The organism is Rhizobium sp. 05N49 (genome assembly GCF_056396805.1).
In genome coordinates, this window is record NZ_JBFTME010000029.1 from 1 (window position 1) to 57,107 (window position 57,107).

49 protein-coding genes are annotated in these 57,107 nt (G+C 61.1%); 33 read left to right on the top strand and 16 right to left on the bottom strand.

Translation table 11 applies throughout. The features are described 5' to 3' along the window. The 6 genes from AC1DF8_RS32955 to AC1DF8_RS32980 all read left to right on the top strand — a co-directional run. A partial coding sequence (locus tag AC1DF8_RS32955) for a glycerol-3-phosphate dehydrogenase C-terminal domain-containing protein (RefSeq protein WP_478156879.1) occupies positions 1-605 on the top strand: 605 nt, incomplete at its 5' end. A gap of 204 nt (positions 606-809) precedes the next feature. Continuing rightward, positions 810-2,765 (top strand): BTAD domain-containing putative transcriptional regulator, encoded by a 1,956-nt coding sequence (locus tag AC1DF8_RS32960; RefSeq protein WP_478156881.1) that lies wholly within the window; start codon positions 810-812, stop codon positions 2,763-2,765. Between the two features lie 102 nt (positions 2,766-2,867). Further along, positions 2,868-3,011: a hypothetical protein gene (locus AC1DF8_RS32965; RefSeq protein WP_183851368.1), complete on the top strand. Its 144-nt coding sequence runs from the start codon at positions 2,868-2,870 to the stop codon at positions 3,009-3,011. 13 nt (positions 3,012-3,024) lie between these two features. Next, entirely contained in the window at positions 3,025-4,287 is a 1,263-nt protein-coding gene (locus AC1DF8_RS32970) for a YcaO-like family protein (RefSeq protein ID WP_478156883.1), read from the top strand. After that, entirely contained in the window at positions 4,284-5,030 is a 747-nt protein-coding gene (locus AC1DF8_RS32975; protein ID WP_478156885.1) for a TfuA-like protein, read from the top strand. The genes AC1DF8_RS32970 and AC1DF8_RS32975 overlap by 4 nt, the downstream gene beginning before the upstream one ends. Positions 5,031-5,088: 58 nt before the next feature. Beyond that, positions 5,089-5,355 (top strand): hypothetical protein, encoded by a 267-nt coding sequence (locus tag AC1DF8_RS32980; protein ID WP_112547503.1) that lies wholly within the window; start codon positions 5,089-5,091, stop codon positions 5,353-5,355. A gap of 46 nt (positions 5,356-5,401) precedes the next feature. On the opposite strand, the gene AC1DF8_RS32985 is transcribed toward AC1DF8_RS32980, so the two are convergent. The 3 genes from AC1DF8_RS32985 to AC1DF8_RS32995 form a co-directional block, all read right to left on the bottom strand. Then, positions 5,402-5,809, bottom strand: coding sequence for a helix-turn-helix domain-containing protein (locus tag AC1DF8_RS32985; RefSeq protein ID WP_112547502.1), 408 nt, complete (start codon positions 5,807-5,809; stop codon positions 5,402-5,404). Between the two features lie 220 nt (positions 5,810-6,029). Next, positions 6,030-6,854: an amidohydrolase family protein gene (locus AC1DF8_RS32990; protein ID WP_478156887.1), complete on the bottom strand. Its 825-nt coding sequence runs from the start codon at positions 6,852-6,854 to the stop codon at positions 6,030-6,032. 77 nt (positions 6,855-6,931) lie between these two features. Continuing rightward, positions 6,932-7,717, bottom strand: coding sequence for an IclR family transcriptional regulator (locus tag AC1DF8_RS32995; protein WP_112547500.1), 786 nt, complete (start codon positions 7,715-7,717; stop codon positions 6,932-6,934). Between the two features lie 368 nt (positions 7,718-8,085). Between AC1DF8_RS32995 and AC1DF8_RS33000 the strand changes: the two genes are divergently transcribed. From AC1DF8_RS33000 to AC1DF8_RS33030, 7 genes are all read left to right on the top strand, one after another. Beyond that, positions 8,086-8,820 carry an SDR family oxidoreductase gene (locus AC1DF8_RS33000; protein WP_478156889.1) on the top strand — a complete coding sequence of 245 codons (735 nt, stop codon included), beginning with the start codon at positions 8,086-8,088 and terminating at the stop codon, positions 8,818-8,820. A 60-nt stretch (positions 8,821-8,880) separates the two neighbouring features. After that, a complete protein-coding gene (locus tag AC1DF8_RS33005) occupies positions 8,881-10,158 on the top strand; it encodes an L-fuconate dehydratase (RefSeq protein ID WP_478156891.1) in 1,278 nt (425 codons plus the stop codon). A 728-nt stretch (positions 10,159-10,886) separates the two neighbouring features. After that, positions 10,887-12,107: a plasmid partitioning protein RepA gene (gene repA, locus AC1DF8_RS33010; RefSeq protein WP_112547497.1), complete on the top strand. Its 1,221-nt coding sequence runs from the start codon at positions 10,887-10,889 to the stop codon at positions 12,105-12,107. 193 nt (positions 12,108-12,300) lie between these two features. Beyond that, the gene (repB, locus tag AC1DF8_RS33015) at positions 12,301-13,293 is read left to right on the top strand and encodes a plasmid partitioning protein RepB (protein ID WP_478156893.1); all 993 of its coding nucleotides are present in this window, start codon (positions 12,301-12,303) and stop codon (positions 13,291-13,293) included. A gap of 207 nt (positions 13,294-13,500) precedes the next feature. Continuing rightward, entirely contained in the window at positions 13,501-14,712 is a 1,212-nt protein-coding gene (gene repC / locus AC1DF8_RS33020; RefSeq protein WP_478156895.1) for a plasmid replication protein RepC, read from the top strand. Positions 14,713-15,083: 371 nt separating this feature from the next. Next, entirely contained in the window at positions 15,084-15,644 is a 561-nt protein-coding gene (locus tag AC1DF8_RS33025; protein WP_112972275.1) for a sugar transferase, read from the top strand. A 164-nt stretch (positions 15,645-15,808) separates the two neighbouring features. Then, positions 15,809-17,752 carry a polysaccharide biosynthesis protein gene (locus tag AC1DF8_RS33030; RefSeq protein WP_113016287.1) on the top strand — a complete coding sequence of 648 codons (1,944 nt, stop codon included), beginning with the start codon at positions 15,809-15,811 and terminating at the stop codon, positions 17,750-17,752. A gap of 39 nt (positions 17,753-17,791) precedes the next feature. Here AC1DF8_RS33030 and AC1DF8_RS33035 read toward each other — a convergent pair whose 3' ends face one another. Beyond that, complete coding sequence (locus tag AC1DF8_RS33035) at positions 17,792-18,535, bottom strand: SDR family NAD(P)-dependent oxidoreductase (protein WP_478156897.1); 744 nt, start codon at positions 18,533-18,535, stop codon at positions 17,792-17,794. A 119-nt stretch (positions 18,536-18,654) separates the two neighbouring features. Between AC1DF8_RS33035 and AC1DF8_RS33040 the strand changes: the two genes are divergently transcribed. Further along, complete coding sequence (locus AC1DF8_RS33040; protein WP_478156899.1) at positions 18,655-19,272, top strand: TetR/AcrR family transcriptional regulator; 618 nt, start codon at positions 18,655-18,657, stop codon at positions 19,270-19,272. A gap of 117 nt (positions 19,273-19,389) precedes the next feature. On the opposite strand, the gene AC1DF8_RS33045 is transcribed toward AC1DF8_RS33040, so the two are convergent. The 3 genes from AC1DF8_RS33045 to AC1DF8_RS33055 all read right to left on the bottom strand — a co-directional run bounded on the left by AC1DF8_RS33045 (position 19,390) and on the right by AC1DF8_RS33055 (position 21,812). Continuing rightward, the gene (locus AC1DF8_RS33045) at positions 19,390-20,367 is read right to left on the bottom strand and encodes a L,D-transpeptidase family protein (protein WP_478156901.1); all 978 of its coding nucleotides are present in this window, start codon (positions 20,365-20,367) and stop codon (positions 19,390-19,392) included. Positions 20,368-20,475: 108 nt separating this feature from the next. Next, positions 20,476-20,829: a hypothetical protein gene (locus AC1DF8_RS33050; RefSeq protein WP_409564379.1), complete on the bottom strand. Its 354-nt coding sequence runs from the start codon at positions 20,827-20,829 to the stop codon at positions 20,476-20,478. A 245-nt stretch (positions 20,830-21,074) separates the two neighbouring features. Then, a complete protein-coding gene (locus tag AC1DF8_RS33055) occupies positions 21,075-21,812 on the bottom strand; it encodes a dienelactone hydrolase family protein (protein WP_183879417.1) in 738 nt (245 codons plus the stop codon). Between the two features lie 407 nt (positions 21,813-22,219). Here AC1DF8_RS33055 and olsE point away from each other — a divergent pair, with 407 nt between their 5' ends. Then, positions 22,220-23,137, top strand: a complete 918-nt coding sequence (gene olsE / locus AC1DF8_RS33060) for an ornithine lipid hydroxylase OlsE (RefSeq protein ID WP_478156904.1) — start codon at positions 22,220-22,222, stop codon at positions 23,135-23,137. Positions 23,138-23,219: 82 nt separating this feature from the next. Then, the gene (locus AC1DF8_RS33065; protein WP_112547486.1) at positions 23,220-24,263 is read left to right on the top strand and encodes a substrate-binding domain-containing protein; all 1,044 of its coding nucleotides are present in this window, start codon (positions 23,220-23,222) and stop codon (positions 24,261-24,263) included. A gap of 21 nt (positions 24,264-24,284) precedes the next feature. Here the strand turns inward: AC1DF8_RS33065 and AC1DF8_RS33070 are convergent, their stop codons facing one another. Genes AC1DF8_RS33070 through AC1DF8_RS33090 form a run of 5 tightly spaced genes read right to left on the bottom strand, consistent with a single transcriptional unit; the run spans position 24,285 to position 29,327 of the window. After that, on the bottom strand, positions 24,285-25,550 hold the full coding sequence (locus AC1DF8_RS33070) for an ABC transporter substrate-binding protein (protein ID WP_112547485.1): 1,266 nt from the start codon (positions 25,548-25,550) through the stop codon (positions 24,285-24,287). A gap of 25 nt (positions 25,551-25,575) precedes the next feature. Next, positions 25,576-26,415 carry a carbohydrate ABC transporter permease gene (locus AC1DF8_RS33075; RefSeq protein ID WP_478156907.1) on the bottom strand — a complete coding sequence of 280 codons (840 nt, stop codon included), beginning with the start codon at positions 26,413-26,415 and terminating at the stop codon, positions 25,576-25,578. After that, a complete protein-coding gene (locus tag AC1DF8_RS33080) occupies positions 26,412-27,338 on the bottom strand; it encodes a carbohydrate ABC transporter permease (protein WP_478156909.1) in 927 nt (308 codons plus the stop codon). The genes AC1DF8_RS33075 and AC1DF8_RS33080 overlap by 4 nt, the downstream gene beginning before the upstream one ends. After that, positions 27,331-28,494 (bottom strand): ABC transporter ATP-binding protein, encoded by a 1,164-nt coding sequence (locus AC1DF8_RS33085; RefSeq protein WP_478156911.1) that lies wholly within the window; start codon positions 28,492-28,494, stop codon positions 27,331-27,333. Before AC1DF8_RS33085 ends, AC1DF8_RS33080 begins: the two co-directional genes overlap by 8 nt. Next, entirely contained in the window at positions 28,491-29,327 is an 837-nt protein-coding gene (locus AC1DF8_RS33090) for a metallophosphoesterase family protein (protein WP_112547481.1), read from the bottom strand. Before AC1DF8_RS33090 ends, AC1DF8_RS33085 begins: the two co-directional genes overlap by 4 nt. A gap of 476 nt (positions 29,328-29,803) precedes the next feature. Between AC1DF8_RS33090 and AC1DF8_RS33095 the strand changes: the two genes are divergently transcribed. After that, complete coding sequence (locus AC1DF8_RS33095; protein ID WP_478156914.1) at positions 29,804-30,538, top strand: hypothetical protein; 735 nt, start codon at positions 29,804-29,806, stop codon at positions 30,536-30,538. Between the two features lie 14 nt (positions 30,539-30,552). Here the strand turns inward: AC1DF8_RS33095 and AC1DF8_RS33100 are convergent, their stop codons facing one another. Continuing rightward, on the bottom strand, positions 30,553-31,473 hold the full coding sequence (locus tag AC1DF8_RS33100; protein WP_478156943.1) for a LysR substrate-binding domain-containing protein: 921 nt from the start codon (positions 31,471-31,473) through the stop codon (positions 30,553-30,555). Between the two features lie 145 nt (positions 31,474-31,618). On the opposite strand from AC1DF8_RS33100, the gene AC1DF8_RS33105 reads away from it, so the two are divergent. The 3 genes from AC1DF8_RS33105 to fhuB are packed head-to-tail and all read left to right on the top strand — an operon-like array spanning position 31,619 to position 36,626. After that, on the top strand, positions 31,619-33,763 hold the full coding sequence (locus AC1DF8_RS33105) for a TonB-dependent siderophore receptor (RefSeq protein ID WP_478156916.1): 2,145 nt from the start codon (positions 31,619-31,621) through the stop codon (positions 33,761-33,763). After that, on the top strand, positions 33,757-34,662 hold the full coding sequence (locus tag AC1DF8_RS33110) for an iron-siderophore ABC transporter substrate-binding protein (protein ID WP_478156918.1): 906 nt from the start codon (positions 33,757-33,759) through the stop codon (positions 34,660-34,662). Before AC1DF8_RS33105 ends, AC1DF8_RS33110 begins: the two co-directional genes overlap by 7 nt. Further along, a complete protein-coding gene (gene fhuB / locus AC1DF8_RS33115; RefSeq protein ID WP_478156920.1) occupies positions 34,659-36,626 on the top strand; it encodes a Fe(3+)-hydroxamate ABC transporter permease FhuB in 1,968 nt (655 codons plus the stop codon). The genes AC1DF8_RS33110 and fhuB overlap by 4 nt, the downstream gene beginning before the upstream one ends. 30 nt (positions 36,627-36,656) lie before the next feature. On the opposite strand, the gene AC1DF8_RS33120 is transcribed toward fhuB, so the two are convergent. Continuing rightward, positions 36,657-38,963 (bottom strand): putative bifunctional diguanylate cyclase/phosphodiesterase, encoded by a 2,307-nt coding sequence (locus tag AC1DF8_RS33120; protein ID WP_478156922.1) that lies wholly within the window; start codon positions 38,961-38,963, stop codon positions 36,657-36,659. Between the two features lie 179 nt (positions 38,964-39,142). Between AC1DF8_RS33120 and AC1DF8_RS33125 the strand changes: the two genes are divergently transcribed. Further along, a complete protein-coding gene (locus AC1DF8_RS33125) occupies positions 39,143-39,949 on the top strand; it encodes a transporter substrate-binding domain-containing protein (RefSeq protein WP_113016288.1) in 807 nt (268 codons plus the stop codon). Positions 39,950-39,974: 25 nt separating this feature from the next. On the opposite strand, the gene AC1DF8_RS33130 is transcribed toward AC1DF8_RS33125, so the two are convergent. Beyond that, positions 39,975-41,516 carry a cation:proton antiporter gene (locus AC1DF8_RS33130; RefSeq protein ID WP_478156945.1) on the bottom strand — a complete coding sequence of 514 codons (1,542 nt, stop codon included), beginning with the start codon at positions 41,514-41,516 and terminating at the stop codon, positions 39,975-39,977. 103 nt (positions 41,517-41,619) lie between these two features. On the opposite strand from AC1DF8_RS33130, the gene AC1DF8_RS33135 reads away from it, so the two are divergent. The 10 genes from AC1DF8_RS33135 (at position 41,620) to AC1DF8_RS33180 (ending at position 54,500) form a co-directional block, all read left to right on the top strand. Next, entirely contained in the window at positions 41,620-42,843 is a 1,224-nt protein-coding gene (locus AC1DF8_RS33135) for a flavin monoamine oxidase family protein (RefSeq protein WP_478156947.1), read from the top strand. Positions 42,844-43,087: 244 nt separating this feature from the next. Beyond that, complete coding sequence (locus AC1DF8_RS33140; RefSeq protein ID WP_029869183.1) at positions 43,088-44,119, top strand: substrate-binding domain-containing protein; 1,032 nt, start codon at positions 43,088-43,090, stop codon at positions 44,117-44,119. Positions 44,120-44,186: 67 nt separating this feature from the next. Continuing rightward, positions 44,187-45,731 carry a sugar ABC transporter ATP-binding protein gene (locus tag AC1DF8_RS33145; protein WP_478156924.1) on the top strand — a complete coding sequence of 515 codons (1,545 nt, stop codon included), beginning with the start codon at positions 44,187-44,189 and terminating at the stop codon, positions 45,729-45,731. 28 nt (positions 45,732-45,759) lie between these two features. Next, complete coding sequence (locus AC1DF8_RS33150; protein ID WP_478156926.1) at positions 45,760-46,749, top strand: ABC transporter permease; 990 nt, start codon at positions 45,760-45,762, stop codon at positions 46,747-46,749. A gap of 1 nt (position 46,750) precedes the next feature. Next, on the top strand, positions 46,751-47,755 hold the full coding sequence (locus AC1DF8_RS33155) for a sugar-binding transcriptional regulator (protein ID WP_478156928.1): 1,005 nt from the start codon (positions 46,751-46,753) through the stop codon (positions 47,753-47,755). Next, positions 47,752-48,747 (top strand): aldo/keto reductase, encoded by a 996-nt coding sequence (locus AC1DF8_RS33160; protein WP_478156930.1) that lies wholly within the window; start codon positions 47,752-47,754, stop codon positions 48,745-48,747. The genes AC1DF8_RS33155 and AC1DF8_RS33160 overlap by 4 nt, the downstream gene beginning before the upstream one ends. Positions 48,748-48,758: 11 nt before the next feature. Then, positions 48,759-50,495, top strand: coding sequence for a glycerol-3-phosphate dehydrogenase/oxidase (locus AC1DF8_RS33165; RefSeq protein ID WP_478156932.1), 1,737 nt, complete (start codon positions 48,759-48,761; stop codon positions 50,493-50,495). Further along, positions 50,480-51,322 (top strand): class I fructose-bisphosphate aldolase, encoded by an 843-nt coding sequence (locus tag AC1DF8_RS33170; RefSeq protein WP_478156934.1) that lies wholly within the window; start codon positions 50,480-50,482, stop codon positions 51,320-51,322. The genes AC1DF8_RS33165 and AC1DF8_RS33170 overlap by 16 nt, the downstream gene beginning before the upstream one ends. Positions 51,323-51,354: 32 nt before the next feature. Further along, entirely contained in the window at positions 51,355-52,884 is a 1,530-nt protein-coding gene (locus tag AC1DF8_RS33175) for an FGGY-family carbohydrate kinase (RefSeq protein WP_478156936.1), read from the top strand. Continuing rightward, positions 52,881-54,500, top strand: coding sequence for a GMC family oxidoreductase (locus tag AC1DF8_RS33180; protein ID WP_478156938.1), 1,620 nt, complete (start codon positions 52,881-52,883; stop codon positions 54,498-54,500). Before AC1DF8_RS33175 ends, AC1DF8_RS33180 begins: the two co-directional genes overlap by 4 nt. Before the next feature lie 131 nt (positions 54,501-54,631). Here AC1DF8_RS33180 and ftsZ read toward each other — a convergent pair whose 3' ends face one another. Continuing rightward, positions 54,632-55,654 (bottom strand): cell division protein FtsZ, encoded by a 1,023-nt coding sequence (gene ftsZ, locus AC1DF8_RS33185; protein ID WP_113117912.1) that lies wholly within the window; start codon positions 55,652-55,654, stop codon positions 54,632-54,634. A 243-nt stretch (positions 55,655-55,897) separates the two neighbouring features. Between ftsZ and AC1DF8_RS33190 the strand changes: the two genes are divergently transcribed. Continuing rightward, the gene (locus AC1DF8_RS33190; protein ID WP_112547463.1) at positions 55,898-56,671 is read left to right on the top strand and encodes a DeoR/GlpR family DNA-binding transcription regulator; all 774 of its coding nucleotides are present in this window, start codon (positions 55,898-55,900) and stop codon (positions 56,669-56,671) included. Between the two features lie 113 nt (positions 56,672-56,784). Continuing rightward, positions 56,785-57,107: FAD-dependent oxidoreductase (locus AC1DF8_RS33195; RefSeq protein WP_478156941.1), on the top strand; the 323-nt coding region annotated here is incomplete at its 3' end.

A 57,107-nucleotide genomic window follows, 5' to 3' on the forward strand; every position in this document is an offset into this window, starting at 1 on the left:
ATTTCAAGGAGCCGGTCAAGCCGGAGGATATCGTCTGGACCTATTCGGCGGTACGTCCGCTCTTCGACGACGGCGCCTCGAAGGCGCAGGAGGCCACGCGTGACTACGTGCTGAAGGTCGAGGGCAAGGCGGGCGAGGCGCCGCTTCTCAATGTCTTCGGCGGCAAGCTCACCACCTACCGGCGTCTGTCGGAACATGCGCTGGAGAAGATCGGCGAGGCGATCGGCGTCAAGGGCAGGCCGTGGACGGCGGGCAGCCATCTGCCGGGCGGGGATTTTCCGGTGCAGGGCTATGAGGGCGAGGTCGTCAAGCTCAAGAGCCGTTATCCGTTCCTGGCCGATGCTCATGCCCGACGTCTCATTCGCCGCTACGGCACGAAGGCCACCACGCTTCTCGGCAATGCCGCAAAGATCGACGATCTCGGCCGGCTGTTCGGATCCGACCTCTACGAGGCCGAGGTCCGCTACCTCATCGACAATGAATGGGCCGTCACTGCCCACGATGTGCTCTGGCGGAGAACCAAGAAGGGGCTTTATCTCTCCGCCGAGGGGGCAGCAGCACTCGGCGAATACATGGTCGCAGCCCCGATGCGCATGGCGGGATGATGTTCCGATATAGGGCGGATTTCACGTCCATATGCAGTATTCGTAAAGTCTGTTGCGAGCCAGACACCGGCCGGAGCGTAAATATTCGATGAAAATCTTGCTCGAGCGAAGCAAAAGCGCTTCCAGTTGCTCACTATTCACTCTAACATCAGGTAATCGGCCGGTCCGTTCCAGGCGTTCCGGCTTTTGAAGGTGAGAACCGTGATGGACGGGTCAACCGGGGAAGTGAAGGCGAACAGATTATGTCTGCTCGGCAGGCCGCGATTGCTGGCCGCCGGGACCGAGCTTCCTTTGCCCGAAAAGTCCTATTTCCTGCTGGCAATGTTAGCGCTGTCGTCGGAACCGCTGGTCGATCGCGAAACCATCCGGTGCCAGCTCTGGCAATCCGAACTTCCCGAAAAACGGGCCGGCAGCCTCCGCCAACTTCTGTCGCGCATCGAGCAGAGCATTCCCGAGGGGCTGCCACCGCTGCTCACTGCCACGCGCACCCATCTCGGCCTTGCGCCCGGCTGGGAGATCGACCTCAATATCCTCAAGCAGAAGGATATGCTGGAACCGGGTCAAAGCGGTATCCTGCTCGGCGAACTGCTTGAAAGCGTCAAGTCTCCGACACAGGGTGCCGAGGACTGGTTGACCTTCGAGCGCCAGCGCATCGACGAGGCGCGTTCGGCCCATCTTGCCCGCCTGTTGGAAAATGAGGGCGAGCGCGCGGACGAGGAGCAGATCGCTTTTGCGAAGCGCCTGATCGAACTCGATCCGGCAAACGAGATCGCGTGCCGGGCACTGATGCGTGCTCATGCCCGTATGAACGACCTGCCGGCGGCGCGTCAGGCCTATCTGAGATGCCGCAGCCAGCTCAAAGACGATTTCGATATCGAGCCGGACGAAGCCACCACGGCCCTTGCCCGCGAACTTGGGATCCTGTCGGCGGCACAGCCGGCGGCAGCGGAACGTCCGCGTCCGGTGTCGGAATTGCTGATCGATCCGACAGGCCAGCCGCGCATCGTCATCCTGCCGCCCGAAAGCATCCTCACCGACCCGCTGATGGAACGTGTCGGCCGGGCGCTGCTCGAAGATGTGACGATCGGGCTCAGCCAGCAGCGCGGCTTCAAGGTGATTGCGGCTCACACGAGTCTCGAAATGCTGAGCCGGGCGCTCGATCCGACCCGCCCGACCGTCGGCCCCCTCGACCTTTCCTTCGACTATGCCGTTTATGTGACGATCCAGAGCCGAGACGAAGATGTCTACGCGACCTGCCGGCTGACGCGCACGGCGACCTCCGAAGTGCTCTGGGCGGTCGAAATTCCTTTTGCGATGCAGAAGATCAGCGAGGCCTTCAGCCAGCTGACCCGGCGCATCGTCATGACGCTTGCCGATACGATCGAGCGCTACGAACTGGCGATGCCGCTCGGCGACGTGCCGGCGTCCGCCTATCGCCTCTATCTCGAAGGCAAGCGGCTGATTTCACAGACCGACCTGCAGCACCTGCGCCAGGCGCGCAAATGGTTCAAGTCGTCGCTCAGCCGTTACGAACATTTCTCGCCAGCTCATGCCGGCATGTCACGCGCGCTCGGCATGGAATGGCTGATCCGCGGGATGCGCGACCGGGACCTGCTGGACGAAGCCTACAGCGCAGCAAGGATGGCGCGGCAAACCGACCCGAACAGCGGCCGGGCCTACCGTGAACTCGGCTTCGTGGCGCTCTACCGTCGCCGTTTTGAAGAAAGCCTCGATTCCTTCCAGCAGGCCCAGGATCTCAATCCCAACGATGCCGATATCCTGGCCGATTTCGCCGATGCGCTTTCCCATGACGGCGATTTCGATCGGGCTCTCGAGCTCAGCCGCGCCGCCTTCAAGCTCAACCCGCTGCCGCCGGACTACTATTACTGGAACCTCGGCGGCATCCACTTCATGCGCGAAGAATACGAAAAAGCGATCGATGCGCTGGAGCCGGTGAAGGCAAAACAGGCAACGGCCCGCCTGCTTGCAGCGGCCCATGCCATGGCAGGCGATGCCACAAAAGCCAAGAACTACGCCCGCGTCGTTTTGGAAAACTTCCCTGATTTTCGCAGCGAAGAGATCCGTCATTTTGTCCCCGATCGCGATCCAGCCTTCACGGATCCGTTGATAAAAGGCCTGCAACTCGCCGGCCTTCCCTGATACAACGCCTTTTAATGAAGCCTGTAACGCTTAAATGACGCAGGCAATGTTCTTTTCGAATGGTTAACGGCGGCAAGCCGCCCAATCATTTGGAGAGAGATCATGAAGACCGTTGAAACCAACGCTGCAGCCCAGGCCCCCGCACTCCGTTTCTCCGCAGCTGCCAAGGCAGCCGTGAAGCAGGACGAACTGACCGTTTCGGCAAACGGCCTTGAAAGCCTGACGCATGCGCTGAGGTTCCGCTAAGGAATTGAACAGCATGTCTGCTTTGGCCGACCTCGAAACGCTTGCCGCTGATCTCAACAGAGCATCGGCAGGCGTCAACAGCTATCACGACCGGTCGATGACACCGGCGCAGACCTTTGCGGCGATCAAGCCGCATCTGCGCGAATTCGGCATCACTCGCGTCGGACTGCTGACAGGCCTTGACGTGCTGAATATTCCCGTTGCCTTTGCCACGAGGCCGAACAGCCATACGCTGTCGGTTTTCCAGGGCAAGGGTATCGACAAGGAAGCGGCGATGACCTCGGCGGCTATGGAGGCGATCGAGACCCGCATCGCCGAAATCGCCCCTGCCGACCTGACGCTTGCCAGCGTCGAGACCATGAGGGCCGAGCGGGCCACGATCATCGACCTCGACAGTGTCGCGCGTTGCGCGCCTGAAGAGATCGGCAATGGCCAGATCCCCTGGTGCTCCGGCCTCGATCTTCTATCGGGTAGCACTGCTTTTGTGCCCTGGTGGCTTGTCGGCCTCGACCATCGTGGCGAGCGTCCGCCGGGCTTTGAACAGTCGAGCGATGGGCTCGCCTCTGGCAATACGCCTGCGGAAGCCGTGCTGCATGGTCTATGCGAACTCGTCGAGCGTGATGCCTGGGCGCTGACCCAGCTCAAGTCGCCCGAACAGCTGAAACAGAACCGCGTCGATCCGCTTGCCTTCGGCGATGCTGTGATCGACGTAATGGTCGATCGTATCCGCCAGGCTGGCATGCGCCTCTTGCTGATCGACATGACCACCGATATCGGCATTCCCGCCTTTCTCGCCGTCATCATTCCCGGCAACCTGTCCGATCGTGTCGATGCCCGGTGGGCGCAGGTCTGCGGCGGTTGCGGCTGCCATCCCGATCCGGTGCGCGCTGCCCTTCGCGCCATTACCGAGGCGGCACAGAGCCGGTTGACGGCCATTGCCGGCAGCCGTGACGATTTCTCGCCGAAGATCTACCAGCGGATCGACCGCAGCGCCGGCATGCGCCAGGTCGTCGATCTCTGCAATGATGATGCGGCTCTGAAACCCTTCCCGATACGCCCGCAACGCCCGGCGACGATCCAGGATACGATCCGCCACATTGCCGGCCGGCTGAGGGCCGCCGGCATTACCCAGATCATCGCCGTGCCGTTCCCGCATCCGACCCTTCCGGTTTCGGTGGTGCGCGTCATTGTGCCGGGCCTTGAGGTCGATATCAGCGGCCAATATATCCAGCTTGGCCTGCGCGCCGTCAACGTCATTAGGGAGGCTGCGGCATGAAGGTCCTCTTCGTCGGTCCGAGCCTTGCGAGCGAGATTGCAGATGCTCGAAAGCAGCATCCTGATGTCGATTTCCGCGCGCCGGCGGCCTGCGGCGACATTCTGAAAGCCGTCCATGAAGGGGCGACGGCGATCGGTCTGATCGACGGCTATTTTGGCGATCTGCCATCCGTGTGGCACAAGGAAATCCTCTTTGCGCTGGAAAATGGCGTTGCCGTTGCTGGCGGATCCAGCATGGGGGCGTTGCGCGCTGCCGAGTGCTCCGCCTTCGGGATGGTCGGCATCGGTTCGATCTTCGAAGACTATGAATCCGGCGTGCTGCTCGACGACGAGGCGGTGGCGCTCGTCCATGCGCCGCAGGAGCTCGGCTGGCTGCCGCTTTCCGTTCCCTGGGTCGATTTCGAGCCGACGATTGAAGGCCTGCATGCGAAGGGAGAGATTACCGTCAGCGAGCGCAAGAAGCTGCTCCTTGCCGGGCGTTTCCTGCATTTCTCCGAACGCACCTATGCCAAGGTGGTCGAAGAGTCCCACTTTGCCCGCAAACCGCGGCGCGAACAAATCCTGGCCGTGATTCGCGCCAATCGCGTCGAACGCAAGCGGACCGATGCAAGGCTCGTGCTGGAATGGCTGCAAAACGGAGAGTTCGCGTCAACGAAACGTGACTGGAGCTTTGCAACTACCTCGCATTTCGAGCTGTTACAAGCCGAAGTCACGCAGCAGATGCGGCCTGTAACGCTCGAATAACGGTTCCAAGCCCATGGTATCTCGCGTGGGGATATGACTGTTGTCGAGGGCGGAAACGATGTTTGAAAAAAGGGACCAAGGTGCAGGCAGAGAATACGCAAGACTCTTCCGGCTGCTGTCGGCAGCCAAGGAGGAAGCTGAAAAACTTCAGCTGCGCAATCTCATGCACCTGACAAACATGGCGCTGCTGCAAGTCGTCATCGATTGGGACGGCATCGATCCGGATAGGGAACTCGATGCGAACCTCGAAAAACTCCTCGGCAGCAAAGCCAAGATCGCGATGAAGGACGCTGGCGAGAATCTGATCGTGATCGATCGCCATTAGCCCTGATGAAGGGTGCGACAGAGCGCTAAAAAATCAGTCCGACGTGCTATTCTGCAGCGTCGAAGTCCGTTTGCTCGGTCGTGGCAATCGCCTGGACGAGCTTGAGGATTTTCTTGCGAAGCTGCTCGTTCTTGATCGAGAAAAAGGCAGCGTTCAGCTGGACGCCTTCACGCGAAATGACGAATTCTTCGCTCGGAGCGGGATTATCGTTCGCGTTGGCGGCAGGCGCCGTCAGGTCGTCGAAAAAGGTCCTGACATCGACGCTGAGTGCGCCGGCGATTTCGACGAGCATGCTGGCAGAAACGCGGTTGGAGCCCTTTTCGTATTTCTGGATCTGCTGGAAGGTCACACCAACACGATCGCCCAGTTCCGTCTGAGAAACCTTTCTCAGCAGTCGCTGTATGCGGATCGTCTTGCCGACGTGAACGTCCACGGAATGCGGTTCTTCTTTCATCTGATATTCCCTCCTGCGAAAACCGGACCGACAACTTACACGGCCCGCAACAACAACTTTTAGCCGAGTTAGTTCAACCTAGCAATTGTTTGGATGTAGTTTAGGTTGGGCCAAAACATCGCGCCATCCGAGAGCCACTACGGATTGCACGTCGCGACAGATCACTTCATACGAGAATCCGGCAGAATTGAACTCTGGAAGGGCGTGCCGCGGATGAAATTCAGAGCGTCCACAGCCGCTGCGCATTGCCGTGCAGGAGCCTCGAACGCTCCGTTTCCGCAGTGCCTGACAATACCGCCTGGATGGCCGCAACCCAGGTAGAAAGGCCGTTTGCCAGCGTGCAGACCGGCCAGTCGCTGCCCCAGACCACACGATCCCAGCCGAAGCTTGATATGACGTGCTCGATATAGGGCCGCAGGTTTTCCGCCGTCCAAGTCGCCGGATCGGCATTTGTGACGATGCCGGAAATCTTGGCGACGACATTTGGCCGGCGGGCGATTTCGATTATACCCCGGCTCCAGGGCTCGAAGGCGTTCGACTTGATGTCCGGATTGCCGCAATGGTCGAGCACGAACTGGACGTCGGGCGCAGCATCGGTGAGCGCCGCCACCTTGCCGACCTGATGCGGCAGCGTGCAGAGGTCGAAAGTCAGCCCGGTGCCCGAGAGCCTTCTGACATTCTCGCGGAAGAGTGCAGCTTCCGAAACATCGTCTGGCACCACATGCAGCACACGCCGGAAGCCCTTGACGAAGGGATCGGCCTTCTGTCGCTCCAGATAGGCGGCAAAACCATCTTCTTCCGGCCGGCAGGAGACGATCGCGCCGGCCACCAGGTCGCCGAGGCGGCTGACATAGTCGGTTTCGGCCTGCATGATGACCGGATCGACATCCACCTCCATGTGCAGAACCTTGGTGATGCCGCAGCGCTTTGCCTCGGTCGCATAGGTCTCATAGAGAAAATCGCGGTCGAGAGCAGGCACATTCGCGAGCCAGGGATAATGCAGCGCCGACCGGTCGATGACGTGCAGATGTGTATCGATGAACACGCTCTTCTCCTCCAGAGAGTGGTTGGCAGCAACCTATCCCTGGTGAATGGATTGTTCAAATAGAAATTCGGCCGGCCTTAAGCCTGCACGGCAATCGTTGCGCCGGCGAGCGCCGAGAGTTCAGCGGCCGTCTTCTGCACCATGCCGATCGCCTGAGTGATGTCGGGCGCTGCCGGCGCGTTCACCAGCGCGATATAGGGGCAGGTCAGCGCCGCAATGCCGCGCCCGTCCGGCCCCAGGATCGGTGCAGAGAGATTATAAACACCGGCCGTCTGGGCACTTGCCATCATCTCATAGCCGCGCTCGCGGATCTGGTTCAGCCGCTCGTAAAATTCCGCGCCGAGATCGGCGTCTTTGCGGCTGCGCACATGTTCCGAAATCATCATCTCGCGTTCTTCGTCGCTGCGGAAGGCAAGCAGCACATGGCCTGACCCTGTATCGAAGAGACTGATGTGGGAACCGACGCGGATCGACAGGCCCCAATAGTCCGGCGCCTCCTGCTGGGCGATGACGACGGCAGCACCCCGATCAAAGACGGCAAGATGGTTCGCCTGGCGCGAGCGCTGGGCGAGATCGCGCATCAGCGGCGTCGCATAAGAGGCGAGCCGTCGCACCGGCGCATGCAGCTGCGCCAGGCCGAAGAGTTTCAGGGTGAGAGAATAACGGTCACCATCGAGCCGCGTCACGTAACCACGCTTCACGAGACGGTCGAGCATGCGGTAGAATTCATTCGGGCTGCGCTCCAGCCGCTTGGCGATTTCCGCCTGCGTCAGGCCGCTATCGACGCCGGCCAGAAGTTCGAGAATATCAAGACCCTTGTCGAGCGCCGGAGCGCGATAGCGATCTGACTCTTCGGTCTCCATTCTTCCCTCCTGTGAATATCATTCTGCATATACGCAGACGGGCGGACGGAAAAGAGAAAGTTCGCTCTTGACCACGAGGCAATCGTCTGTTTGTCTATAAACAGACAAATCAAGGGTGAGGATGTTGTTCGGCGTAGGTCTTACGCCGGACGATTGCAGTTCCCGGAAAGGCTCGCCAAGGCGAGACAAAAATAAGATAACGGGAGAGGGAGGAGGCCATGCAGCGCATGGATATCGTGATCGTCGGCCTGATGCGACGTCGCCTGAGAGCGCGCGCAACCGGGTGCGGCCTTTCTCCCGACCAATCCTTTTGAGATCGACTTCAAGTATCACCGCCAGTGCGGGAAAATCCCCAGAGAGGCCATGACATGACAAGCAATCTTTCCGGCAAGACCGTTCTCATCACCGCAGCCGGTCAGGGCATCGGCCGCGCGACGGCGCTTGCCTTTGCCGCAACTGGCGCCAAGGTGCATGCGACCGACATCAATACCGACGCACTCGCGACCCTGGCGGCAGAGAACAATATCTCCACCCATAAGCTGAACGTGCTCGACGAGGATGCGGTCAAGACGCTGGTGGCAGGGATCGGCGCTGTCGACGTGCTCTTCAACTGCGCAGGCGTCGTCCATAACGGCTCGGTGCTGGAGATGCCGGATACCGATCTGGAATTTGCTTTCGATCTCAACGTCAAGGCGATGATCCGCACCATCCGTGCCGTGCTGCCGGGCATGCTGGAACGCAAGGACGGTTCCATCATCAACATGTCCTCGGTCGCCTCGAGCATCAAGGGCGTGCCGAACCGCTTCGCCTATGGCGTGACCAAGGCCGCCGTGATCGGGCTGACCAAATCGGTCGCCGCCGACTACGTGACGCAAGGTATCCGGTGCAACTGCATCTGCCCCGGCACGGTGGAAAGCCCCTCGCTGCAGGACCGCATGCGCGCTCAAGGCGACTACGACGCTGCGCGCGCCGCCTTCATCGCCCGCCAACCGATGGGGCGCCTCGGCACGCCAGAGGAAATCGCCGGTCTCGCCGTTTATCTCGCCGGTGCGACCTATACTTCCGGCCAGGCCTACGCCATCGACGGCGGCTGGACGATCTGAGCTTTCGCATGGCCAGCATCTTTCGAACGAAGGATGCTGGCCCCCAAAGGGAAGAATATCATGACCCGCATCACCGACCTCCGTGTTTTCGACCTTCGCTTTCCCACCTCGCAAAGCCTCGATGGTTCCGATGCGATGAACCCGGATCCGGATTATTCCGCTGCCTATGTGATCCTCGAAACCGACAAGCACGGCCTTGCCGGCCACGGCCTGACTTTCACCATCGGCCGCGGCAACGATATCTGCTGCGCGGCGATCGAGGCGATGCGGCATCTGGTCGTCTGCACCGAGCTTTCGGATGTGCTGGCCCATCCCGGCAAATATTGGCGGCATCTGACCAGCGACAGCCAGCTTCGATGGATCGGTCCTGAAAAGGGCGCGATCCATCTGGCAACCGGCGCAATCGTCAACGCCGTCTGGGATCTGCTTGCCAAGGAGGCCGGCAAACCGGTCTGGCGCCTCGTTGCCGAAATGCCGGCGGAGGAGATCGCCGATATCGTCGATTACCGGTACCTCACCGACGTGCTGACGCGCGACGAGGCCATCGCCATCCTCAGACAAGCCGAGCCCGGCAAGGCTGCGCGTATCGCGACGCTCGAGAAAGAAGGTTATGCCTGCTACACGACCTCGGCCGGCTGGCTCGGCTACGAGGACGAGAAGCTGCGCCGGCTCTGCCAGGAGGCGATCGATGCCGGTTTCAACCATATCAAGATGAAGGTCGGCCGCGATCTGGAGGACGATATCCGCCGGTTAAGGATTGCCCGCGAGGTGATCGGTCCGGACCGTTACCTGATGATCGACGCCAACCAGGTCTGGGAGGTCGGCCAGGCGATCGACTGGGTCAAGCAGCTTTCCTTCGCCAAGCCCTTCTTCATCGAAGAGCCGACAAGCCCCGACGATGTCGCCGGCCATCGCAAGATCCGCCAGGGCATTTCCCCGGTGAAGGTCGCGACCGGCGAGATGTGCCAGAACCGTATCATGTTCAAGCAGTTCATCGCCGAGGGTGCGATCGACATCGTGCAGATCGATTCCTGCCGCATGGGCGGGTTGAACGAGGTGCTGGCCGTGCTGCTGGTCGCCGCCAAATTCGGCCTGCCGGTCTGGCCGCACGCCGGCGGTGTCGGGCTCTGCGAATATGTGCAACACTTGTCCATGATTGACTATGTGGCGGTGTCAGGCACCAAGGATGGCCGCGTCATCGAATATGTCGACCATCTGCATGAACATTTTCTCGATCCCTGCATCATCAAGGATGCGGCCTATATGCCGCCGACCCGGCCCGGCTTCTCAATCGAGATGAAGCCGGCCTCGATTGCCGGCTACACATTCAGCGGCTAAGGCGGGCGGCATCACGTTTTCTCGGCTGTCCGCTGGGGATAGAGCATGCCGGTCATTGCGGAAACATCCCGGATCCTTTATAAGATTGATCTACGAGGATGGGCTTGAAAGAGCCCACTTCGGGTGCTTCGGCAGGGTATTTCGCGTGTTCCTAACGCGCTGTTTTTTCTCACATCTTTGATCGAAACGGAATCAAATGAGCAGATTGATTCCGCCACACCCCTGTTCGATTTGGGTACACCCAGCCATCGACAAAGGTGTCAGACAGCCTTTCGATCAGATCCGCGTTCCCGACAGGCGTGATCTCGTCTTCCGGATTTCGAAACACAGGCGCCCTTCGCCTTCGTCGACGCCGCAGAGGATTGCGGCGATAAGGCCCTTGCCCCTTTCGTCATCAGATCCTTTGCCGGCAAAGATTAGGAATCGATAATAGCTGATTCTTCTCAATGGGATGCGCCAGGGACCATCTGCCGGATCAAAACATCGGCTTTGCCGCATCGATCACAAAAATGATGTGAGGATGGCACAGCTTTGCAGGGCGAATCGGATTTCTGTTAACTGACGGAGATATCAGGGGAAATTGTAATCCTTCTGTCGTAAACTCGTGATCGTGACCGCCGCCGCTGAAGCCTTGTTCTGCCGGAGTACCTTGCCAGAATCGCTGCGATCGGTAATCGTCACGGATAAACAGCCGTTTCTGGTGTTTTTCCGTGATGAAAGATTAGAGCGTGAGCAAGCCACAAAGGACTTCTCGGACCCTTCAACGTAGCGTCGATGAGACGATCGGTGCCCATGCGTCGACGATCAGTTCGCAGTTGCAGGCGATCAGCGAAGCCCTGTTTCCGCCGACTGCGAGCAAGACACTGCGCCGCTTTACCTCCGGCGAGGCGGCCAAGCTGATCGGTGTTTCGGATTCGACCTTGCGGAAGATGACGCTTGCCGGCGAAGGCCCGCAGCCCGATGTCGGCAGCAATGGCCGACGCCTCTATTCCTTGCGTCAACTCAATGAACTGCGCGCCCTGCTTGCCGCCTCCGCTCGTGGGCGTGAGGCGCATGACTTCCTGCCGCGCCGCAGGGAGAACGAACATCTTCAGGTCATCGCAGTCACCAACTTCAAGGGTGGATCGGGCAAGACCACGACCTCGGTGCATCTTGCGCAATATCTAGCGCTGCAGGGCTACCGCGTACTCGCCCTCGATCTCGACCCGCAGGCCAGCATGTCGGCCATGCTCGGCGTCATGCCCGAGACGGATGTCCGTTCCAACGAGACACTCTATGCGGCAATCCGCTACGATGAGGAGCGGCGTCCCCTCTCTGAGGTGGTGCGCAATACCTATTTCGATGGCCTGGATCTGATCCCTGGCAATCTCGAACTCATGGAGTTCGAGCATACGACTCCACGCGCGCTGATGCGCGGCTCCCGGGATGGCGAAGGCGTCTTCTTCATGCGCGTCGCCAAGGCGCTCGACGATGTTGGCGAGAACTATGATGTCGTGGTCCTCGACTGCCCGCCGCAGCTCGGATACCTGACGCTGAGCGGCCTTTGCGCCGCAACCTCGATGATCGTCACCGTGCATCCGCAGATGCTGGACGTGGCTTCCATGAGCCAGTTCCTGCTGATGACGCATGACCTTCTCTCCGTCGTGCGCGAAGCCGGCGGCGAGCTCAATTATGATTTCATTCGTTATCTCCTCACCCGCTACGAACCACAGGATGCGCCGCAGACGAAGGTCGCGGCTCTTCTGCGCAATCTGTTCGACGATCACGTGATGATCAATGCGATGGTGAAATCGGCGGCCGTCTCCGACGCCGGTCTCACCAAGCAGACGCTCTATGAGATCGGCCGCGAGAACCTGACACGCTCGACCTATGACCGCGCAATGGAAGCCCTCGATGCCGTCAACGGAGAAGTCGAGACGCTGATCCGGCAGGCATGGGGGCGCACATGATGTTTCCCGCGATCGATATCAACTCCTCAGGCTTCACTGGCAATCACCACCTGTTGGGAGCTCCCAACAATGGCTGCCCCACTGTGAGCATCTCGCAAAAATTCCTCCATCTGTCGTTAGCCGATGAGCGCATTGGGAGCTCCCAACTGCGTCTTTCCGGCCTGCCCGGATTTGACTGGAAAGGAGAGAATTGATGAGCCGACGCGATACCGTCAATTCGATCTTCATGCGCAAGACCGAGACGCCGGCGCCTTCGGCCGGCATCGAGAAGAACCCGGACCGAGTGCGCACCGGTGCCGTCTCGGCCATGGGTGCATCGCTTCAGGAAATGACGGAGGCGGCGCGTGCCGCCGGCCGTCTCCAGGCACAGATTTCCTCGGGATTTTCCGTTCTTGAAATAGATCCCTCGGATATTTCCAATTCCTCGATCAGCGATCGTATCCCGGTCGAGCGCGATGCCGACTTCGATGCGTTGGTGACAAGCATTTCCGAACATGGTCAGAAAGTGCCGATCCTGGTCCGTCCTGACCCTGAAACGGAAGGACGCTACCAGATCGCCTACGGCCGTCGCCGACTGCGGGCTGCTGCTAAGCTCGGCCTTAAGGTCAAGGCGATCGTTCAAGGTTTGAGCGATACCGAACTGGTCATTGCTCAAGGTAAGGAAAATCTCGATCGCCAGGATCTCTCCTTCATCGAGAAGGCGCTGTTTGCCTATCGTCTGGAAGAGGCTGGCTACCCCCGAGATGTCATCATGGCGGCACTTTCAACCGACAAGGCCGATCTCAGCCGTTATATCTCGGTCGCCCGCGGCGTACCGCAGACCGTGATCCTGGCAATCGGGCCGGCACCAAAGGCGGGTCGTGCCCGATGGCTCGCTCTCGTCGATGCCGTCTCTTCGTCACCGAAGAAGGTCGAGTCGATCATCGAGGACGACGCCTTTGCCGATCTCGACAGCGATCAGCGTCTGCAACGTGTGTTGTCGAAAACGGCAGCGCGCGATCAGAAGAAGGCGGCGGGCGATATCTGGAAAACGCGGCAAGGACAGAGGGCAGCGCAAATCGAGCGCTCCGGCAACAAGACGCGCATCACGTTCGATGAGCGCATGGTGCCTGAATTTGCCGATTATCTCACAACCCGGCTGGATGAGCTCTTCGAAGAGTTCGGCGCCGTCAGGTCACAACGATAACTGTTGGCAGGCTAAGCCGCTGACGAGGATTTGACTGTTAGGAAAAGGAGCCAATAGGCAAAGAAAAAGGCCCCCGAACAAAACATCCGGAAGCCCTCTTCTCTCGTTTAGCACCTAGAGAATCGCACTTCCCGGAATCGCTGTCAAGGTTTTTGAACGCCGTTTTGGCGGGCGCTGATGATTTGCCTTTGTATAAGGTGAACCACAATGGATACGGGATTTGTGACGACGCCTTTCGGGCGGCGGCCAATGTCGCTTGCCTTGATGAGAGGTCAGCTTCAGGCCGAATCAATTAAACCAGATAAATCCGTCGACAAGTGGAAGGTGTTTCGCGACGTCTGCGAAGCACGTCCGCTGCTCGACATTTCCGACCGCACACTCGCTGTGCTGAATGCACTTCTCTCCTTCTATCCCGAGAACCATCTCTCCGGTGAGGCGAGCATGGTCGTCTTTCCATCCAACCGACAGCTGATCGTGCGGGCACACGGCATTGCAGTCACCACGCTGCGTCGCCATCTGGCGGCTCTTGTCGACGCCGGCCTGATCATCCGCAAGGACAGCGCCAATGGGAAACGTTTTGCCCGCCGGAAAACATCCGGTGAACTTGAGGATGCCTATGGCTTCAGCCTGGCGCCGCTTCTTGCCCGCAGCGAAGAACTGGCTGCCATGGCTCAAAGGATCGAAGCCGACCGGATGGCACTCCGGCGCGCGCGCGAGCGGCTAACGATCTGCCGCCGCGATGTCCGCAAACTGATTGATGCCGCAATCAAGGACCGTGTTCCCGGCAATTGGGACGACATCGAGGCTGCCTATGCACATCACCTCGCATACCTTCCCCGCAACGCATCGGCTTCCGATCTCGACAGCGTTCGCCTGAATCTCGAAACCCTTCGCACCGACATCGTCAATCTGTTGACGAACTTCGATAATTTCAAAAAAGTGAGCGCCAGTGTGGTCCAAAACGAACCGCACATACAGAATTCAGATATAGACTCTCTTGAATTAGAATCCTTACCGACGGCGCAAGCGGAAACACTGCGGGTTACGACCGGGATGGTTCAGCCAAACGGACCTCAGAAAATATTTCCTCTTGCCCTCATTCTGCAGGCTTGCCCGCAAATCGGCGATTACGCTCAGGGAGGATCGATCAGGGGCTGGCGAGATTTCGTGACCGCTGCCGTCACCGTACGGTCTATGCTGGGCATCACGTCAGAGACCTATCAGGCGGCTTGCGAAAGCCTCGGCCGAGAAAATGCCGCTGTCGTTATTGCCTGCATGCTGGAACGAGCAAACCATATCAACTCGCCAGGCGGTTATCTCCGTGACCTCACCCGCAAGGGAGCACGAGGGGAGTTCTCGCTTGGCCCAATGCTGATGGCGCTGGTACGGCAGAATAGTCCGGTTGCACGGAGGGCTTGAATGCTTTCGAGTAACCGGGCGATGTCCACCGTGGACCGCTCATTGGCATGGAGATGATCTCGATAAGACTGCAATACGTATTTTAGGCACTATCACTGGACTGGCTGTAGGACACGTCGTTCTTCGGAGGGCAAACAGGTATCGGAAATGATTGCTGAATTAACTTCCGCAATGAGATGAAAGACATCTCGTATCAATAGCTTAGATTAAGAAGCGTTTCGGTAGGCGGTGACGTGATTGCCGCAAATATCTGAGAAACAACGAGTAAACGTTCTGAGGCCGGAAAGGATCGTTGACGTGAATTGGCTGGAGACGATAGGGCAAGGCGGGCAGTTGGAGGCCGGAACAGTGTGCAAAGAGCGAGGACGGACTTGAAGCGGGCAGTCGATCTTTTCCTGGCGATGGTGGCGTCCCTGATCCTGATCATTCCGATCGCGGTCGTGGCGCTTTGCGTACGCATGACATCTGCGGGACCGGCACTTTACTGGTCGAACCGCGTGGGGCGCCGCAACGAGATCTTCCGGATGCCGAAATTCCGCAGCATGCGGATCGATACGCCGACGGTCGCCACGCATCTGCTCGACGACCCCTCCCGCTATCTGACGCCGATCGGAGGATTCCTGCGCAAGTCGAGCCTCGACGAACTGCCGCAGCTCTGGTGTATCCTGAAGGGCGACATGAGCTTCGTCGGCCCGCGTCCGGCGCTTTATAACCAGGACGACCTAATCGCGCTGCGCACGGCAGAAGGTGTCGATGCGCTGCTGCCGGGGCTGACGGGCTGGGCACAGGTCAATGGCCGTGACGAACTGCCGATCCCCGAAAAGGTAAAGTTCGATGTTGATTATCTGCAGCGCCGCTCCTTCTTCATGGACATGCGCATCCTGGCAATGACCGTCGGCAAGGTATTGGGCAGCAAGGGCATAACGCATTGAGGCTACGACCTAAGGTTATAAACAGATTGCGTGCGCGACCACCGATTATTCGGTTGCACTTGAGATCGAAAAGGACAAGAAGAAGTCAGGCTGGAAGATGAATGGGCAGTATAAACATGCATGGTGATCCTTCAAACGACGGATCAAAGACCAGCCAGTCCTGGATGTCGATGCAGGCACTGGTGGGGCCGCTCCTGGCAATGCCGCGTCCGGCAAAGCGTATTCTTGCGCTGATCGTCGATTCCAGCTTCTGTATTCTGACCATCTGGCTTGCCTATTGTTTCCGCCTGAATGAATGGACAGTGCTGACCGGCGTACAATGGCTTGCGGTTCTCGTTTCGCTATGCCTGGCGCTGCCGATCTTCATCGTCATGGGCATGTATCGGGCGATCTTCCGTTATGCCGGCATTGCTGCATTTCTGGCGGTGCTGAAGGCGATCGCGATCTATGGCGTCGCCTTCGCGAGCATCTTCACCGCGCTCAGCGTTCCCGGCATTCCACGCACGGTCGGCATCCTGCAGCCGCTCCTGTTGCTGATCGCAATCGGCCTGTCGCGCCTCGGCATCCGCTATTGGCTGGGCGATACCTATCAGCGCATCCTGCACAAGAATACGCTCGCCAAGGTCTTGATTTATGGTGCTGGCAGTTCCGGCCGCCAGCTTGCCGCCGCACTGACCAACAATGCCGAGCTCAATGTCGTCGGTTATCTCGATGACGATCCGAAGCTCAGAAACGGCATCATGGGCGGCCTGCCGATCTATGATCCCTCGGATCTGCAAGAGCTCGTCCAGACACTTAATATCCATAACGTGCTTCTGGCTCTGCCCTCGGCCTCGCGCCAACGCCGCAACGAGATCCTCGAACAGATCCGCAAGGCGCGAGTGAATGTTCGCACGCTGCCGGATCTGACCGCACTTGCGCAGGGCCGCATCGCCGTTTCCGACATTCGCGAACTCGAAATCGAGGACCTGCTCGGACGCGAGGCGGTGGCGCCACGCCAGGAGCTGCTCGACAAGGCAACGCTCGGCAAGGTCGTGATGGTGACGGGCGCGGGCGGCTCTATCGGCAGCGAGCTCTGCCGTCAGATCCTGCGCAGTGGCCCGACGCATCTCATCCTCGTCGAGCAGAACGAATACGCCCTATATGCGATCCATGGCGAGCTGCAGAAGCTTTCGGAGCTGTACGACCAGCAGAAGGTGCAGATCGTCCCGATCCTCTGTTCGGTGCGCGACCGCGACCGCATGGAGCACATCATCATGAGCTGGTGTCCGCAGGCGCTCTATCATGCCGCCGCTTACAAGCACGTGCCGCTTGTCGAGCAAAATGCCGTCGAAGGCATCAAGAACAATGTCATGGGCACGCTGATCACCGCACAGGCAGCGGAGAAATACGGCGTATCGAATTTCGTGCTGATCAGCACCGACAAGGCGGTCCGCCCGACCAATGTGATGGGCGCCAGCAAGCGGCTTGCCGAAATGGTGCTGCAGGCGCTGTCGGCCGAAAGGCAGTCCGCCACGCACACCAATTTCTCCATGGTGCGCTTCGGCAATGTGCTGGGTTCCTCAGGGTCCGTCGTGCCGCTGTTTCGCCAGCAGATCAAAGATGGCGGGCCGGTGACGCTGACCCATCCTGATATCACCCGCTACTTCATGACGATCTCGGAGGCATCGCAGCTCGTCATCCAGGCCGGCGCCATGGCCGACGGCGGTGATGTTTTCCTGCTCGATATGGGTGAGCCGGTGCGCATTGCCGATCTGGCGCGCCGGATGATCGATCTTTCGGGTCTGACAGTGCGCAGCGACGATAATCCCGAAGGCGATATCGAGCTCTCGGTCACGGGTCTCAGGCCCGGCGAGAAGCTCTACGAGGAACTGCTGATCGGCGATAATCCCGAGACGACGCAGCATCCGCGCATCATGAAGGCGCGCGAGGATTTTCTCTTCTGGCCGGAGCTTTCCAAACGTCTGAAGGTTCTCGATGCGGCTCTCGATCGTAACGACATACCTGCCGCCCGGCTGATGCTCGCCGAACTCGTCTCCGGTTATGCCTCGACCGGCGAGGTGACCGATCTTGCGCTCAGCGCAGCCGAGGCCAATACGGCGGCATGATCGAAGCCCGGTTTGTGCCGGGCCTCTTCTCTTCCAGTTTCAGGCATTCGCCCCGTTGTCTATCGTCCAGGCCGCACCCGTGACCGAGCGGGCAGCTGGTGAAGCGAGATAGGCGACGACATCGGCGATCTCGCCGGGCTCGGCAAAGCCCGCCGGATTGGACATCAGACCCTTCTGCGCACGCGCATGCGGTCCGTCTGCCGGGTTCATGTCCGTATTCGTCGAGCCGGGATGCACGGCATTGACTGTGATGCGGCGTGGGCCGAGTTCACGGGCGAGCGCCTGCGACAGGCCTGCGATCGCCGCTTTGCTCGCCGTATAGAGGCTGAGTCCCGGAGAGGTGGCGCGTACAGCAAGATTGCTGCCGATCGAAATAATGCGACCGCCATCCGGCATGACGGCAAGGGCCGCCCTGGAAGCGACGAAAGCCGAGCGGACATTGATCGAGAACGTCGCATCGAAATCGCTGAGCGACAGCGTTTCTATCGGCCCCGCGTGGAAAATTCCGGCATTGTTGACGAGGATATCGATGCGGCCGAAGGTTTGCGCAACCGTCGCAATAGCTGCCTCGACATCGGCCGCGTCGGACGCATCGGCCTTTAGAGCAAGCGCCGTTCCGCCCTCGGCCTCTATCGCCTTGACGACATTGGCGGCCGCTTCGTCTCCATTCACATAGGTCAGTGCGACCTTCGCGCCATCGGCCGCGAGCCGTCTGACGATTGCAGCGCCGATACCGCGGCTGCCGCCAGTCACGAGAGCCACCTTTCCGTCAAGGATAGACATGATATTCCTTTCTGTAACGATTGATACAGAATTCATGCTGCGATTGTATCCTTTCGTCAAGCGATTTATGTATTGAGCGATACAGAATTAGAATCCCGATTGCGCGAGGCAAACCTGAGATGAACGAACGCGGACGCCCGAGAAGCTTCGACCGGCAGCAGGCGCTGTCGCGCGCCATGCATCTGTTCTGGCAAAAGGGTTTTGAAGAGACCTCGATGAGCGATCTCACCCAGACCATGGGAATCGCACCTCCGAGCCTTTATGCCGCCTTCGGCTCAAAGGAAGCACTGTTTACCGAAGCGCTCGATCTCTATCAGGCGACGGTCAACAACGAGATCTGGAAAGCGCTCGAAGATGGGCAGACGATTGCCGCAGCGATCGAAGGCTTCCTCGTCAATACTGCCCGCGCCTATAGCCGCTCCGATCAGCCGGCCGGTTGCATGATCGTGCTCGGTTCCAATCCGGCTGCCAGCGAAATCGAGGCAATCGGCGAGGATCTCAGGCAGCGCCGTGCGGAAAATATTAGCCAGCTCATGAAAAGATTCGAGCGCGCCGTCAGTGAGGGGGAATTGAACGACACCTTCGACTGCGAGGCCGCTGCCGTCTTCTTCGCGACGCTGCAGAACGGCATGTCACTGCTTGCCCGTGACGGCGGCGGGGAGGCGGCGCTGATGGCTGTCGCTCGCAGCGGCAATCCAGCTCTTGAAGGCATGATCCGCGATCATCGCCGCGGCTGAACTGCTGCATCCAATCGTCGCGTCACCGCGCGGGATAGCAGCGGGCCGACATCCGCAGATCAGGGATCCCGTCGAAAGGTGCATGGATCCGTGCCTCCCGTTCGGTCAGAAGACCGCTCAGTCGACGAAATCGACGATGACGCCGGGCTTCACCATGCCGGCAAGTTCCTCGACATCCCAATTCGTCAGCCGCACACAACCGTGCGAACCGGCCTTGTCGATCAAGGATGGCTCCGGCGATCCGTGGATGCCGTAGGTCGGCTCGGAGAGGTCGATCCAGACCGTCCCGACCGGATTGTTGGGGCCACTCGGCAATTGCAGGAGCTTCCTGTTATGACCCTGCTGGAAATTCACTTTGGGATTATAGGTATATTTGGGCTCGCGAGCGACGCCGTTTATCTTGTGCCGACCCGCGGGTGAAGGGTTGTCGTCGCTGCCGATCGTCGCCGGGTAGACTGCAAGAACGGATCCGTCGCCGGCAAAGGCCAGCACCTCACCGCTTTTCCTGTGAGCCTCGATACGCTTGACCTTCCCCGTTCTCGGCGCACCGATGAATGCGACCGAGACTGTTTCGCCCGGGACGAACTGAGCGCCGGGGTTCAGTGTCTTGAGCAGGTCGATATCCATGTGGAAGCGCTCCGACAGCCGCTCGGCGACGCTCGTGTAGCCGAGATGTGTCATCCTGGCTTGTTTGGCATAATCTTTCGGAATGTCCTCGACGAGATCGGCGGCATCATCCTGTGCGATTACGTAGGGTCCGATAACCTTCCGGTCGTCCTGGAGCCGGGCGAGCATCTGCGGGTCGGGTTTCCCGTCGACGGGAAGTCGCTGCATGATCTCGAAGCCGGCAATCGCTTTCACGACGTTGTCGCCGTAGAAGCCGTCGATCACCCCAGGCGACGAACCGGCTCGATCAAGCAGAACCTGAAGATGGATGACGGCCGGATCCGGCGATGGCGATCGTGCGCTCGGCGGGGCTGGGGAGATGTCATCAATCGACGCGTTATTGATGGTCTCGGCCGCAAATTGCTGGGCGTTGCCGACACCGAAGATTGAAAGCGATATGAAGCCGAATAGGAGCATGGATTTTATCATGCTGTTTAAACGACGGCGGACAAAAAAGTTCCTTGAGTCTCTGTAGTAACATGAAACGCCCTCGGTCAGGTCTTACGACCGAGGGCATCTCATATCGGCCGGAAGCCGTTATCGCAGCGCCGGGCAGCCGCGAACGTTGGCAAAGCTGATCTCGTCGGGACCTCGACGCGTCCAGCCCTGAACGATCACGCGCCGTGGCGTGACGTCGACGACGCGAGCGCGGCGGAAGCCGAAATCACGCGCCTTGTCCTCTGCCCATCGGGGATCGCAGCCACCGCGCGGCGGACGACCCCAACCGGGCGGCGAATGAGGCCGGCCCCAATCCCTGTCAGACTCGTAGCGCGGTGGCGGGCCTCTGTCATAACCGTCGTAATACTGCGCCGACGCGATGCTCGAGGTGGAGGCTGCGGTGCCAAGGGCAAGCAGAATGCCGATGGCAGATTTCGTGAAGTTGATCATCAATCCAATTCTCGTTGGGGCAAACGCGTGCGAGGGTAGGGCGCATCATGGCAAACTGATGGCCAAGGACGCTGTCGCCACGCGGCGAGATAATTTGCCGTGCAAGCCCAATGGGTTAATGTCGCCTTCCCGCCTGTGTATAACGGTGCGCATGATCACGGTTTCACGCCAGCAAAGCCTGGATACTCAATGGCAGGTCGCAATGATCAAGGACCCGCCCGAGACCGGGTGGGTCGCGTTCGCCGATCTCAGCCGAGCGTTTCCGAAAAAAGCTCGAGCAGGCGCTTCCAGTGTCGCTCGGAGCCCTTTTCGCTGTAGGTCTCGCCGCGATCGGGAACCGTCCAGCCATGCGACATGCCGATATAATTCTCGATGATGTGGTCGACGCCGCCGGTGCGGAGCGCCTCGGCAAGCCGCGCGGATTGTTCAGGCGGGAAGCTGCCATCGACGCCGGCAACGCCGACATAGACGCGTGCCTTGATGCCACTGGCAAGGCGATGCGGGCTGTCAGGCGCCTCGCTTGCGAGATTGCCGCCGTGGAAGCTTGCGGCAGCCGCGATCCTGTCGGCATAAGTGGCCGCTGCCGTCAGCGCCCGGCCGCCGCCCATGCAATAACCGACGGCACCGACCGGACCGGAAACGCCTTCGGCCTCCAGCGCGTCGAGGAAGGCTGCGCTGTCGCGCCTCGTCATCTCCTGCGTCGTCTCGCGGATCATCTTCATGATCTCGGCACGCGCGGTCTCATTACCGAAGGAGGAGCCGTCGAAGGGGCCGTAGGAGCCGAAACGGTAGAAGAGATCGGGAGCAAGCACGACATAGCCGGCATTCGCCAGGCGTTCGCCCATGATATCGATGGCCTCGCGCGGCCCGAGCGCGTCCATATAGTAGAGAACACCAGGCAGGAGCTTGCCCTCGCTGCCTTCGGGACGGAAAACTGACGCCCTGGCAATGCCGTCAGCCGTTGTGATTTCAATACCGCGTTTCATGGGCCAATTCCTTTGATTTTATAGAAGCAGCCCGCAAGCCGCTGCCGCCAATCTGGCAAAGGCCGGCAACAGTCTCAAGACACGAATGCGTGGATTGAAACCTGCCGATACACGGGCAGGGATTTTCGTTGCGCGGATCCCGCGCCTTCCGGCGACTGCCGTGCGGTCAGTCGAAATCGCCGGATCGCTGCAATGCCCCTGCAATCGTCCATCCACACTTTGGCGGCATCGTTCAGCGCGACGACGGTCCCAGGCGATTGCCGATTGTCCGGATCGATGGCATGAGTGGCGGGGACCGGGTCGAGGGCGTTCCCGGATCGGTCCGGGCTGCGACAGTCGCCGGCTATCCGGGCAGGATTGCGCGATTGGCTCGAAACCCGGCGAGCTCTTGAGGGGATATGACATCGATGGCGAAAGCAGCCGCAGCCGGAAGATATGTTCTTGCCTACCTGTCCTGGCCGCTGGTGTTTTTCTCCGGCCTGACGGGCGCCTATTTTGCCTTCGCCGGCGACCGGCCGATGCTTGGCTTTGCGGCGGTCTATGCGGGAGAAGTCCTGCTTCTCTTCCTGCTCGAACGCACCATTCCCTACGAGCAGCGCTGGCTGCAGGCGGATGGCGAAACGGCCAACGATATCGCCCATACGGTTCTGACCAAGGGACTGGTGCAACTGGCAGCACTCGCGGCGGCGATCTTTCCGATGCTCGCCGCCGGCCTGCTGCAGCCGCTTGCCGCCATGCAGTTCAGTCTCTGGCCGTCATCCTGGCCTATGCTCTTCCAGGCGACCCTCGCCGTCGTCATTGCCGAGTTCGGTCTATACTGGGCGCACCGCATCGCTCATGAACGGCTGTTCTTCTGGCGCTTCCATGCCCTGCACCACAGCGTCACCCGCCTCTGGGTCATCAATACCGGCCGTTTCCACGTCATCGATTCCCTGTTCAAGATCGCACTGAGCCAGATCCCGCTCTACCTGCTCGGAGCCCCGCTGCAGGTCTTCTGGTGGCTCGGCGCGGTCACGGCCTTCATCGGCATCCTGACCCATTGCAACGTCGACATGCGGACCGGCCTTTTCGATTTCGTCTTCTCGACGCCCCGGCTGCACCRCTGGCACCATTCGAAGGATCTGCGCGAAGGCAATACCAATTACGGCGAGAATGTCGTGCTGTTCGACCAGCTGTTCGGCACCTATTTCAATCCCGATCGCCCATCCTCGACCGATATCGGCATCAAGGGCCAGATCGCTCCCGGCTTCGTCAGCCAACTGACACAGCCCTTCACCAAGGACGGCGTGCGGCAAATCCTCGGCCTTAAGCCCAAGCGGGGTTGAGACCCGGCCTTGGTCCGTCATCATTTCATGACAATCGGCCCGTAAGAGCCTGCAAACCTCGACGGAAACGGACGGGACGGCGATGACGACGTTGAAACAGGTTGCGCTGAGGGCAGGATGTTCCATGGCGACGGCAAGCCGGGTGCTGAACCTCAGCGGTCCCGTCAGCCGGGCCGCCGCCCTTCGCGTACGCCGTGCGGCGGCAGAAGTCGGTTATCGGGCGGCCGCGCCTTCGGCCCGCAGCGGCCGCCGTCCTGTTATCGGCGTGCTGGTGCCGAGCGTCACCAATCCGGTCTTTGCCTCATCGCTCTCAGGCATCCAGAACCGCATGCTGGTCGCCGGCCACAGCGTCCTCATTGCGCAATCGAATTACGATCCCGATCAGGAGGCCGATGCCGTGGCAGGGTTGCTCGGCGAGCGGCCGACCGGGTTGATCCTGACGGTTTGCAATGGCGAGACGAGCCCGGCACTGGCACAGGACCTGCCGCCAACGGTGCTGCTCGGCAGCTCCCCGACGGCCCGATATCCGGCTGCCGTCACCGTCAACAATTATGCGGCCGGCTGCCGGTTAACCGAACATCTTCTCTCCATGGGGCACCGGCGCATCCTCTATGTCTCGGGCAGCTTCAAGGCGTCTGACCGCGCGCTCCTGCGCTACCGCGGTTATCTGCAGACGATGGCGGCGGCCGGTGTCTCCCCGCTCGAGGCCATAGAGGTGCCCTTCGTCAGCGGTTACGACCAGATGGATCTCGGCCAGGCCCTGCGGGCATTCGCGCCGACCGCGATTATCGGCTCGAACGACCTGATCGCGCTTGGCGTCATCGGCGCCGTCAATCGCGAGGGCCTGCGGGTGCCCGAGGATATCTCGGTTGCCGGCTTCGATGGCATCGCCATCGGCAAGCTCATCAACCCGACACTGACCTCGATCGAAATGCCGGATCTCAGCATGGGCGCGACGGCGGCATCGCTGCTGCTCGATATCGTCGAGAATAACGCGCCGTTGAGACACCTGGAATTGTCGCATGCCTTGCGCCCCGGCGGCACGGTGCGGAACCTCCAGAAAGAAGAAACCGCCGCACCCCTCATGGGTTGCGACGGTTCCGGATCGAGACCGCGGGCCGCTTGAGCCCGCGACCCATTGCAAAAATCAGCTGCGCGGCAGCATGCCTTCGACGTCGGAAGCTGCGTCGTCGAGGGCTTCCTTCGGCTCAGCCGAGCCATCGACGATGCGCGACAGGTTGTCGACGATCGTCTGGGTGACCTTGACGCCGTTGGTGCCGGGGAAGGCATACCAGGGGATCATGCGCGGCATCTGGCTGAGGCCGGCCTGGAAGAGCGGGTTCTTCTTGTAGAAGTCGCCAAGATATTCGGCCGACTTGGCGGCAAGCTCGTTGTTCGGCACGTAGCCGGTGCCGGGAACGACGACCGAGGCGCCATAGGGGCCAGCGGCGAACTTGGCGAACTTCCAGGCTGCTTCCTGCTTGGCCGGATCCTTGGCGAGGATGACGACGGCGTTGCCGCCGGTCGGCAGGTGGCCCTTTTCAGGGTCGATCAGCGGGATCTGGGCGGTGCGCAGGTCGAACTTGGCGCCGACATTCTTGATCGTGTTGACGAGCGCGCCCGTAGTCTGGAATTCGAAGCCGACCTTGCCGGCTGCAAAGGCCTGTTCGCCCGCTGCCTTGGTGAAAACCGGCATGCCGCCTTCCTTGACGAAGCGGCTGATCAGTTCGACGGCCTTCTGTCCCTCAGGACCGTTGAAGGTGACCTTCTGTTCGTCGTCGCTCAGCATCTTGCCGCCAGCGCCGAAGAGGAGGGCCGAGAACATCCAGTCGTCACCCTGCCAGCGGAAGTCCATGCCGTCGACGCCGTTGCCGAGCGCCTTGATCTTGCCGGCGAGCGCGATCACTTCGTCCCAGGTCTTCGGCGGGGTATCGGGATTGCCGCCGGCGGCCTTCACGAGATCGGCATTGTAATACATGATCGGGTTGGAGGTGGCGAAAGCGAGGCCAACCTGCTTGCCCTTGACCTGGGCGAGCTTCAGGATCGTGTCCGAGAAGCCCTGCTCGGCCATGTTGCCTTCCTTCTGGACCAGCGGCGTCATGTCGACGGCGACATTGCGCTCGTTCAGCATACGCAGGCGGTTCAGGCCGATGAAGGTGACGTCGGGCATTTCAGACGTGCCGGCCTGGCGCAGGATCAGCTGGATGCCGTCTTCATAGGTCGCCGAAGGCGCGGCGAACTGGATCTTGATATCGGGGTTTTCTTCCATGAACTTCTTCGAGATCGTGTCCATCACGTCCTTGAAGAAGCCCGGCATCGGGTAATGGATCGTCAGCGTCGTTTCAGCGTGGGCCGGCAGGGCTGCCGCCACGGACAGAGCCGCTGCTGCGAGGAACTGGGTGAAATGCTTCATCGCTCGTTCTCCTGGGTTCAGCCGGTCAGCCTTTGAGACCGGTCATGGTGATACCCTCGACGAAGCGTTTCTGCGCAAACAGAAAGGCCGCAACGAGGGGAATGGTGATGATGATGGTGGCCGCCATCAGCGCGCCGTAATCGTCGCCGGCTTCCGCGGCGCGGAAATTCATCAGGCCGAGCGGCGGCGTGGCGTAGCCGGGCTTCGAGATGACGATCAGCGGCCAGTAGAGGTCGTTCCAGTGGGCGACGACCGAAAAGATCGCGAAGGCCGTCACCGCCGGCCAGGCATTCGGCACGATGACGCGCGAGACGATGCCGAGCTCCGACATGCCGTCGAGGCGGGCGGCATGGATCAGGTCGTCGGGCATCGCGCGGAAGAACTGCAGGAACAGGAAGATCGCAAAGACCGAGATGGTGAAGGGGGCGACCAGTGCCGTATAGCCGTTGAGCAGCGACAGGCTGTCGAAGGCGACATAAAGCGGCAGGGCCGTCGCATGGATCGGCACCAAGAGGCCGAGCAGCACCAGCACCATCATCAGCCGGGCGGCGCGGAATTTCAGCTTCGCCATGGCATAGGCGCAGGGGATGGCGACCAGCACCTGAAAGACGAAGATCAGCGCGCAGACGACGAAGCCGTTCCACAAGAGCGTGCCCATCGCCACCTTGTCGAGCGCCTTGGTAAAATTCTGCACGTAGAAGAAATGTGTCGGGATCAGCGAGAGCGCGGCCGTGAATATATCGTCCTGCGATTTGCCGGCCGCCGAGATCATGAAGATATAGGGCGCGAGGAAGACGATCGCGCCGAGAAGAAGCAAGGCAAGGCGGATCAGCCGGCCGAGGGTGAAACAGGAGCGCGTCTTCATGAATAGTGCACCCGCCGGTCGAGGAAGCGGTATTGCAGGAACATCATGACGACGAGGATAGCGAGGAAGACGACCGTCATGGCCGAGGCATAGCCGACCTTCATGTAGACGAAGCCCTCCTGATAGATCGTGAAGAGCAGCACCTCGGAAGCGTGGTTGGGGCCGCCGTCTGTCAGCGTCTTCACCGTCTCGAAGGTCTTGACAGCATTGATGATGCTGATCGTGGTGACGAAGAGCGCCGTCGGCCCGAGCATCGGCCAGGTGACGAGAAAGAAGCGGTCGAGCGGGGATTTGGCGCCATCGATCTCGGCGGCGGCATAAAGCTCGCGCGGGATCGCCGTCAGACCGGCCAGGAACAGCACCATGTTGAAGCCGACCGTTTGCCACACGCCGATGATCGACAGGCTGTAAAGCGCGGTCGCCGAAGAGCCGAGCCAATTCGGCTTCGGCAGGCCGGCAAGACCGATCAGCGCATTGAGCGGGCCGATGGTCGGGTGGAAGAGATATTGCCAGACGGTCGCCATGGCGACGATCAGCGAGACGACGGGCAGGAAATAGGCGGTGCGGAAGAAGCTCTTTCCCCAGCCCTCGCTCTCGATCAGCATGGCGACGCCGAGGCCGAGCAGGATCGAAACGGGTGCTACGATCGCCGTATAGACCGTCGTGTTCCACAGCGACTTGCGGAAGGTGCGGTCCGTGAACAGCTCTGCATAGTTCTCGAAGCCGACGAAGCGGAATTTGCCGGCCCCAAGCTCGAAATCGGTAAAGCCGAGAACGAGCACGGCGACGATCGGCAGCAGCACGAAAAGTACGATGAGGACGATTGCAGGCGTTGCCAGCATCCATGCGGTCTGCGCCTCGCGCCGTTCATGCTTTACCGCCGATGCGACCGGGCGGATCTCGCCGGCAGCGATACTAGCCATGAGCCTTCTCCCTGGCGGTATCGGCGGGAAGGGCACTCGTGCGAAGACGACGACCATCGGCTGCAAAGACCATCGCCTTGTCGGGCTGGAAGGAGAGGGCAACCGCCATGCCGGCGGCAAGGCCTGCGGCATCGGCTGGTGCAAGCTTGGCAAGCACGGTCTCGCCGATCGCATTCAGCCGGCAGAACAGGATCACCTCTGACCCCAGGAATTCCAGGCGCTCGATGCGGGCGGAAAGCGAGGTCTCGCCCTCGGCGGCAAGGCGGACGAATTCCGGGCGGATGCCGACCGTTACCTCGGAACGGGCAGGATTGGTCTCTTCCAGCGCCAGTCGGATATCGCCGAAGGCGACTGTTCCGTGCTCGGCGCGCGCCGGCAGAAGATTGATGCGCGGCTGGCCGACGAAGCGGGCGACTTCGATATGGGCGGGATCGTCATAGATGACCTGCGGCGCCGCCAGCTGCAGCAGCTCGCCGCCGATCATCACGGCGACCCGGTCGGCCATGGAAAGCGCCTCGGCCTGATCGTGGGTGACATAGACCGTCGGCACGCCGGCGCGGCGATGCAGCTCCACGATCTCGCCGCGCGCGTGAACGCGCAGGTTGGCGTCAAGGTTGGACAGCGGCTCGTCCATAAGGAAGACGCTCGGATGGCGCACCATGGCGCGGGCGAGCGCCACGCGCTGCCGCTGGCCGCCCGACATCTGGCCGGGCTTGCGTTCCAGGAGATGATCGATCTTCAGGGCCTTTGCCGTCTCCCGCACGTCCTTGGAAATGCCGGAGCGAATGGCGCGGTAGCCGGGCATGGCGGGGCCGAGGAAAGGCAGGCGCTGCACACGGCTCAAGCGCCGCATGGCAAGCGGCACGGCGATGTTCTGGCCGGCCGTCAGGTGCGGATAGAGCGCGTAGGACTGGAAGACCATGGCGATGTTGCGGTCGGCCGCCGCCACGTCCGACATTTCCCGCCCGCCGATGACGATCTCGCCGCTATCGGCATGATCGAGGCCGGCAAGGATGCGCAGAAGCGTGCTCTTGCCGCAGCCCGAGGGGCCGACGAGGGCGATGAATTCGCCTGGCTCGACGTCGAGGCTGATATTCTTCAGGATAGCGTTATCGCCATAGGATTTCCTGATGGCCGAAAGCGAGAGCGCACTCATTGCGCCGGCTCCCTCTGCACCTTGTGGGCCTCGTGCGGATAGACTTCGGCGACGACGTCATCGAGCACATGCGCCTTCATGCCCGATACGGCGACAATCTCGCTCGTGACATCATCGCCGAGATCGTGAAGCACGGCGCCGATGAGCTTCTCGCCTGGCATCTCGCGCTCCATCGTGCCGATGATGAAGGAGGCCGCTGGACCCCAGACGAGTGAGGTGTCGTTGAAGCGGCCTTTCCAGGCCCAGTGCAGGTGGCCGCTGGCATAAAGCGCGACGTCATGGGCAGCGATCAGGTCATAGAGCCTCTGACGCTGTGCCGGGCGGATGCTCCAGTAGCCGGTGTCGCCTTCATCAGGCGTGTCGACAAAGAGCGGCTTGTGGGCAAACATTGCAACGCGCCGGCCGGCGCGTGTGGCAAGTGCTCTTTCCAGCCATTCAAACTGCGTTTCCTGCTCGTCGTTTTCCATGCCCATCAGCAGGCTGTCGAGGCCGATCAGGCGCCAGTTGCCGGCATCCTCGAGCCAGTAATCGGGGCCTACGAGGCTGCGCCAGCGGGCAAGCCTTGTCGCATCGACGGGCTGGAGCGAACCCGGAAGATGGCCGACATCATGATTGCCGGGAACGATCAGCATCGGGATCTTCACCTGCCGCATCAGATCCATGCAGAAGGTGAGGTCCCCGTCCTTGTCGGCGCCATCGACGGCGAGGTCGCCGGTATGGATGACGAGGTCGGCGCCACTGCCGTTGATGAAGTCCGCAAGCGGCTCCCAGTTGCCGTTGAAATGCGGTATCGACGGGCTGAAATGCGTGTCGGTGATCTGGACGATTTTCATGCCGGCGCTCTCCGATAGGCCCGCGGCACCTTTCCGGCGGCAGGCAAATGCTCTTGCCGCCTCTTTAGAGCCCGCCAATGTCAGGCGGGTTACAAGCGTTTCCACCCTTGTTCCATTTATGTCGTGCAATTGTCATGGAGCCGGTGGCAGCCGAAGCCAGATCCGCAATCCATCAGTCCCATCCGCCCTGGTCAGGATAAATCCACGCGCAAAGGACTGATCAATGAAAGCATTGATGGCGAACAGGAAACGGAGTTGGCCGCGGCCAATTCTTATCGGCTGTACCAATGGCGCAAGGACCGCAACCGACAAGCGGCGAACGGCGCAATGTGGAGAGGGCCATGTTCGATTGTTCATGCTGCAGAAGCTTCGACAATCTCGGCCGAACTGATATGGGGGAGCCACAGCATTTTACCGATCGGCTTCTCGCGTCCTTAAGAGCTGTCTGGCAAATTTCTCCTGACGACGGAGAGATCATGACCCGCAAGAACTTCGCAATATATAGCAGTGTGTTCACCGCCCTGTGGATTGCCGTTACGATCGGTTTTCCGCTTATCCTCTTTGCGGCCGTGAAGATGACAGCCTGCGCTGCCGATACCTGCGGCGCCGTCGCTCTGATGTTCGGCCTGTTTGGCCGTATCCTCCTCGTATTCGTCTACGCTATCGCGATGCTGATATTGATCGCAAGGCGATGCGCGCATGCCGGTTTGAGTGTCTTGTGGACGCTTGCCGGGTTGCTGTGGTTGCTTGCGGCCCGTGATGTTCTTCTTGCCGGCTTCAATTTCTGGGCCGTCGGCTTTTCCCTCGGCATATTGTCCTTCAGGGCTCCCGTAACGATGCTCTTCTTCTTCGCCTTCATCATCTTCCTTTCTATCTGGAAGGGCGAGGACGAGAACCGCGACGGTGCGCTGACCATTCCCTGGCGGCTTGCAGGCATCAGCGCGTTTGTATCGGCGATGATCGCCGGGGTCATCTGCATCCCGATCGTCGCATCGTTCGGCTGGATCGTGGGCTTGCCGTCGGCCTCCGCGATCGACCTGATGTTTCTGATGGACCGCGTTCTGAGCCTCAGGATCGGGGAGCACTGGATCACCTATGTCGGTGAGCTATGGGTGCTTCTTGCGATCTTCGTCTGCGCCCTGGCATACCTCGTCTTCAGCCAAAGACGTGCGGATAGACGATCAGCGCCGCCGAACCCGAAGCCTGTATGATCGCATTCCGGTGATCAGTTGCCAGGCGATGGTTGCTGCTCGCGATGCCGGGCGATAAAGGCTTTGACCGCCGGAGCGCCTTCGCCCCTGCGATAGGCGATCGCCACGTCCGAGGTGACGGTGACGCTGCCGAGCGGTCGGTAGTAGATATCAGGCAGTTCCACGCGGCTCATCGATTGCGGCACCAGCGCTATGCCCATGCCGATGCCGACGAGGGCGGCGATTTCGGTGAAGTCGTGAGCCACCGCATCGACTGATGGTTCGAAGCCGGCCTCACGGCAGGCCTGTAGCGTGTTGCGGTGAAAGCCGACGTCCGGCGGCTGGCGCGGAGTGATGAACGTCTCCTGCGTCAATCGAGCCAGCGTATCGATCGGGCGCTCTGCGARTTCATGGCCGTCGGGGATCATGGCGACCAGCGGTTCGCGCAGCACGACCTGTACGAAAACACCTGATGGGATCGGGGCCGGCGCGCGGATATAGCCGAAATCGAGCAGGCCGTCGGCGATGCGCTGCAACTGCTGGCGCAGTTCCATTTCCTGCAGTTCGACCTCGACATAGGGATAGTCGCGCTTGAAATCCCTGATAGAGCCGACGACGGCACCGGAATAGGCGGCCGACGCCACATAGCCGATCGAGATGCGTCCGCTTTCGCCGCGCCCGGCGCGGTTGATGGCGGCAACCGTCGCTTCCGTCTGGGCGAGCACTTTCCTAGCCTCCTGAAACAAGGTCTCGCCCGAATGCGTCAGCTGCACGCCCCGGCGGCTGCGATCGAGCAGCGGTGTGCCGACAATCTTTTCAAGGCTCCTGATCTGCTGGCTGAGACCCGGCTGGGCGATGCCGAGCCTGCCAGCCGCACGTTCGAAATTCCGCTCTTCGACCAGGCTCACGAAGTATCGCAGGTGCCGGAGTTCGAAGCCGGGGTCGTTCAGCGCCATCATGTTCTCCTGGAAGAATTCAAATCTATGAGATCGGGCGCATTTCATAATCCAGACTTATGAAAAATTCGAGCCGCGTTTATTGGACCTCCGAAAAATAACATGATTATAAAAATCCAGTTTTACGGCATATAACGAGTCCCCAATGACCGGTTCTCTTCATCTCCTCAAATTTGCTTCCACCACAGCGCTGGCAAGCGCGCTTCTGGCGCCGCTGTTTCCGGCGGCCGCGCAGGATACCGGTCCGACGACGCTTGCCCCGATCGTCATCAGTAGCTCCAAGGACGAGGACCCGACGGCGCCGGTAAAGGGTTTCGTCGCCAGGACGAGTGCGACGGCCACCAAGACCGGCACACCGCTTCTCGAAACCCAGCAATCCATATCGGTACTGACCGCCGATCAGCTGAAGTCGCAGGATGCCGAAACCGTCGGCCAGGCGCTCGACTATGTACCCGGCGTCGTCGGCGAACCCTACGGCGCCGATCCGCGCTTTGATTCACCGCGTATTCGCGGTTTCGACAGCCGCCAGGCGCAGTTCCTGAATGGGCTGCGGATGATGCGCACGGCAGGTGCGCCTGCGGTCGACCCCTATCAGCTCGAGCGTATCGAAGTGCTGCGTGGCCCGGCTTCCGTCATGTATGGCCAGGGCAATCCCGGCGGCATGATCAATCTCATCAGCAAGCGGCCGGTCTTCGAACGTTTCGGCGAAGTGGGCGTGCAGGCCGGCAGCTATGATACCTACGGCACCTATTTCGACTTCGGCGATATCATTCCCGGCAACTCCGATTTCGCCTATCGCCTCACGGGGCTTGCAAGGACGGCGTCGGCGCAGGTCGAAGAACTGGACAATGACCGCTATTTCATTGCGCCCGCGCTCACCTGGCAGCCCGACGACGATACCAGGCTGACGATCCTGACCAGCATCCAGCACGACAATCCGAGCACGCCATCCGGCCTGCCGGCGCAGCTCACGCTGAATGCGACCGATAGCAACCGCCTGTCGCGGGATTTCTTCGTTGGCGACAAGAGCTTCGATATGTCCTCACGGACGCTCACCAATCTCGGTTATGAGTTCGAGCATCGGCTGAATGATACCTGGACCTTCCGCCAGAACCTCCGCTATCAGAATTTCGACTGGAATTATAAGGCGCTCGGCATGTCGACATTAGGCCTTACCGGCGGGCGAACGATCAATCGCAACGCCACGATCCAGGACGAGCTGCTCAACACGTTCAACGTTGACAACAACCTGCTTGCCGAATTCGATACCGGGGACGTCCAGCACAAGATGCTCTTCGGGCTCGACTATCGCTATTACAGCAATAATGTCGGCACGCAGTTCTGGCGTGCGAGCCCGCTCGATGCCTTCAATCCAGCCTATGGTTCGGTCCGGCTGATCGCCCCGACGCTCAGCACCTATGTCGATTCACAGATGACACAGGTCGGCCTCTATGTGCAGGACGAGCTCGCCTATGAGAACTGGCGCGCGACGGCAGCCCTTCGGCAGGACTGGGCAAGCACCGAGGGGACATCGACGAACCGGCTGACGGGCATTTCACGTCCTCTCGATCAGGACGATCACAAGCTGACCGGTCGGGCCGGTCTCAGCTATGTCTTCGACAACGGCATCGCCCCCTATATCAGCTACGCTACCTCCTTCGAGCCGGTGCCGGTTTCCGCAACGAGCGGCATTCTCCAGCCGACGACGGGCGAGCAGGTGGAAGTGGGTATCAAATATCAGCCGGAGGGCTGGAACGGCTTCTTCACCATCGCCGCCTACGACCTGAAGCAGGAGAACGTCCTGACGACTTACGCTTTGCCGGATGGCACGACGAGAACCGGTCAGATCGGGGAAGTCGATGTCAAGGGTATCGAACTGGAAGGCGTCGCCAGTCTCACAGACGGCCTCGACCTGCGCGCCGCCTACACCTACATGCAGGCCGAAATCGTTGGCGGTATCGACGATGGCAAGCGCCCGGACAATGTGCCCGAGCATGCCGCAAGCCTCTGGCTCGACTACACCTTCCCCGAGGATGCGGCGCTCGAAGGCTTCGGTCTCGGCGGCGGCGTGCGTTATGTCGGCCAGCGCTACGGCGATATCAAGAACACGCTCGATCTTGACGCCGTGACCCTCTTCGATGCAGCAGTGCATTACAAGAAGGACAATGTGACCGCCTCGCTGAACTTCAAGAACCTTGCCGACAAGGACTATGTTGCAAGCTGCAGCTCTTTCGGCTGCACCTATGGCGATGGCAGAACGGTGATGGGCAAGCTGACCTTTCAATGGTGAGTGAATTTCGAGACGAAAACGGACGAGGCATCAGCCGTCGGCGGGCGCTTGCGCTGCTGGCGGCCTTCGCCGTTCCAGGAAAGGCGCTTGCGGAAACACCGAAGCGCATCGCGGCGATCGACTGGGCTATGCTGGAGACACTGGTCGCGCTCGGCGTCATGCCGGTCGCCGCGACCGAACTCGTGCAGTTCCGCAAGGATGCAGTCGAACCCGTGCTCGCCCCCTCGGTTGCCGATCTCGGCCTGCGCGGATCGCCGAACCTCGAACTCCTGCGCCTGCTGCGCCCGGACCTCATCCTGATTTCGCCCTTCTATGTCAGGTTCGAGGCAAGCTTCCGCGCGATCGCGCCTGTCTTGTCGCTCCCATTCTACAACAGGGGAGAGCCGCCCTATCAGAAGGCCATCGATGCCGTCTCGGCGCTCGCCAGCGAACTCGGCCTCGAGGAGCGAGCACGTGCGGTGGTGGAGCAACAGGCAGCGCTCGTCGAGGAGACACGCCTCAGCCTGCAGGCATTTGCGTCCCGGCCGACCTATCTCGTCAACATCGGCGATGCCAGGCATGTGCGCGTCTTCGGCGCAGACAGCATGTTCGGCGATATCCTCGGCCGTCTCGGCCTGCCGAATGCCTGGACGGACCGCTCCCGCTATACGTTTGCCGCGCCGGTGCCGATCGAAAATCTCGCGGCCGACCCCGAAGCCCGCATCGTCATCATTTCCGATATCCCGGTCGAGGCCCGCAACGGCCTGAAGGAGAGCATGATCTGGCAATCGCTGCAGCCGGTGCGCTCTGGCCGCGTGCTGATGCTCGGCAACGTCAATCCCTATGGCGGCATCATCGCCGCAGCCCGCTTCACGCGGCTCTTCAAGGCGGCGCTGCTGTCGTCGGGGGAAAAGCCGTGACGAGATCCGCCGCATTATCAGCAGCACTTCTGGCCCTTGCCGCCTCTGCCGGCCTCTTCCTGTGGTCAGCACTGAACCATCTGCCCCTGGCCGACTGGCCGTCCCTGCCTTTCGATGCCGGGCGGATGACGACGCAGCAGATCATTTTCGCCTATGCCGTTCTGCCGCGCGGGGCGGTCGCGATACTGGCCGGTGCCGCTCTCGGGCTTGCCGGCGCCCTCTTGCAGCGCCTGCTGCGCAACCCGATCGCCGATCCCTCGACGCTCGGCGTTTCCTCGGGAGCGCAGCTTGCAATCGTCGCAGCGACGCTCTTCTATCCTGAAGTGCTCGATGGCTACCGCGCCTTCGTCGCGCTTGCCGGTGCCGCTGCGGCTATGGCTCTCGTCTTCCTGCTCGGTTGGCGTCGCAGCTTCGAGCCCATCACGATGGCGGTCTCCGGTCTTCTCGTCGGCATTACCTGCAGCGCGCTGTCAGCGGCAATGACGCTCTCGCAGGGTGAATATCTGATGTCGCTGGTGACCTGGAACGGTGGCTCGCTCAGCCAGCAGGACTGGTCGACGACGATAACACTTGGTCTGGAGCTGCTGCTCGGCATCGCCGTCACCCTCCTGTTGCTGCGTCCGCTGACCGTGCTCGGCCTCGGCGACAGCGGTGCCCGCTCGCTGGGTGTCGCGCTCGCCGGCACGCGCATAGCCGTTGCCAGCCTTGCCGTGGCGCTGAGCGCCGGCGTTGCCGCTGCCGTCGGCCTCGTCAGCTTTGTCGGCCTTGCCGCCCCGGCACTGGTGCGCCTGGCGGGTATCCGCACGACACGCAGCGTCCTGCTTCTGTCGCCTGTTGCTGGCGGCCTCTTGCTCTGGTTCTGCGATGGCGTCGTCCAGCTCGTTGCCGCCTCGGCCGGCGAGACCTTCCCGACGGGATCGGTGACGGCGCTGATCGGCGGCCCGCTGCTCATCTGGCTGCTGCCGCAGGTGCGCGCCGTCGAGCCGCCGCAACCGCCCGACAGCATCGTCGTTTCCCGTGCGCCGTTGTCGCGGCTCCTCTTCATCCTTTGCCTCCTGCCGCCGCTCGTCTGGGCGGCCCTCTGCATTGCCCGCCTGCCTGACGGTTGGATGTTGCTTGGCGGCGATCTCTTCTGGGAGCTTTTCCCCGCCCGCTGGCCGCGACTGGTTGCGTCGGCCGCCGCCGGCGGCCTGCTTGCCATGGCTGGCACCATCCTGCAGCGCCTCACCGGCAATCCGATGGCAAGCCCGGAGGTGCTGGGTGTCAGCGGCGGTGCCGGTGTCGGTTATGCCGTTGCCTTGAGTTTCTCCGCCAGTGCCGGCGCGTTCGAACTCTTCCTCGGGGCCGGCGGCGGCGCAGTCATCGTGCTCGCGCTCGTGGCGCTCTTTGCCGCCCACCGGCATCTTCCGCCGGAGCGGTTGCTGCTTGCAGGTATTTCCGTCAGCGCCTTCAGCTCGGCGATCCTCAGCGCTCTTCTTGCCGTTGGTGATCAGCGCGCCTGGCAGATTCTTGCCTGGCTTGGCGGCTCGGCTGCTGCGGCGACTCCCGACGTTGCAGCGTTCCTCGCCGCCCTCACTGTCCTGATCCTGATCATCGGCCTGATCTTCACGCGGTGGCTGACAATCCTGCCGCTTGGAGCACCCACCGCCTTGGCCCTCGGCCTGCCGTTGGTCGGCGCCCGCATGATGATGGTGCTGACGGCAGGCATTGCGACCGCTGCCGCCTCTCTGCTTGTCGGCCCCTTGAGTTTTGTCGGCCTGATGGCTCCCCACATCGCCCACCGCGCCGGCTTCGAAAAGCCAGGCAGCCGCCTTGTCGCCTCGGCTGTGATTGGCGCTGTGCTGATGGTGATCGCCGACCTCGGCGCCCGCACCGTAACCTTCCCCTACGAGTTGCCGCTCGGCCTTTTTGCGGCCTTCGCCGGTGCGCCTTACCTTGTCTGGATGATCGGCAAGAGGCCGTGACGCGGCCGCTTTTTAAAGACGATCAGCCGTTCAGGGTGTGGCAGCCGACTGTGGCCGCATGGCTTCGGTGGATGGCAATGACGAGACGAAGTCAGCCAGCGGCACAGGGCGGGAGAACAGGAAGCCCTGCAGGTCGTTGCAGCCTGCAGCGACGAGAAAATCCCGCTGCCCTTCGGTCTCGACACCTTCCGCCRTCGTCGCTTTTCCAAGCGTGCGGCTGAGGCCCAGGATCGCCGAAACAATGGCGGCACCCTCGGCCTGCGTTCCCAGCAACCRTACGAAGGACCGGTCGATCTTGATCCGGTCGATATTGAACTGGATGAGGTGACTGAGCGACGAGAAGCCGGTGCCGAAATCGTCGAGCGCAATCCGGATCCCCTGGGATCGAAGCCTGCCGAGTGTGCCTTGCGCACTCTCGTCGATGTTGAAGAGGGCGGCTTCCGTCAGTTCCAGTTCGAGGCGCGATGGTGACAGGCCTGTTTCCGAAAGGATCGACAGCACGTAGCGGTCGAAGTCGCGATGCCGGATCTGCGAGGGGGAGACGTTGACGGCGACCGACATATCGGTTGGCCAGCTTGCCGCTGCCTTCGCGGCGTTCCTCAGCACCCAGCCGCCAAGCTGGTCGATCATGCCGGCTTCCTCGGCGATCGGGATGAACTTGTCCGGCGACAACAGTCCAAGGGTGGGATGGCGCCACCGCACGAGCGCTTCCGCCCCCGAAAGTCTTCCATGCGCGTCGGCACGATGCACACCCTGGAAGAAGACCTCGAGATGGCCGGGATCACTCGGACGTACAATTTCTGCGCTGTCGGAGAGGTGCGTCGGACCCTCCAGCACCAGGCGAAGATCGTTCTTGAGATTTTCCCGTGCCTCGACCCGATGATCCAGGGAGGGTTCATATTCGATCAGGCGCCCGCGCCCGCTGGTCTTGGCTTCATAAAGGGCGACGTCCGCACGCCGCAATATCTCGCTGGTCGCCTCAGCCGCATCATGAAAGGCTGCGGTGCCGATCGAGCATCCGATGCGGACGACAACGTCGCCGCCGCGCAGCTGGAACGGCCTGCTCAGGGCCTCGATGATGGTGTTGCAAAGCAGGATGTAGCTGTCGTCACCCTCCCTGACATGGGGAAGAAGCAGGGCGAATTCATCGCCGCCGAGCCTTGCAAGCGTGTCGCCCGTTTCGATCAGGGCATTCATCCTGTCGACGGCGCCGCGCAGCAGCTCGTCTCCGGCGGCATGCCCGTGGATGTCGTTCACCTCTTTGAATTTGTCGAGATCGACAAGGGCAAGGACGGCATGCTCGCCGGGTGATTTCATGGCCGCGAGGCATTGCTCGAAACGGGCCGCGAAAAGAGCCCGGTTCGGCAGGCCCGTCAGCACGTCATGCAGCGAAAGATGCCGGGCATGAAGTTCGCTGGCGCTGAGTTCCCTGAGGCTGCCGCGCAACCGGCCCATCAAGGCGAAGAACAGGCCAGCGATGACGAGACCGGCAACGGAAAGCACGGGAACGAGCCGGCCGATGACGCGTGTGCCCGGCAGGTCCGGCCTCCAGATGATGAAGCCGATCGGTTCGCCCGTCGTCGTCGCTTCGATTTCGAAGGCGACTTCATTCTGCTCCTGATCCGCAGTGCGGGCATAGCGCGCGCCGGCGAGCCCCTGTTCCCGGCTCAGCGTATCGAGCGTGACGCCGTCGAGGAAGCGGAACGCCACGAGGTAGAGCCTGTTGGCGTCATTTGCTTGTTGCGGATCCACTTTCGAAGAACCCGTGACCGAAACGACGCCGGCGACCGAAGGCCGGCCCTCGAGACGCATCAGCTCCACCCGGCTGGGTTCCGGATCCGAACTCGGTCCCTGCGGCGCACCGTGTTGCCTTGCTTCAAGATCCTGGATCATCGGCTGAAGCAGCGGCCGCACCCATTTGAAGCGACGTTTCGTTTCGGGATCGGACTGCAGGGCGAGCTCGCCTGCCGGAGTCACCAGGAATGCTGCATTGTAGCCGAATACCGTCGTCGCGATCTTCCCGAACGCCCCGGCCGATGTCGCGCCGCTCTTGCCGCCGGTCGTTGCCGAATCCGACACCAGCAGTGAGGCGTAACCGGCGCCCATCAGCTGGATGTCCTGCGATACCCGCTGGACCTGATCCAGAAGCCGGCTGTTGACGAGCTGGCGCTGCCGATCGAGAGCGGCGGCGTCGCTTTCCCTGCCGGCCCAGATGGCAGCCAGGAACACCAGCCCAAGAATTGCCAGGCCGCTGATCGCAAGCAGCACCAGTATCGACCCGGACGATGTCCAGGCCTTTCTATGAGTGAATAATCTTAAAGACGGATCAGCAGGCACGCAGTCTTCTCCCGAGCGCGCCAATACTGACCTCGATTGTTTACAAAAAGCTTTTCAAGCAGCATCAAAATTAATGGCCCAAAATGATGAGCTTTTTAATCGTTTTGTGATTGGCTGTTCATTGCGCAACGCTTGCCGATGCAAGCTTGGCGATCGGGCTCTACGTCAAGGTGATTGATATGTTGCGATTGGGATCTCTCTACCGTTCGAAGTTCTTCGCATTTGTTTGTGCGGCCGTTGTTTCGGTCGGCATTTTTATGCCCGCGGCTGTCCGGGCTGCCGAAAGCGACAGCATCCGCATAGCTGTCGAGGGTGCGTTTCCACCGTTCAACTATGTCGATTCCAATAACCAGCTTCAGGGCTTCGACGTGGATATCGCCAAGGCCCTCTGCGAGGCCGCGAAATTGAAGTGCGAATTCGTCATCCAGGAATGGACAGCGATGATCCCAAACCTGCTCGACAACAAGTATGACGCAATCATTTCGTCGATGTCGATGAGCGCGGAGCGGCGAGAAAAGGTCGCCTTCACGCAGAAATATTATGACAGCCCGACGGTCTTCATCGCGCGCAAGAAGTTCGACATTGCCGGCACGTCACCCGAAGATCTGAAGAAGCTACGGCTCGGCGTGACGGCAGCGACCTCCCAGGAGTCCTATGCCAAGAAGTTCTACGGCGGTATCGCCACGACAGTATTCCAGGCATCGCCGGATCTCTACAAGGGTCTTGCTGACGACAAGGTCGATATCATCCTGGAAGACAAGCTCGCGGTCTACGACTGGCTCGCAAACACCAAGGCTGGCAGCTGCTGCGAATTCAAGGGCGACGATATCAAGAACACCGAATATTTCGGCGACGGAGCAGGTATCGCCGTGCGTCCGACCGACAAACCGCTGCTGGACAGGCTCAATGCAGCGCTCGAGGAGATCCAGGCCAACGATACCTACGATACGATCAACGCGAAATATTTCCCGTTCAGCATCCGCTGAAGGCGGCTAGCCCGTTTCTGGTGACCTAGCTCTCGGTAATGCGCCGATCCTCGTCGGAGCCGACCGAGAGCTGCTTCCAGTCGAGATCTTCCTGCAGTTCGAGATATTGCGTCGCGCCGATCCTGTCCTTGTCGCGCAGTTCCTCCAGGCGCTGGCGCTGGGCGATCACGGCGGCGATTGTCAGTTTGCGGCGCCGCTCGAGCGGCGAGGCTCCGTCAAGGTCCGAGGGCACCGTCCAGTGGTCCTTGCAGACAGTCCTGATCGCTTCGGCCTCGGCGCCGCCTTCCTTTTCAAGCCGCTGGAATGCCGCCTCGGCGAGCGAGCGCCTTGCTGCTTCCAGTTCGTCATGGACCTGGCGTTGCCGCCCGAGTTTAAGGAAATGGATCATCGGGGCGAGTGTCGCTCCCTGGATGACGAGCGTTGCCAGGACCACCGCAAAGGCTGTCAGCACCACGAGATCGCGGTCCGGAAAATCGACGGGCAGCGCGAAGGCCGTGGCAAGCGTGACGAGGCCGCGCATGCCCGACCAGCCGACCAGGAAGGTCTCGCCGTGCCTGAAGGGCGCCAGGACACCGCCGCGCCGGTGACGCAAGGTGACGAACGCATGCAGCAGGAAGGCCATCGCCAGGCGCGCCAGGATGACGCCGACCACGACGATTCCGGCAAAGCCGAGCGCCCGCTCGAGCGCCTCGGCCGACATGGATTCGACGATGCTGCGCGCCTGCAGCCCCATGAGCAGGAAGGCGACGACGTTCAGCAGGAAGACGACCGTCGTCCAGACGGCGAAGGAATGCACTCGCATGCGCGGGGAATCGTCGACCGTCGACAGTGTGGCGATGGTCATGGCGCTCGCAACCGTTGCCAGTACGGCCGAGAGATGCAGATGCTCGGCGATCAGCCAGGTCGAAAAGGCATAGACGAACTGCAGCAGGGTGCCACCGACCGTGTTTTCGGTGATCGGCCGGAGCCGCGAGACGAAAAAGCCGAAGGCGATGCCGAGCAAAATGCCGCCGGGTGCTGCAAAGCCGATCTGGAGGGCAGTCTCGCCATCGAGCCCGCCGCGCGCCTGGACCGTGAGTGCGGCTCCGAACAACAATAGCGCCGTTGCATCGTTGAAGAGGCTTTCGCCCTTCAGCAGAGCATCCACGCGGCGGTCCACCGGCAGATTGGAAAGCACGGCGGTCGCCGCAGCAGCATCAGGCGGTGCAACGATGGCGCCAAGTGTGACCGCCACCGCGATCGGCAAGCCAACGGTCAGCATGCTGATCGACACCACCACGCCTGTTGTCACCAGCACGGCGATGACGGCATAGAAGATCAGCGGCAGCAGCATGCGCCGCGCAGCCCCCATCGGGAAGTCATAGGCGGAATCGACGAGGACGGGCGCGATGAACAGGGCAAGCGCCGTCGGCGGATCGATCGGGATGACAGGCGCGCCGGGCAGCATCGCCACGCCGACGCCGGCGGCAGCCAGAATACCCGGATAGGGCAGATGCATGCGCCGGGTGATCTGCAGGAGCAGGATGGCGACCGCGAGCAGGGCGACGAGGGTTTCGAAGAAGGTCATGTCGGCATAGTAGCAGGCTTTCCGTCGCATTGAAGCGGGTGCGGCTCCCATGTAAAGCTGAAGCCTATCAAGGTGATGACAAAAGGCGAGGCAAGCCGTGACGATGGACTACGATGTGGCTGTTATCGGTGCCGGCGCGGCGGGCATTGCAGCGGCGCGAAAGCTCGCCGGTGCCGGCCGTTCGGTCATCATTCTCGAAGCCAGCAACCGCGTCGGCGGTCGTGCCTGGACCGTCGAACTTTCCGGCATGTCGCTCGATATGGGCTGCGGTTGGCTGCATTCGGCCGAGCGCAATCCGCTTGTCGCGATCGGCAGTGAGGCCGGCTTCACGATCGAGCGCGGGCCGACGGCCTGGCAGAACCAGTGGCGCGATCTCGGTTTCCCTCCGGAGGAACGCAAGGCTGCCGCTGCCGCCTGGGGCGCGCTTGAAGAGCGGCTGCGGACCAATCCGCCGGCAAGCGACAGGGCATCGGACGCGCTGGAACCCGGCGGCGAATGGAACGCCTATTGCCAGTCGCTGTCAGGTTATCTGAACGGGGCGCCGCTGGAGCGGCTGTCGGTTGCCGATTTCCTTGCTTATGACAATGCCGCAACCGATGCCAACTGGCGGGTGCACGAAGGCTATGGAAGCCTGATCGCCGCTGCCGTTCCCGATGTGACCCTGCGTCTGTCGACCCCGGTGCGCCGTGTTGCGCTGACGAGTGGGGGTGTCCGACTTGAAACCGATCGCGGTCCGGTCAGTGCCAGTGCTGTGATCGTTACGGTTTCGACCAATGTACTTGCCCGCGGCACTATCGTCTTCGACCCTGAAGCCGATGAGCATCTGCATGCCGCAGCACAATTGCCGCTCGGCCTTGCCGACAAGCTCTTCATGGAACTCCATGGCAATCACGGTCTCGAACCGGAAACCCATTTGCTTGGCGATGCTCGAAACGACCAGACCGGCAGCTATTATATCCGACCGCTCGGCCGCCCCGTTGTCGAAGGCTTCTTCGGCGGCAAGGGCGCCGTCGTCATCGAACAGGCTGGCTTGCTCGACGCCTTTACCTTTGCGCTCGAGCAGCTGTCATCATTGCTCGGAAACAACATCCGCCGCCATCTGCGGCCCCTGACAGCTTCGTCCTGGTGCCACACGGATTGGGTTCGAGGCTCATACAGCCATGCGCTGCCGGGCCATGCGGGTGCGCGAGCCATCCTGGCGAAGCCCGTCGCCGACCGGCTGTTCTTTGCCGGCGAAGCGACGCATCATTCCGATTTCTCGACCGCGCACGGGGCATGGGAGAGCGGACTGCGGGCTGCCGACGAAGTGATCGGCAACGCTGGCTAGGCCGGGTCGACAGTCAGGATTCCAAATCGGCTGATCGCTGCTTTACAGGCCATCGTGGTGGACCACGGCGTCTGCGTCGTGCCCTTGATGTGAAATATATTTCACGTGATGAATTATATTGACATTCTTTTGGCGCCAGAGTTATCTCGCTTTACCGGCGTTCGAGGAGGAAATCCGGTTTCACGAACAAGGCGCTGATTGCGCCATCGGCATTTGGGAGGGGCTTCGGCCTCGAGGAGGAACTTTGCGCAATTTTCTAGGCACGACAGCGATGGCCGTTCTGGCTGCCGCGACACTGAGCACGGCTGCGTCAGCGGCCGAAACCGAAAACCCGTTTCGCTGCAAACCCGGCGAAAAATACGTCATGAACGTCATGGTGTCGGGCGTTGAATATTGGTTCCCGGTCTATGAAATGTTCAAGCAGGCCGGACAGCAGCTTGGCTGCGAGACGGCTTATACCGGCACCCCGGAATATGACGTCAACAAGCAGATCGCAACGTTCGACCAGGCTCTTGCCCAGAACCCGGCCGGCATCCTCGTTCACCCGATGAACTCGGATCCTTTCATAGAGCCGATCAATCGCGCGATCGATCAGGGTACGGCCGTTGTCACCTTTGCGGCGGATTCACCGCTGTCGAAGCGCATTTCCTTCATCACTTCCGACAATACCCGCGAGGGCATTTATGCCGCCGACGCAATTGCCAAGAAGCTCGGGGGCAAGGGTGAATATGCGGTTCTGGAAAATCCGGGCCAGGACAATCACGACAAGCGCATCGCAGCCTTCATCGCGCGAATGGAAGAGAAGTACCCGGACATGAAGCTCGTTGGCCGGGCGGCGTCGAACCAGGATCCGAACAAGGCCTATCAGGGTCTGATGAGCCTGGTACAGGCTCACCCGAACCTCAATGCAGTGTTCATGCCGGAGGCGAACTCGGCAATCGGCGCGGCCCAGGCAAACAAGGAAAGCGGCGGCAAGATCCTCGTCATGTGCGCCGACGTCAACGCCAATATCCTCGACATGATCAAGGCCGGGGAAGTTTTCGGCTCGATCAATCCCAACCAGGGCATGCAGGGCTACATGGGCTTCATGCTGCTGTGGCTTGCCAAGCATCCGGAACTGATCGATCCGATGAACGACGCCAAGCGTTCGGGTTTCAACCCGATGAGCATCCCCGTCGTCGATAACGGTCTCTCGATCGTGACGGCCGCAAATGCCGACGACTTCTACTGGGACAAGTACCTCCAGCGCCGGGGTACGAAAGGCATCGAGGAGTAAGCCGTGCTGGCCGCTGTCGGGGTCAGGAGCCGACAGCGGCCGCAAAGCGGGGAGAGGGAGAGCTATCATGGCGCAGACGCCGGCCCTGGAAATACGCAACGTCACCAAGCGTTTTGGCACGATCAAGGCGCTGACGGATGTGAGCTTCCACCTTGAAAAGGGGGAGGTTCATGCCCTCTGCGGCGAAAACGGCGCAGGCAAATCGACGTTGATGAACATCATTGCGGGTGTGCTGCAGCCGAATGAGGGAGAAATTGTCGTTGATGGCGCGCCCGTGAAAATCGCCTCTCCCGCCGTTGCCCAGTCGCTGGGCATCGGACTGGTACACCAGGAAATCGCGCTGTGCCCGGATGCCACTGTTGCCGAAAACATGTTCATGGTGGCGACGAACCGCCGGCGGTCGCCCTTGATGAATTTCGCCAGGCTGGAACGGGACGCTCAGGCGGTAATGAACCGCCTTGCTCCGATCGACGTTCGCCAGAAGGTTGGCGATCTGCCTATTTCCAGCCAGCAGCTGGTCGAGATCGCCAAGGCGCTGACCCTCGACTGCCGTGTCCTCATCCTCGACGAGCCCACCGCGGCTCTGACAGAGGCGGAGGCGCAGGTGCTGTTCGGAATCATCAACGATCTGAAGGCTCACGGCATTTCGATCATCTATATCAGCCATCGCATGGCAGAGATCTTCAGCCTCTGCGATCGGGTCACGGTTTTTCGCGATGGACGCTATGTCTCCACCGAACGGATCTGCGACCTTACGCCCGACGAAGTCGTGCGCCGCATGGTTGGGCGTGAGATCACGCAGCTCTACCCCGAAAAGCAACCGGTGGCGGAGCAAAGCGAGCAAACCATTCTTTCCGTGCGCAATCTCGGCGACGGGACGCGCTTTGAAAATGTCAGCTTTGAATTGCGCAAGGGAGAAATTCTCGGGATCGGCGGCCTCATCGGCTCCGGCCGAACCGAGATCGCAGAGGGTATCTGCGGCCTTCGCCCGACCAGGCAAGGCGACGTTCGACTTTGGGGCAACGTGCTTAGCGTCTCATCCTATGCCGAGGCGGTGAAAGCGGGCGTTGTCTATCTGTCCGAGGATCGCAAAGGCTCAGGTGTCTTTCTCGATCTGTCGATCGCCCAGAACATCGCTGCCCTCGATCTCAAGTCGCTGACGGGACCGTTGGGACTCTTGAACACGAGGGCAGAGGCCGATCGGGCACAGGATCTGGCGCGCCGTCTTGGTATTCGGATGGGCGGTATCGACATGCCCGTCTCATCGCTCTCCGGGGGCAACCAGCAGAAAGTGGCCATTGCAAAGCAGTTGGCGGTCGATCCGAAAGTGATCCTGATGGACGAGCCGACGCGCGGTATCGACGTTGGCGCAAAATCTGAAATTCACCGTTTGCTGCGCGAGCTTGCGCGGTCCGGGGTCGGCATTGTCGTCATCACATCCGAGCTGCCGGAGCTTCTCGGTCTCTGCGATCGGGCGATCGTCATTCGCGAAGGCAGGGTTGCCGGAGAAGTCGAGGGCGAGGCGATGACCGAACAGGCCGTCATGCGGCTCGCATCCGGCATTGGCGCAAGTCAACACAACATATCGAAGGCATCAGAGCATGCCGTCTGACGACAAAACTGGGACGGGAGACCAGGCAATGACAGATCACGCATTGGCGGCGACAAGACAACGCGTCTCTTCCTGGAAGAGGCTGGGAACGATGCGCGAAGCGGGATTGATTGCGATCATTCTCGCGCTCTGCGTCCTCATGAGCTTTGCCTCTCCGCACTTCCTGACGATGGGCAATTTCCGCGCGATGCTGATGTCGTTCTCGGTGGAGGGCATCGTGGTCGTCGGCATGACGATCCTTCTGATCGTCGGCGGCATCGATCTTTCGGTCGGCTCGGTTGTCTGTTTCTCTATGGTCTTGTCCGGCTCGCTGTTCCTGATGGGGATGGACCCCTGGAGCGCGTCTCTGGTGGGGATTCTCGCCAGCGCCTTGATTGGTTGTGCCATGGGCTTCTTTGTGACGGTGATCGGGCTCAACCATTTCATCACGTCGCTTGCCGCAATGGTCATCGTGCGGGGCGTCTGCCTGATCATCACCAAGGGAACGCCGCTCTCGCTGTTTGCGTTGCCGCCGTCATTCAAGGCGGTCGGGCAGGGCACGTTCCACGGCATTCCCTACGTCATTCTGATCTTCGTCGCGATCGTGGCGGTTTTTGATTTCCTGCTGCGCAGGGCGACAGCGTTCCGCAAGGTCTTCTACACCGGCAGTAATGAGAAGGCGGCGCTTTATTCGGGGATCAGGACGAACCAGGTTAAATTTTGGGTGACCGTCCTCTGCAGCACGCTGTCGGGTGTTGCCGGTGTCATCTACATGTCGCGCTTCGGTGCTGCGACCCCGACCTTCGGCGTGGGCATGGAACTCAACATCATTGCCGCTGCCGTGATCGGCGGCGCATCGCTCAGCGGCGGCTCCGGCACCATCCTCGGCGCCATCCTCGGTATCGCGCTTCTGTCGGTGGTCAGCAGTTCGCTGATCCTCTTGAATGTCTCGGTCTACTGGCAGGATATGATAAAAGGCTGCATTCTCCTGGCTGCCGTTTCCATCGATCATTTCTTGCACAAGCGGAAGGCTGCCTGACATGCCGATTGCCAAACCCAAGATCGTCTCCGCGCCACGCGAAGAAATCGTCATCGCACGCCAGATGCACCAGGCTCTCGTGCTGCATTTCCTGGAAGGTTTGACGCAGGCGCAGATCGCCGATCAGCTCGGCATCTCTCACGCCACCGTCAACCGGCTGATCAAGCGCGGTCGCCAGCTCGGCCTCGTGGAAATCAAGATCAAATCGCCGGTCGAGCCGCTGGTCGATATGGAAGAACAGCTTCTGGCGCTTGGCGGAATCAACCGGGCGATTGTCGTGCCGACCGTATCCGACAATCCGCAAACGGCATTGCAGGCCGTTGGCGAGGCGGCAGCGCGTCTGCTCATCGAGGAGATCACCGATGGCGACACGATCTGCATCACCGGCGGCAAGGGCGTCAGCGCCGTCGTTGCCGGCCTGCAGCCGCCGCGGCGCTTCGACGTCGAGGTTATCCCGGCGACGGGATGCGTCCAGGGCAAGCACTACACCGATGTGAACCACGTCTCGACGATGATGGCCGACCGGCTTGGAGGCCGCTCGTTCCAGATCCATGCCCCCCTCTTTGCCGACAGCGCCGCTGAACGGGGGATGCTGATGAACATGCGCTCGGTTGCCGATGTCTTCAAGCGGGCGCGTGAGGCGAAGGTCGCCGTCGTCGGCATCGGTTCGATCTTGTCCGATGATTCAAGCTATTACGACCTGCATCCGTCCTCCAGCACCGACCGGGCTGCGATCGAGCGCTCCCGCGCCTCATGCGAGCTGCTTGCGCATCTGCTCGATGATCATGGCAGCGTGTGTGACTACAGCCTCAATCGTTCGTTGGTATCGCTGACCCTTCCCGAGTTCGCGTCGATCCCGATGAAGATTGGCGTGGCCAGCGGACCAAACAAGGCAGGGCCGATCTTGAGCGTCATGCGGGGTCATCATCTCGATACGCTCGTTACCGACGAGGCAACCGGCGCACGCATTCTCGCGTTGGCCGCAGGCAAAGGACAGCACGCATGAGCGGGCAACAGTTGATGCGTGAAATCGGCAGGTCGGGTGTGGTCGCCTCGGCGGTCGGGCTTGGAACCTGGGCGATCGGCGGCTGGATGTGGGGAGGCACGGACGAGGCGGAATCGATCGCAGCAATCCAGGCTTCGCTCGATGCCGGCGTGACGCTGATCGACACGGCACCCGCCTACGGACTTGGCCGATCCGAGGAGATCGTCGGCAAGGCGTTGAAAGGCCGCCGCGACAAGGCCGTCATCGCGACCAAGTGCGGGCTCGTGTGGCACACGGACAAGGGCAAACATTTCTTCGATCAGGATCGCAAGCCGGTCCACCGCTACCTCGGCCGCGACGCAATCCTTTATGAAGTCGAGGAGAGCCTGCGGCGCCTTGGTACCGATCATATCGATCTCTACATCACCCACTGGCAGGATCCGACGACACCCATCGAGGAGACGATGCACGCGCTGGAAGAGCTGAAGGCCGCGGGCAAGATCCGTGCGATCGGTGCCAGCAACGTCAGTGCTGCCGAGCTCGAAACCTATATTTCCGTCGGCGACCTGGATGCCATCCAGGAGCGCTTCAGCATGGTAGACCGGGAAATCGAGGCCGATCTCTTGCCGCTTACGCGGCCGAACGGCATTTCGACGCTGAGCTATTCTTCGCTTGCACTTGGCCTCTTGTCCGGGACAGTCGGGCCGGATCGGGCCTTTTCCGGTGACGATCAGCGACGAGACAATCCGCGCTTTTCCATTTCCAATCGCGAGAAGGCGATGGCCTTCGCCGCAGCCATCGGGCCGATTGCCGTAAAGCACGGAGCAAGCGTTGCACAAATCGTCATCGCCTGGACGCTTGCGCAGCCCGGCGTGACATTCGCCCTTTGCGGCGCACGCAACCCTGCGCAGGCGCTCGACAATGCACGGGCTGGCACGATCCGCCTTGACCCGGACGATCACTCGGCCATCGATGCGGCCATTGCGACGAAACTGACGGCTATGGACAGGTAACGGATCGCATCATGAATCGCGAAGAGATATTGGACGGGCTTCGACGAAGCCCGAAGGTGGACGTGTGCGTCATCGGCGGCGGTATCAACGGCATCAGCGTCTTCCGGGAGCTGGCGCTGCAGGGGCTCAACGTCCTTCTCGTCGAGAAGCATGACTATTGCTCCGGAGCGAGTGCGGCGCTGTCACGGATGGTGCATGGCGGACTTCGCTATCTTGAGAACGGCGAGTTCAAGCTGGTGCAGGAATCGCTTGTCGAGCGCGACCGTTTGTTGCGAAACGCTCCGCACTATGTCGCCCCCTTGCCGACGACGGTGCCTGTCTTCGATGCCTTTTCGGGGCTGGGCAACGGCATCGTCCGCTTCCTGGGGCTGACCCGTCGCCCCAGCCGTCGCGGCGCGGTCGCAATCAAGATGGGGCTCAGCATCTATGATTTCCTCACGCGCAAACGGGCAATGATGCCGCGTCACCAGTTTCGCGGCCGACGCACAACGCTTGCGAAGTGGCCGGCGCTCAACCCGGAAATCAGAAGTTCTGCGACCTACTACGATGCGTGGATCAGTCACCCCGAACGTTTGGGCATCGAGCTGCTCGATGATGCCCTTCTTGCCGGCGCTGGCGCAGGAGCGCTGAACTACGCCGACATTCGTGCAGCGGGTCCCGGGCAGTTTGTCATTCGCGACCTTGTCAGCGGCCGCTCCGCGGAGGTCGACCCCACACTCATCATCAACGCAACTGGCGGATGGATCGACATTACCAACGACACTCTTTTCTCACCGGATGCACGCCCGGCAACCCTGATGGGTGGCACCAAGGGATCTCACCTCATCATCGACAACGCCGAACTCTACGACGCCCTGGCCGATCACATGATCTACTACGAGAACGAGGATGGAAGGATCTGCATCCTGTTTCCCTATCTCGGCAAGGTGCTGGTCGGCTCGACCGATATTCGCGTCGATGATCCCGAAACCGTGCGCTGCGAAGCCGACGAGCGAGACTATATCCTGCAATCGCTTGGCTTCGTGCTGCCTGGCATCAAGATCCGGGCGGAGGAAATCAGTTTTCAGTTCTCGGGCGTGCGCCCGCTGCCGACGAGCAAGGACAGCTTCACCGGTCGCATCCCGCGCGACCATTTCTGTACCATCGTGGAAACTTCCGGCAGTGGGCCGGCGGTGCTCTGCATGATCGGCGGCAAATGGACGACGTTTCGCTCGTTCGGCGAACTTGCGGCCGATCTCGCGCTGGAACGTCTCGGCAGGACACGTCGCGTAACAACCGCTGAGCGGCCAATTGGCGGTGGCAGGCGATTCCCACCGGATCGCGCAGACTGGATTGCCAGGACGGCGAGGGAAAAAGGTATTTCCGGCGATCGCATGGGAGAACTCTTCTCCCGCTACGGGACGGAAGCCGAAGCGATCGCGGCCTTCATCGTGGCTGCGCCTGATGCACCCCTGCCGCAGGCGGCCTATTCGGAGCGCGAAATTCTCTTCCTCATCAGGAACGAAGCCGTCGAACATCTCGATGACGTTCTGCTCCGGCGAACGACGCTGGCGATCACCGGCACGCTGTCGCTCGAGATGACGGATGCCGTCCTCGATCTTCTGGCAGCGGAGAAGGCGTGGACGCCAGCTTTGCGGGCTGCGGAGCGAAGCCGCTTCCTCACCCTTTTGCGCGACCGCCACGGCGTCGACGAACTCAGCCTTTCCGCACGGAACGAACAAAGGAGCAAAAAATGCGAAACAACATGAAAGTCCGGATGAACCGGCTCTTCGGTCATGGTCGCTGCCTCGACGTTGCGATCGATCACGGCGTCTGCAACGAGCCGTCCTTCCTGAGCGGCCTTGAGGACATGAAATCGGTCGTTGAGGCGCTGACGGCCGCTGGCCCGGACGCCATCCAGATGAACTATGGCCAGGCCGATCTGCTCCAGAATGTCGCCGGCAAGAACAAGCCGGCGCTGGTAATGCGGATCGACATGGGCAACCCTTATAACAGGATTCGACACCGTGACATGTGGGCGGTGCTGCAGAACGAGGCCGAACCGCTGATTGGTGCGCTCGAGATGGACGCGGCCTGCGTCGTCGTCAATCTCTTCATGCTGCCTGACGAGCCGGATCTCTTTCGCCAATGCGTGCAGAACATCGCACGTGTCCGCGCCGATTGCGACAAGTACGGAATGCCGCTGATGATCGAACCTCTGGTCATGCAGCCGGTCTCGGAAAAGGGTGGATACATGGTCGATGGCGATGCCGACAAGATCGTCACCCTGACACGGCTTGCGCGCGAAATGGGCGCCGATATCGTCAAGGCCGATCCGACAACCAATGCGGAAGATTTCCACAGGGTCGTGGAGGCGGCGCGTTGCCCGGTTCTGGTGCGCGGCGGCGGCAAGGAGGATCTTCGGACCGTGTTCGACAAGTCTGCGGCCTTGATGCGGCAGGGGGCGGTCGGCATGGTCTACGGGCGCAACATCTATCAGCACGCCAATCCGGGGGCAGTCGTGCGCGGGCTGATGGCCATCGTGCATGGCGACGCTACTGGCGAGGAAGCCTTTGCGCTCTACGAGCACGATTGAAAATAGTTGCTGAACCTGGGGAGGAGTTCTGCATGGGAAATTATCTGTTGGGGCTTGATGCTGGCAACACCGTGATCAAGGCGGTGATCTTTGACCGGCAGGGCAACGAGGTCGCTGCCGCGTCAGCCGAGGGGCACAGCCGCATGCCATGCCCCGGCCATGTCGAGCGTGGCCTGGACGAATTGTGGACGAATGCACGTCAGGTCATCAGCAGCTGCATCGAGCAGGCCCGCATCCGGCCCGAGGAGATTATCGCGATCGGCTGCGCAGGACATGGTAACGGTCTCTACGCGCTTGATCGCGAGGGTGAACCATTGCTCGGCATCCAGTCGCTCGACACGCGCGCTGCGGCTCTGGTCGAGGAATGGCAGACACAGGGAATCGGTGATCGCACCCATCCGATCGGTCGGCAGCGCCCTTGGCCATCGCAGACGCCGACGCTGCTTGCCTGGCTGAAACGCCACCGGCCGGAGATCTTCGGCAGGATCGGCACTGTATTCCTCTGCAAGGATTTCATCGTCAACCGCCTGACGGATGCCCGCGTCAGCGAGGTGTCCGACATGACGGGCTGCGGCCTGCTTGACGTTGCCAACCGCCGCTACAGCGAGACCTTGATGGATGCCTATGGCCTCGGCGATTGCCTGGCGATGCTGCCACGATTGCTCGAGAGCTCGGACATCGCAGGTCACGTTACGGCCGCGGCGGCCGCGCAGACGGGTCTTGCCGTCGGTACACCTGTGATCGGCGGCCTGTTCGATGTCGTCGCTTCGGCGATCGGTTCCGGCGTGACCCGGACGGGTGCTGCCTCGATCATCGCCGGGACCTGGAGCATCAATCAGGTGATTATCGATGCGCCGCAACTGGCCGGGCCTGTCTTCATGTCGTCCACATTCGACCGCGAGCGATACATGGCGATCGAGTCCAGCGCCACGTCGGCTGCGAACCTCGAATGGCTGGTGCGGGAGTTTTTCCCCGACGCCTCGCCTGACGGGCGCTCGCCTTTCGATCATTGTGCGGCGCTCGCCGCTGCCGTCGAGCCCGGCGCCGACGATCCGCTCTATCATCCGTTCCTGTATGGCGCGCAGCAGGATGGCAATGCCCGTGCCGGCTTCTATGGCGTTGCTGGCTGGCACACGAAGGGCCATCTGGTGCGAGCGGTCCTTGAAGGCGTCGCTTTCGGCCATCGTCAACACGTCGAGACCATGCGCAGTGCCGGGGCAACATTCGACGAAGCCGTACTTTCCGGTGGAGGCTCGCGAAGCCTGGTCTGGCCGCAGATATTCGCCGATGTTCTGGGCGTGCCGGTTTCGATCGCCCGCTCACGAGAAACGGGCGCGCTCGGGGCCGCGATTGCGGCGGGAACCGGGGCCGGCGTCTTTCCGTCGTTCGAGGCCGGCGCCGCCTCGATGGTTCGCATGGAACGCAATTACATCCCTGACAAACGCCTGGAAGACCATTACGCGCGCCGCTATGGCCTCTATCGCGATATCGCCGAGGCAATGGCTCCGATCTGGCGGCGGCTCGTGTCGGCGAAAACCGAAGTTGCAGGAGCAGCGGCGTGAGCGGGCCTTCAACGGAAGCGGTTGCCGACGCGGGCTCTTACGACTTCATCATCGTGGGGGCAGGCTCGGCTGGATGCGTTCTTGCCAATCGGCTGTCGGCAAATCCGGCCAACCGCGTCCTCTTGCTCGAGGCCGGCGGCAGCGATCGTTATCACTGGGTGCATGTGCCGATCGGATATCTCTTCTGCATGGGAAATCCGCGTACCGACTGGATGATGCGCACCGCCGCCGAGGCTGGGTTGAACGGTCGGTCGCTTCCTTATCCGCGCGGCAAGGTGCTTGGCGGCTGCTCGTCGATCAATGGCATGATCTACATGCGGGGGCAGGCCGCCGACTATGATGGCTGGCGTCAGGCGGGCAACGAAGGTTGGGGATGGGATGACGTGCTTCCCTATTTTCTCAAATCCGAGGATAACTACCGCGGCAATTCTGCCATGCACGGGGCAGGCGGCGAATGGCGCGTGGAACGGCAGCGACTTTCCTGGCCGATCCTGGATGCCTTTCGCGACGCAGCCGAAGAGCTCGGTATTCCCAAGACCGATGATTTCAACGGCGGTGACAACGAGGGATCGGGCTATTTCGAGGTCAATCAGCGTGGCGGCGTTCGCTGGAATACCACCAAGGCATTTCTGCGCCCCGCAATGCGGCGCCCTAACCTTCGCGTGCTGACCGGAGCGGAAACGGAGCGGCTGGTGCTCGGCGGACGTCGTGTAACCGGAGTCCGCTTCCGTTTGAACGGGCAGATCCATGTCGCGCATGCCGGTCGTGAAGTCATCCTTTCGGCCGGTGCCATCAACTCGCCGAAAATCATGGAACTTTCCGGGATTGGCCGCCCGGATTTGTTGTCCTCCGTCAATATCGACGTGGCTCACGCGCTTCACGGCGTCGGCGAGAACCTGCAGGACCACCTTCAGATCCGGACGGTTTTCCGGATCGAGGGGRCAAAGACGTTGAACCAGCTCTACCACAATCTTTTCGCCCGTGCGGGCATGGGCTTGCAATATGCGCTACGCCGCTCCGGCCCGCTCTCGATGGCGCCAAGTCAGCTCGGTATTTTCGCAAGGAGCGACCCGGCAGTCGCGACCGCCGATCTCGAATATCATGTGCAGCCACTCAGCACCGACAGGCTCGGCGAACCGCTGCACCGCTATCCCGCGGTGACTGTATCGGTCTGCAACCTGAGACCGGAGAGCCGGGGGACGGTCCACATTGCCGGGTCGGATGCGTCCGCAGCTCCCGAGATCAAGCCCAACTACCTCTCGACCAGCAAAGATCGCATCCTTGCTGCAAAATCCATCCGCCATGCCCGCAGTCTCATGCAGACGAGCGCCATCTCGAAGTTCCGGCCGCAGGAGATGCTTCCTGGCAAGGAATTTCAAAGCGATGATGAATTGATCAGCCGCGCTGGGGACATCGCCACCACGATCTTCCACCCGGTTGGAACCTGCAAGATGGGGCGTGACAGCATGGCTGTCGTCGACGAACAGTTGAGAGTGCATGGCGTGGGCGCTTTGCGCATTGTCGACGCTTCGGTCATGCCGACGATCGTCTCCGGTAACACCAACTCCCCGGTGATCATGATTGCCGAGAAGGCGTCCGACATGATTCTGCGCTAACGGCGCTTAGAACTTCATCACGTTGGTGCTGAGAGAGCCAGGATGCCGCACCGGCGGCGGTCAATCCTATCTCTCTCAGTTGTTCGTCACCGCTGCGAGGATCTGCGTGGCGGTCAGGCGATCTTATCGATCTACTGCAGCGTGCGGTTCGAGACCTGCCCTGCGGCCAAGTTCGGCACGGTTGCGACGGGGCCGGCGCCTTCGAGCCCGGTCGCAACGACGGAGACGCGGAACTTGCCGTCGAGGCCGCGGTCGAAGATTGCGCCGACGACGATTTCGGCGTCGTCCTGGACTTCATCGCGAATCCGGCTTGCGGCCTCGTCGACCTCGAAGAGGGTCATGTCGGAACCGCCTGATATCGAGATCAGCACACCCTTGGCGCCCTTCATCGAGATATCGTCGAGCAGTGGGTTGGCGATTGCAGCTTCCGCCGCCTTCATCGCCCGTGCTTCGCCCTCAGCCTCGCCCGTGCCCATCATGGCCCGGCCCATACCGCGCATGACGGACTTCACATCGGCGAAGTCGAGATTGATCAGGCCTTCCTTGACGATGAGATCGGTGATGCAGCCCACGCCGGCATAAAGCACGCGGTCCGCGGTCATGAAGGCATCGGCGAAGGTGGTCTTGGCGTCCGCGATGCGGAAGAGGTTCTGGTTGGGAATGACGATGACGGTGTCGGCTGCCTGGCGCAGCGCCTCGATGCCGGCTTCGGCCATCTTCATGCGGCGATTGCCCTCGAAGGTGAAGGGCTTGGTGACGACGCCGACCGTCAGGATGCCGGCTGCACGGGCGGCATGCGCAATGACCGGTGCCGCACCCGTGCCGGTGCCGCCGCCCATGCCGGCCGTGACGAAGCACATATGCGAGCCGCTCAGGTGGTCCATGATCTCGTCGAGCGATTCTTCGGCAGCCGCGCGGCCCACTTCCGGCAGGGAGCCGGCGCCGAGACCTTCGGTGACATGCGCGCCGAGCTGGATGCGGCGCGTCGCCTTGGAGGTCGCCAGCACCTGGGCATCGGTATTTGCGGCGATGAAATCGACGCCCGCCAGTTTTTCGGCGATCATATTGTTGATCGCGTTTCCACCGCCTCCGCCGACGCCAATCACCGTGATCTGCGGCCGTAGTCCCGTAATGCCGCTCTTGGCGTCTGTCATCGAACTCTCCTTTTGTCCCTCGTGCATGCTCCGCCCCGTCGCGGATAGCGAATCGCATAATACGTTAAGCGCGCAACAAGGCAGAGGCGGGGCGGGCTTTGCAATATCCAAAGGGATTTCAGCACTGGTTCATGTTCGAAAGCAGTGAACGGTCGGATTGATCCGGAGGATCGCACCAGTATCGATCGCTTTGCCTTGAGGCGAAGTTTCGCTAAAGATGAAAGCGAAACGAAGGGAGGGCGCATGTTTCTGTCGGATCGCCAGGAGAAGATCATCGCACTTGCGAGATCGTCGGGCAGGGTGCTGGTCGATGATCTGGCGGCGCAGTTTGCCGTGACACCGCAGACGATCCGCAAGGATCTGAACGATCTCTGCGATGCACAGCTCCTGACCCGCATTCACGGAGGCGCAACCTTCCCGCGCGGGACGGAAAATGTCCGCTACGATGCACGGCGCCAGATCGCCGCGATGGAGAAACAGGCGATCGGTGTGGCTGCCGCTGATCTCATTCCCAACAACAGTTCGCTTTTCATCAATATCGGCACGACCACGGAAGCTGTCGGAGAAGCGCTCTCGGATCATCACGAATTGATGGTGATCACCAATAACATCAATGTTGCCAATAGATTGCGACTGATCGACAATATCGAGGTGGTGATCGCCGGCGGCGTGGTGCGCCAGTCCGACGGCGGCATCGTCGGCGAGGCGGCGGTCGACTTCATCCGCCAGTTTAAGGTCGATTATGCCGTGATCGGAGCGTCGGCGATCGATCCGGATGGCGCGCTTCTCGACTACGATTTCCGTGAGGTGAAGGTGGCGCAGGCTATCATCGCCAATGCGAGACACGTTATCCTGGTTGCGGATTCAACCAAGTTCGAGCGCACTGCGCCTGTCCGGATCGGCCAGATTTCGCAGGTCCATACCTTCATTACCGACCAATGCGATTCGCCCTCCATCCGCAATATCTGTCAGCAGAGCGGTGTCGTGCTGATCGAAGCAGCGAAAGCTAACCGCTGATTTTTACGGCCAATAACATTCGTTTGACATTCGGAAAATTTTCGATTTAATCACCCTCACTTTCGCAACGGTCGGGGGAACTGTTGCGCTGTCTTGGCTCGAACGGGGGGAATATGGGCCGAATCCACGATATTTTCGTCATTGGTGGCGGGATCAACGGCTGCGGGATARCGCGCGATGCCGTGGGTCGTGGTTATACGGTGGCGCTTGCGGAGATGAACGATTTCGCCTCCGGCACCTCGTCGGGTGCCACCAAGCTCATCCATGGCGGATTGCGCTATCTCGAGCATTACGAGTTCCGCCTGGTGCGGGAATCGCTGATGGAGCGCGAGATCCTCTGGGCCATGGCCCCGCATATCATCTGGCCTTTGCGCTTCGTGCTGCCCTATCACAAGGGCGGGATCAGGCCGGCCTGGATGATCCGGCTTGGCCTCTT

Excerpts from the sequence above, each read along its gene's own strand:
- AC1DF8_RS32960 (WP_478156881.1), top strand. The coding sequence starts at position 810 with ATGGACGGGTCAACCGGGGAAGTGAAGGCGAACAGATTATGTCTGCTC.
- AC1DF8_RS32965 (WP_183851368.1), top strand. The coding sequence starts at position 2,868 with ATGAAGACCGTTGAAACCAACGCTGCAGCCCAGGCCCCCGCACTCCGT.
- AC1DF8_RS32970 (WP_478156883.1), top strand. The coding sequence starts at position 3,025 with ATGTCTGCTTTGGCCGACCTCGAAACGCTTGCCGCTGATCTCAACAGA.
- AC1DF8_RS32975 (WP_478156885.1), top strand. The coding sequence starts at position 4,284 with ATGAAGGTCCTCTTCGTCGGTCCGAGCCTTGCGAGCGAGATTGCAGAT.
- AC1DF8_RS32980 (WP_112547503.1), top strand. The coding sequence starts at position 5,089 with ATGTTTGAAAAAAGGGACCAAGGTGCAGGCAGAGAATACGCAAGACTC.
- AC1DF8_RS32985 (WP_112547502.1), bottom strand. The coding sequence starts at position 5,809 with ATGAAAGAAGAACCGCATTCCGTGGACGTTCACGTCGGCAAGACGATC.
- AC1DF8_RS32995 (WP_112547500.1), bottom strand. The coding sequence starts at position 7,717 with ATGGAGACCGAAGAGTCAGATCGCTATCGCGCTCCGGCGCTCGACAAG.
- AC1DF8_RS33000 (WP_478156889.1), top strand. The coding sequence starts at position 8,086 with ATGACAAGCAATCTTTCCGGCAAGACCGTTCTCATCACCGCAGCCGGT.
- AC1DF8_RS33005 (WP_478156891.1), top strand. The coding sequence starts at position 8,881 with ATGACCCGCATCACCGACCTCCGTGTTTTCGACCTTCGCTTTCCCACC.
- repB (WP_478156893.1), top strand. The coding sequence starts at position 12,301 with ATGAGCCGACGCGATACCGTCAATTCGATCTTCATGCGCAAGACCGAG.
- repC (WP_478156895.1), top strand. The coding sequence starts at position 13,501 with ATGGATACGGGATTTGTGACGACGCCTTTCGGGCGGCGGCCAATGTCG.
- AC1DF8_RS33030 (WP_113016287.1), top strand. The coding sequence starts at position 15,809 with ATGTCGATGCAGGCACTGGTGGGGCCGCTCCTGGCAATGCCGCGTCCG.
- AC1DF8_RS33035 (WP_478156897.1), bottom strand. The coding sequence starts at position 18,535 with ATGTCTATCCTTGACGGAAAGGTGGCTCTCGTGACTGGCGGCAGCCGC.
- AC1DF8_RS33040 (WP_478156899.1), top strand. The coding sequence starts at position 18,655 with ATGAACGAACGCGGACGCCCGAGAAGCTTCGACCGGCAGCAGGCGCTG.
- AC1DF8_RS33045 (WP_478156901.1), bottom strand. The coding sequence starts at position 20,367 with ATGATAAAATCCATGCTCCTATTCGGCTTCATATCGCTTTCAATCTTC.
- AC1DF8_RS33055 (WP_183879417.1), bottom strand. The coding sequence starts at position 21,812 with ATGAAACGCGGTATTGAAATCACAACGGCTGACGGCATTGCCAGGGCG.
- AC1DF8_RS33065 (WP_112547486.1), top strand. The coding sequence starts at position 23,220 with ATGACGACGTTGAAACAGGTTGCGCTGAGGGCAGGATGTTCCATGGCG.
- AC1DF8_RS33070 (WP_112547485.1), bottom strand. The coding sequence starts at position 25,550 with ATGAAGCATTTCACCCAGTTCCTCGCAGCAGCGGCTCTGTCCGTGGCG.
- AC1DF8_RS33075 (WP_478156907.1), bottom strand. The coding sequence starts at position 26,415 with ATGAAGACGCGCTCCTGTTTCACCCTCGGCCGGCTGATCCGCCTTGCC.
- AC1DF8_RS33080 (WP_478156909.1), bottom strand. The coding sequence starts at position 27,338 with ATGGCTAGTATCGCTGCCGGCGAGATCCGCCCGGTCGCATCGGCGGTA.
- AC1DF8_RS33085 (WP_478156911.1), bottom strand. The coding sequence starts at position 28,494 with ATGAGTGCGCTCTCGCTTTCGGCCATCAGGAAATCCTATGGCGATAAC.
- AC1DF8_RS33090 (WP_112547481.1), bottom strand. The coding sequence starts at position 29,327 with ATGAAAATCGTCCAGATCACCGACACGCATTTCAGCCCGTCGATACCG.
- AC1DF8_RS33095 (WP_478156914.1), top strand. The coding sequence starts at position 29,804 with ATGACCCGCAAGAACTTCGCAATATATAGCAGTGTGTTCACCGCCCTG.
- AC1DF8_RS33105 (WP_478156916.1), top strand. The coding sequence starts at position 31,619 with ATGACCGGTTCTCTTCATCTCCTCAAATTTGCTTCCACCACAGCGCTG.
- AC1DF8_RS33110 (WP_478156918.1), top strand. The coding sequence starts at position 33,757 with ATGGTGAGTGAATTTCGAGACGAAAACGGACGAGGCATCAGCCGTCGG.
- AC1DF8_RS33125 (WP_113016288.1), top strand. The coding sequence starts at position 39,143 with ATGTTGCGATTGGGATCTCTCTACCGTTCGAAGTTCTTCGCATTTGTT.
- AC1DF8_RS33130 (WP_478156945.1), bottom strand. The coding sequence starts at position 41,516 with ATGACCTTCTTCGAAACCCTCGTCGCCCTGCTCGCGGTCGCCATCCTG.
- AC1DF8_RS33135 (WP_478156947.1), top strand. The coding sequence starts at position 41,620 with ATGGACTACGATGTGGCTGTTATCGGTGCCGGCGCGGCGGGCATTGCA.
- AC1DF8_RS33145 (WP_478156924.1), top strand. The coding sequence starts at position 44,187 with ATGGCGCAGACGCCGGCCCTGGAAATACGCAACGTCACCAAGCGTTTT.
- AC1DF8_RS33150 (WP_478156926.1), top strand. The coding sequence starts at position 45,760 with ATGACAGATCACGCATTGGCGGCGACAAGACAACGCGTCTCTTCCTGG.
- AC1DF8_RS33155 (WP_478156928.1), top strand. The coding sequence starts at position 46,751 with ATGCCGATTGCCAAACCCAAGATCGTCTCCGCGCCACGCGAAGAAATC.
- AC1DF8_RS33160 (WP_478156930.1), top strand. The coding sequence starts at position 47,752 with ATGAGCGGGCAACAGTTGATGCGTGAAATCGGCAGGTCGGGTGTGGTC.
- AC1DF8_RS33165 (WP_478156932.1), top strand. The coding sequence starts at position 48,759 with ATGAATCGCGAAGAGATATTGGACGGGCTTCGACGAAGCCCGAAGGTG.
- AC1DF8_RS33170 (WP_478156934.1), top strand. The coding sequence starts at position 50,480 with ATGCGAAACAACATGAAAGTCCGGATGAACCGGCTCTTCGGTCATGGT.
- AC1DF8_RS33175 (WP_478156936.1), top strand. The coding sequence starts at position 51,355 with ATGGGAAATTATCTGTTGGGGCTTGATGCTGGCAACACCGTGATCAAG.
- ftsZ (WP_113117912.1), bottom strand. The coding sequence starts at position 55,654 with ATGACAGACGCCAAGAGCGGCATTACGGGACTACGGCCGCAGATCACG.
- AC1DF8_RS33190 (WP_112547463.1), top strand. The coding sequence starts at position 55,898 with ATGTTTCTGTCGGATCGCCAGGAGAAGATCATCGCACTTGCGAGATCG.